Origin of the sequence: Aromatoleum sp. (assembly GCF_036675785.1) — a bacterium.
In the GTDB taxonomy this organism is placed as follows: Bacteria; Pseudomonadota; Gammaproteobacteria; order Burkholderiales; family Rhodocyclaceae; genus Aromatoleum.
Genome location: NZ_JAKFEF010000003.1, coordinates 1 through 56,133 on the forward strand (window position 1 = coordinate 1; position 56,133 = coordinate 56,133).

At 66.1% G+C, this 56,133-nt stretch carries 55 protein-coding genes, 1 tRNA gene and 1 pseudogene (1 of these 57 only partly in view); 36 read left to right on the plus strand and 21 right to left on the minus strand.

The window, feature by feature from the left end; all coding sequences use genetic code 11:
* Positions 1-18 precede the first annotated feature (18 nt).
* The 8 genes from V6M37_RS00595 to V6M37_RS00630 are packed head-to-tail and all read left to right on the plus strand — an operon-like array spanning position 19 to position 7,960.
* Complete coding sequence (locus V6M37_RS00595; RefSeq protein WP_332670140.1) at positions 19-177, plus strand: acyl-CoA dehydrogenase family protein; 159 nt, start codon at positions 19-21, stop codon at positions 175-177.
* Between the two features lie 21 nt (positions 178-198).
* The gene (locus tag V6M37_RS00600) at positions 199-1,332 is read left to right on the plus strand and encodes a saccharopine dehydrogenase family protein (RefSeq protein ID WP_332670016.1); all 1,134 of its coding nucleotides are present in this window, start codon (positions 199-201) and stop codon (positions 1,330-1,332) included.
* 10 nt (positions 1,333-1,342) lie between these two features.
* Positions 1,343-2,902, plus strand: a complete 1,560-nt coding sequence (locus tag V6M37_RS00605; protein ID WP_332670018.1) for a class I adenylate-forming enzyme family protein — start codon at positions 1,343-1,345, stop codon at positions 2,900-2,902.
* A gap of 4 nt (positions 2,903-2,906) precedes the next feature.
* The gene (locus V6M37_RS00610; protein ID WP_332670020.1) at positions 2,907-4,145 is read left to right on the plus strand and encodes a thiolase family protein; all 1,239 of its coding nucleotides are present in this window, start codon (positions 2,907-2,909) and stop codon (positions 4,143-4,145) included.
* 19 nt (positions 4,146-4,164) lie between these two features.
* On the plus strand, positions 4,165-4,833 hold the full coding sequence (locus V6M37_RS00615) for a histidine phosphatase family protein (RefSeq protein WP_332670022.1): 669 nt from the start codon (positions 4,165-4,167) through the stop codon (positions 4,831-4,833).
* A gap of 8 nt (positions 4,834-4,841) precedes the next feature.
* Complete coding sequence (locus tag V6M37_RS00620) at positions 4,842-5,921, plus strand: phosphotransferase (protein ID WP_332670025.1); 1,080 nt, start codon at positions 4,842-4,844, stop codon at positions 5,919-5,921.
* The gene (locus V6M37_RS00625; protein WP_332670027.1) at positions 5,918-6,682 is read left to right on the plus strand and encodes an SDR family oxidoreductase; all 765 of its coding nucleotides are present in this window, start codon (positions 5,918-5,920) and stop codon (positions 6,680-6,682) included. Before V6M37_RS00620 ends, V6M37_RS00625 begins: the two co-directional genes overlap by 4 nt.
* Positions 6,683-6,709: 27 nt before the next feature.
* Positions 6,710-7,960 (plus strand): acyl-CoA dehydrogenase family protein, encoded by a 1,251-nt coding sequence (locus V6M37_RS00630; RefSeq protein WP_332670029.1) that lies wholly within the window; start codon positions 6,710-6,712, stop codon positions 7,958-7,960.
* A gap of 125 nt (positions 7,961-8,085) precedes the next feature.
* On the opposite strand, the gene V6M37_RS00635 is transcribed toward V6M37_RS00630, so the two are convergent.
* Together V6M37_RS00635 and V6M37_RS00640 are read right to left on the minus strand one after the other, a co-directional pair.
* Positions 8,086-8,307: a hypothetical protein gene (locus tag V6M37_RS00635; protein WP_332670032.1), complete on the minus strand. Its 222-nt coding sequence runs from the start codon at positions 8,305-8,307 to the stop codon at positions 8,086-8,088.
* A 389-nt stretch (positions 8,308-8,696) separates the two neighbouring features.
* Positions 8,697-8,921: pseudogene (locus V6M37_RS00640) on the minus strand (transposase family protein); the annotation flags it as partial.
* Between the two features lie 175 nt (positions 8,922-9,096).
* Between V6M37_RS00640 and V6M37_RS00645 the strand changes: the two are divergent.
* Entirely contained in the window at positions 9,097-10,707 is a 1,611-nt protein-coding gene (locus V6M37_RS00645) for an EAL domain-containing protein (protein ID WP_332670034.1), read from the plus strand.
* Positions 10,708-11,057: 350 nt separating this feature from the next.
* Here the strand turns inward: V6M37_RS00645 and V6M37_RS00650 are convergent, their stop codons facing one another.
* The 5 genes from V6M37_RS00650 to V6M37_RS00670 form a co-directional block, all read right to left on the minus strand.
* Entirely contained in the window at positions 11,058-11,462 is a 405-nt protein-coding gene (locus tag V6M37_RS00650; RefSeq protein WP_332670036.1) for a ribonucleotide reductase subunit alpha, read from the minus strand.
* Between the two features lie 175 nt (positions 11,463-11,637).
* Positions 11,638-11,904 (minus strand): DUF1145 domain-containing protein, encoded by a 267-nt coding sequence (locus V6M37_RS00655; protein ID WP_332670038.1) that lies wholly within the window; start codon positions 11,902-11,904, stop codon positions 11,638-11,640.
* 20 nt (positions 11,905-11,924) lie between these two features.
* Positions 11,925-12,257 (minus strand): hypothetical protein, encoded by a 333-nt coding sequence (locus tag V6M37_RS00660; RefSeq protein WP_332670040.1) that lies wholly within the window; start codon positions 12,255-12,257, stop codon positions 11,925-11,927.
* Between the two features lie 68 nt (positions 12,258-12,325).
* Entirely contained in the window at positions 12,326-13,348 is a 1,023-nt protein-coding gene (locus V6M37_RS00665; protein WP_332670042.1) for a 2-oxoacid:ferredoxin oxidoreductase subunit beta, read from the minus strand.
* A 10-nt stretch (positions 13,349-13,358) separates the two neighbouring features.
* The gene (locus tag V6M37_RS00670; protein ID WP_332670044.1) at positions 13,359-15,236 is read right to left on the minus strand and encodes a 2-oxoacid:acceptor oxidoreductase subunit alpha; all 1,878 of its coding nucleotides are present in this window, start codon (positions 15,234-15,236) and stop codon (positions 13,359-13,361) included.
* A 563-nt stretch (positions 15,237-15,799) separates the two neighbouring features.
* Between V6M37_RS00670 and V6M37_RS00675 the strand changes: the two genes are divergently transcribed.
* From V6M37_RS00675 to V6M37_RS00690, 4 genes are all read left to right on the plus strand, one after another.
* The gene (locus V6M37_RS00675; RefSeq protein WP_332670046.1) at positions 15,800-16,144 is read left to right on the plus strand and encodes an SDR family oxidoreductase; all 345 of its coding nucleotides are present in this window, start codon (positions 15,800-15,802) and stop codon (positions 16,142-16,144) included.
* Between the two features lie 10 nt (positions 16,145-16,154).
* Positions 16,155-16,988 carry a formate dehydrogenase accessory sulfurtransferase FdhD gene (locus tag V6M37_RS00680; RefSeq protein ID WP_332670049.1) on the plus strand — a complete coding sequence of 278 codons (834 nt, stop codon included), beginning with the start codon at positions 16,155-16,157 and terminating at the stop codon, positions 16,986-16,988.
* Between the two features lie 12 nt (positions 16,989-17,000).
* Positions 17,001-17,393: a hypothetical protein gene (locus V6M37_RS00685; RefSeq protein ID WP_332670051.1), complete on the plus strand. Its 393-nt coding sequence runs from the start codon at positions 17,001-17,003 to the stop codon at positions 17,391-17,393.
* Positions 17,394-17,631: 238 nt separating this feature from the next.
* Entirely contained in the window at positions 17,632-18,948 is a 1,317-nt protein-coding gene (locus V6M37_RS00690; RefSeq protein WP_332670052.1) for an MFS transporter, read from the plus strand.
* 93 nt (positions 18,949-19,041) lie between these two features.
* On the opposite strand, the gene V6M37_RS00695 is transcribed toward V6M37_RS00690, so the two are convergent.
* From V6M37_RS00695 to ftsY, 4 genes are all read right to left on the minus strand, one after another.
* Positions 19,042-20,172 carry a radical SAM/SPASM domain-containing protein gene (locus V6M37_RS00695; protein ID WP_332670054.1) on the minus strand — a complete coding sequence of 377 codons (1,131 nt, stop codon included), beginning with the start codon at positions 20,170-20,172 and terminating at the stop codon, positions 19,042-19,044.
* A 230-nt stretch (positions 20,173-20,402) separates the two neighbouring features.
* Positions 20,403-21,305, minus strand: coding sequence for a permease-like cell division protein FtsX (ftsX, locus tag V6M37_RS00700; protein WP_332670057.1), 903 nt, complete (start codon positions 21,303-21,305; stop codon positions 20,403-20,405).
* Positions 21,302-21,964 carry a cell division ATP-binding protein FtsE gene (locus tag V6M37_RS00705; protein ID WP_332670059.1) on the minus strand — a complete coding sequence of 221 codons (663 nt, stop codon included), beginning with the start codon at positions 21,962-21,964 and terminating at the stop codon, positions 21,302-21,304. The genes ftsX and V6M37_RS00705 overlap by 4 nt, the downstream gene beginning before the upstream one ends.
* Positions 21,961-23,214 (minus strand): signal recognition particle-docking protein FtsY, encoded by a 1,254-nt coding sequence (ftsY, locus tag V6M37_RS00710; RefSeq protein ID WP_332670060.1) that lies wholly within the window; start codon positions 23,212-23,214, stop codon positions 21,961-21,963. The genes V6M37_RS00705 and ftsY overlap by 4 nt, the downstream gene beginning before the upstream one ends.
* 134 nt (positions 23,215-23,348) lie before the next feature.
* On the opposite strand from ftsY, the gene V6M37_RS00715 reads away from it, so the two are divergent.
* The 5 genes from V6M37_RS00715 to V6M37_RS00735 are packed head-to-tail and all read left to right on the plus strand — an operon-like array spanning position 23,349 to position 27,401.
* Positions 23,349-24,722: a M16 family metallopeptidase gene (locus V6M37_RS00715; protein ID WP_332670062.1), complete on the plus strand. Its 1,374-nt coding sequence runs from the start codon at positions 23,349-23,351 to the stop codon at positions 24,720-24,722.
* Between the two features lies 1 nt (position 24,723).
* Entirely contained in the window at positions 24,724-26,109 is a 1,386-nt protein-coding gene (locus V6M37_RS00720) for a M16 family metallopeptidase (RefSeq protein ID WP_442880962.1), read from the plus strand.
* A complete protein-coding gene (gene rsmD / locus V6M37_RS00725) occupies positions 26,106-26,645 on the plus strand; it encodes a 16S rRNA (guanine(966)-N(2))-methyltransferase RsmD (RefSeq protein ID WP_332670065.1) in 540 nt (179 codons plus the stop codon). The genes V6M37_RS00720 and rsmD overlap by 4 nt, the downstream gene beginning before the upstream one ends.
* Entirely contained in the window at positions 26,642-27,133 is a 492-nt protein-coding gene (coaD, locus tag V6M37_RS00730) for a pantetheine-phosphate adenylyltransferase (protein ID WP_332670067.1), read from the plus strand. The genes rsmD and coaD overlap by 4 nt, the downstream gene beginning before the upstream one ends.
* Before the next feature lie 13 nt (positions 27,134-27,146).
* On the plus strand, positions 27,147-27,401 hold the full coding sequence (locus V6M37_RS00735; RefSeq protein WP_332670069.1) for a YfhL family 4Fe-4S dicluster ferredoxin: 255 nt from the start codon (positions 27,147-27,149) through the stop codon (positions 27,399-27,401).
* A 177-nt stretch (positions 27,402-27,578) separates the two neighbouring features.
* On the opposite strand, the gene V6M37_RS00740 is transcribed toward V6M37_RS00735, so the two are convergent.
* Together V6M37_RS00740 and mutM are read right to left on the minus strand one after the other, a co-directional pair.
* Positions 27,579-29,555, minus strand: coding sequence for a dynamin family protein (locus tag V6M37_RS00740; RefSeq protein ID WP_332670071.1), 1,977 nt, complete (start codon positions 29,553-29,555; stop codon positions 27,579-27,581).
* 180 nt (positions 29,556-29,735) lie between these two features.
* Positions 29,736-30,551, minus strand: a complete 816-nt coding sequence (mutM, locus tag V6M37_RS00745) for a bifunctional DNA-formamidopyrimidine glycosylase/DNA-(apurinic or apyrimidinic site) lyase (RefSeq protein WP_332670073.1) — start codon at positions 30,549-30,551, stop codon at positions 29,736-29,738.
* A 191-nt stretch (positions 30,552-30,742) separates the two neighbouring features.
* On the opposite strand from mutM, the gene V6M37_RS00750 reads away from it, so the two are divergent.
* The 8 genes from V6M37_RS00750 (at position 30,743) to ychF (ending at position 37,846) form a co-directional block, all read left to right on the plus strand.
* Positions 30,743-32,473 carry a tetratricopeptide repeat protein gene (locus V6M37_RS00750; RefSeq protein ID WP_332670075.1) on the plus strand — a complete coding sequence of 577 codons (1,731 nt, stop codon included), beginning with the start codon at positions 30,743-30,745 and terminating at the stop codon, positions 32,471-32,473.
* Positions 32,470-33,051, plus strand: a complete 582-nt coding sequence (locus tag V6M37_RS00755) for an outer membrane lipoprotein LolB (protein WP_332670078.1) — start codon at positions 32,470-32,472, stop codon at positions 33,049-33,051. The genes V6M37_RS00750 and V6M37_RS00755 overlap by 4 nt, the downstream gene beginning before the upstream one ends.
* Complete coding sequence (ispE, locus tag V6M37_RS00760) at positions 33,033-33,887, plus strand: 4-(cytidine 5'-diphospho)-2-C-methyl-D-erythritol kinase (protein ID WP_332670080.1); 855 nt, start codon at positions 33,033-33,035, stop codon at positions 33,885-33,887. Before V6M37_RS00755 ends, ispE begins: the two co-directional genes overlap by 19 nt.
* A 45-nt stretch (positions 33,888-33,932) precedes the next feature.
* A tRNA-Gln gene (locus V6M37_RS00765) sits at positions 33,933-34,009 on the plus strand.
* Positions 34,010-34,085: 76 nt separating this feature from the next.
* On the plus strand, positions 34,086-35,036 hold the full coding sequence (locus tag V6M37_RS00770) for a ribose-phosphate pyrophosphokinase (protein WP_332670082.1): 951 nt from the start codon (positions 34,086-34,088) through the stop codon (positions 35,034-35,036).
* Between the two features lie 81 nt (positions 35,037-35,117).
* Positions 35,118-35,729 (plus strand): 50S ribosomal protein L25/general stress protein Ctc, encoded by a 612-nt coding sequence (locus V6M37_RS00775; RefSeq protein WP_332670085.1) that lies wholly within the window; start codon positions 35,118-35,120, stop codon positions 35,727-35,729.
* A 50-nt stretch (positions 35,730-35,779) separates the two neighbouring features.
* Complete coding sequence (pth, locus tag V6M37_RS00780; protein ID WP_332670086.1) at positions 35,780-36,400, plus strand: aminoacyl-tRNA hydrolase; 621 nt, start codon at positions 35,780-35,782, stop codon at positions 36,398-36,400.
* A 354-nt stretch (positions 36,401-36,754) separates the two neighbouring features.
* Positions 36,755-37,846 carry a redox-regulated ATPase YchF gene (gene ychF / locus V6M37_RS00785; RefSeq protein ID WP_332670089.1) on the plus strand — a complete coding sequence of 364 codons (1,092 nt, stop codon included), beginning with the start codon at positions 36,755-36,757 and terminating at the stop codon, positions 37,844-37,846.
* Positions 37,847-38,002: 156 nt separating this feature from the next.
* On the opposite strand, the gene V6M37_RS00790 is transcribed toward ychF, so the two are convergent.
* Genes V6M37_RS00790 through V6M37_RS00800 form a run of 3 tightly spaced genes read right to left on the minus strand, consistent with a single transcriptional unit; the run spans position 38,003 to position 41,120 of the window.
* Positions 38,003-38,419 (minus strand): GtrA family protein, encoded by a 417-nt coding sequence (locus V6M37_RS00790; RefSeq protein ID WP_332670090.1) that lies wholly within the window; start codon positions 38,417-38,419, stop codon positions 38,003-38,005.
* On the minus strand, positions 38,416-40,041 hold the full coding sequence (locus V6M37_RS00795; RefSeq protein ID WP_442880964.1) for a glycosyltransferase family 39 protein: 1,626 nt from the start codon (positions 40,039-40,041) through the stop codon (positions 38,416-38,418). The genes V6M37_RS00790 and V6M37_RS00795 overlap by 4 nt, the downstream gene beginning before the upstream one ends.
* A 56-nt stretch (positions 40,042-40,097) precedes the next feature.
* Complete coding sequence (locus tag V6M37_RS00800) at positions 40,098-41,120, minus strand: glycosyltransferase family 2 protein (RefSeq protein ID WP_332670092.1); 1,023 nt, start codon at positions 41,118-41,120, stop codon at positions 40,098-40,100.
* 98 nt (positions 41,121-41,218) lie between these two features.
* Between V6M37_RS00800 and V6M37_RS00805 the strand changes: the two genes are divergently transcribed.
* Positions 41,219-42,124, plus strand: coding sequence for a ChbG/HpnK family deacetylase (locus tag V6M37_RS00805; RefSeq protein WP_332670094.1), 906 nt, complete (start codon positions 41,219-41,221; stop codon positions 42,122-42,124).
* The gene (gene gluQRS, locus V6M37_RS00810) at positions 42,124-43,029 is read left to right on the plus strand and encodes a tRNA glutamyl-Q(34) synthetase GluQRS (protein ID WP_332670096.1); all 906 of its coding nucleotides are present in this window, start codon (positions 42,124-42,126) and stop codon (positions 43,027-43,029) included. Before V6M37_RS00805 ends, gluQRS begins: the two co-directional genes overlap by 1 nt.
* 46 nt (positions 43,030-43,075) lie before the next feature.
* On the opposite strand, the gene V6M37_RS00815 is transcribed toward gluQRS, so the two are convergent.
* From V6M37_RS00815 to V6M37_RS00835, 5 genes are all read right to left on the minus strand, one after another.
* Positions 43,076-43,786 (minus strand): SDR family oxidoreductase, encoded by a 711-nt coding sequence (locus V6M37_RS00815; RefSeq protein ID WP_332670098.1) that lies wholly within the window; start codon positions 43,784-43,786, stop codon positions 43,076-43,078.
* A 198-nt stretch (positions 43,787-43,984) separates the two neighbouring features.
* Positions 43,985-45,142: a cardiolipin synthase ClsB gene (gene clsB, locus V6M37_RS00820; RefSeq protein WP_332670100.1), complete on the minus strand. Its 1,158-nt coding sequence runs from the start codon at positions 45,140-45,142 to the stop codon at positions 43,985-43,987.
* Positions 45,139-45,912: an endonuclease/exonuclease/phosphatase family protein gene (locus V6M37_RS00825; protein ID WP_332670102.1), complete on the minus strand. Its 774-nt coding sequence runs from the start codon at positions 45,910-45,912 to the stop codon at positions 45,139-45,141. The genes clsB and V6M37_RS00825 overlap by 4 nt, the downstream gene beginning before the upstream one ends.
* Positions 45,912-47,015 carry a quinolinate synthase NadA gene (gene nadA, locus V6M37_RS00830; protein WP_332670104.1) on the minus strand — a complete coding sequence of 368 codons (1,104 nt, stop codon included), beginning with the start codon at positions 47,013-47,015 and terminating at the stop codon, positions 45,912-45,914. The genes V6M37_RS00825 and nadA overlap by 1 nt, the downstream gene beginning before the upstream one ends.
* 100 nt (positions 47,016-47,115) lie before the next feature.
* A complete protein-coding gene (locus V6M37_RS00835) occupies positions 47,116-47,568 on the minus strand; it encodes a rhodanese-like domain-containing protein (protein WP_332670106.1) in 453 nt (150 codons plus the stop codon).
* A 395-nt stretch (positions 47,569-47,963) separates the two neighbouring features.
* Between V6M37_RS00835 and glnA the strand changes: the two genes are divergently transcribed.
* From glnA to V6M37_RS00875, 8 genes are all read left to right on the plus strand, one after another.
* Positions 47,964-49,373, plus strand: coding sequence for a type I glutamate--ammonia ligase (gene glnA / locus V6M37_RS00840; RefSeq protein WP_332670108.1), 1,410 nt, complete (start codon positions 47,964-47,966; stop codon positions 49,371-49,373).
* Between the two features lie 133 nt (positions 49,374-49,506).
* Complete coding sequence (locus tag V6M37_RS00845) at positions 49,507-50,025, plus strand: DUF4124 domain-containing protein (protein ID WP_332670110.1); 519 nt, start codon at positions 49,507-49,509, stop codon at positions 50,023-50,025.
* A 54-nt stretch (positions 50,026-50,079) separates the two neighbouring features.
* Positions 50,080-51,150, plus strand: coding sequence for a nitrogen regulation protein NR(II) (gene glnL, locus V6M37_RS00850; protein WP_332670112.1), 1,071 nt, complete (start codon positions 50,080-50,082; stop codon positions 51,148-51,150).
* 34 nt (positions 51,151-51,184) lie between these two features.
* The gene (ntrC, locus tag V6M37_RS00855; RefSeq protein WP_332670146.1) at positions 51,185-52,612 is read left to right on the plus strand and encodes a nitrogen regulation protein NR(I); all 1,428 of its coding nucleotides are present in this window, start codon (positions 51,185-51,187) and stop codon (positions 52,610-52,612) included.
* Between the two features lie 152 nt (positions 52,613-52,764).
* The gene (locus tag V6M37_RS00860; protein ID WP_332670114.1) at positions 52,765-53,574 is read left to right on the plus strand and encodes a biotin--[acetyl-CoA-carboxylase] ligase; all 810 of its coding nucleotides are present in this window, start codon (positions 52,765-52,767) and stop codon (positions 53,572-53,574) included.
* Entirely contained in the window at positions 53,571-54,356 is a 786-nt protein-coding gene (locus V6M37_RS00865; protein ID WP_332670116.1) for a type III pantothenate kinase, read from the plus strand. Before V6M37_RS00860 ends, V6M37_RS00865 begins: the two co-directional genes overlap by 4 nt.
* Before the next feature lie 5 nt (positions 54,357-54,361).
* On the plus strand, positions 54,362-55,729 hold the full coding sequence (locus V6M37_RS00870) for a TrpB-like pyridoxal phosphate-dependent enzyme (protein WP_332670118.1): 1,368 nt from the start codon (positions 54,362-54,364) through the stop codon (positions 55,727-55,729).
* Positions 55,730-55,783: 54 nt separating this feature from the next.
* Positions 55,784-56,133: the 5' end (the start) of an SPOR domain-containing protein gene (locus V6M37_RS00875; RefSeq protein WP_332670120.1), read on the plus strand. 415 nt of this gene lie beyond the right edge of the window; 350 of the gene's 765 nt are visible here — the first part of the coding sequence; its start codon is at positions 55,784-55,786; the stop codon falls past the right edge of the window.

The following is a 56,133-nucleotide window of genomic DNA, read 5'->3' on the forward strand; positions in this document are numbered from 1 at the left end:
TTCCAGCATGCGCTGGAGCTGCATGGCGGCAACGGCGTAATGCGCGACTTCGGCATCGAAAAGCTGTTCCGCGATGCGCGTGCCGCCCAGATCGAAGACGGCGAAAACTATGTCCTGACTATGCGCCTGGGCCTGCTCGCGCAGCAGCTCTATGCCGATGGCTGGTCCAACAACTGAAAATCTTCCTAGGGAATCAAAATGGCTAAATATCCCGTCGTCGTCTATGGCGCCAGTGGCTACACCGGCATGCTGATCATGGACTGGCTGATCGACCAGAACATCCCCTTCACGGCCGTCGCACGCAACGTCAAACGGACGCAGGAGATGATGGCCCAGCGCGTCGTGCGCCTGGAGTCGGCCGTCTATGAGATCGTCGAGGCGAACCATGACGTCGAATCGCTGGCGCGTGCCTTCCAAGGCGCAAAGGTCGTCTGCAATACGGTAGGCCCCTTCGTCAACTTTGGTCTGACGACCGTCGAGGCAGCGCTTCGCGCGGGCTGCCATTACCTCGACACCACGGGTGAGCAGAGCTTCATCCGGGCGGCCCGTGAGGGCTCCGGTGAACTGTTCCGCCAGGCAGGCCTGCTGCTCTCGCCGTCGACGGCCTATATGTACACGTTCGCCGAGATCGCCGCTGAACTGGCCTTGGAGACACCCGGGATCGATGCGCTCGAGACCGCCACGCTTTGTCGCGGGCCGCGTGGTGCCGGCTCGGGTGTCACGGTGGGTTCGACGGCCTCGATCTTCGAGATCTTCCGCCATGAGCCCTGCTACCTCTGGGAGAAGAAGCTGGTTCCGCATGCGGCCAACGCCTCGTACAACGTCGCCGTTCCGGACCTCATCCAACCCGTGTTCACGATCCCGTGGGGTGGCACATCGCTGCCCATCTTCTTGGAGAGTGATCCGCGCGTGCGCAGTTGCATCTCCAGCGTCGGCTTTTACGACAACGAAGTGATGAAGTTCGTGCATGCCGTGGGCCAGAAGTGGGAGAGCGAATACAAGGGACTGTCCAAGGAGGAGCAAGACCAAGTCGTCAAGGGTCTCGTCGACTCGACGACGCCCTCCATGCCGCCGCGCGAGCGCACCACCCTGACACGCACGGTCGATACCGCCATCGGGCGCGGCCAGCTCGCCGCAGTGCGCGCGACGGTACGCGGCGTGACCCCCTACATCGCGACCGGCGCGCTGCAGACGGCCGCAGTGGTGAAGCTGCTCGACGGGGAGACCGCGAAAGTCGGATTCGCCTCGGCGTGCAAGGCCTTCGGCCACCGCTATCTCCTGGGTTTCCTGGAGCAGCGCGGGCTGGCGAGCGCGAGCGTCACTGCACTTTGAGGGCCCGACCATGGCGATCATCGATTTCTTCGACCGCGGCTGGCGCCTTAACCCCGAGGGCGCGGCCTACATCCAGGGAAGCCGCAGGTACAGCTTCAACGAGGTCGGGCGGCTGAGCTGCCGCATCGCGCGCGCGCTGCAGGCAGTCGATCTCGGGCGCGGCAACAAGGGCGCGGTCTGGGCCGGCAATGACGCCACCGCCTGGACCTGCGCGCTCGGGCTGTGGCGGGCCAATATGGCGTGGATTCCGGTGGGCGCCCGCAACGCCGCCGACGAGAATCGCCACGTCCTCGACACCTTCGACTGCGACGTGCTGTTCTTCCAGAAGGAGTTTGAGGCAACGATCGCCGCCCTGCGGCCGGCTTTGCCCAAAATCAAACTCTTTGTCTGCATCGACGGCGAAGCGGAAGGCGCTGCATCCCTGGTCGACTGGGTCGAAGGCCACGCCGACACCGACCCGGGCATCGCCGTCGATCTTGACGATGTGATCGCGATCTCGCCCACCGGCGGCACCACCGGTCTGCCCAAGGGGGTGATGAACACCCACCGCAGTATTCAGACTTTCGTCGCCCACTTCATGATCGGCTGCAGCTATGGCGCCCGGGATCGCCCGGTCAACCTGGCGGCAGCACCGATGACCCACACCTCGGGGTTGCTGTCGCTGCCGTGCACGGCACGCGGCGGCTCGGTCGTCATCCTCCCCAAGCCCGATCCGGCGCTGCTGCTGGAGGCCATCCCCGAATACCGGGTGACGGAATTCTTCCTGCCGCCGACGGTGATCTACCGCCTGCTCGACATCCCCGACCTGAACAAGAAAGTCGACTTCTCGTCGCTGAAGTATTTCCTCTACGGTGCGGCGCCGATGTCGTTGGACAAGCTAAAGCGCGCGATCGAGGTCTTTGGACCGGTGATGATGGAAAGCTACGGCCAGACCGAAGCCCCGGGGGCCATTGCCTGCCTGCGCCCCGACGAGCATTTCGACGGCGCGGCGCTGGCCAGTGACGAGCGACTGTCGTCGGTGGGCCGGCCCAATCCGCTGATCCGGGTCGAGATCCTCGACGACGACAACCGGGTCCTGCCCCAGGGCGAAACCGGCGAGATCTGCGTCCGTGGCGATCTGGTGATGAAGGGCTACTACAAGGACCCGGCCAAGACCGCAGAAACCATCGTCGACGGCTGGCTGCACACCGGTGACGTCGGCCACCTCGACGCTGGGGGCCACCTCCACATCACCGACCGCAAGAAGGACATGATCATCAGCGGCGGCTTCAACGTCTACCCCAGCGAAGTCGAGCAGGTGATCTGGGCGCACCCTGCGGTGCGCGACTGCGCCGTCATCGGCATCCCCGACGAGAAATGGGGAGAGTCGGTGAAGGCGGTGGTCGAGTTGAACGCCGGCCAGAGCGTGAGCGACGAAGAACTGATCGCCCTGTGCAAGCAGAAGCTGGGCTCGGTCAAGGCACCCAAGACGGTCGACTTCGTCGCTGCCCTGCCCCGCAGCCCGGTCGGCAAGGTGTTAAAGAAGGACCTGCGTGCAGAGTACTGGCGCGCTACCGAGCGGAGAATCTAGGACTATGACAAAGCTCTACATCGCCGGCATCGCCATGACGGTGTTCGGTCGCCACCTCGAGCGCAGCCTGCACGACCTCGCCGGCGAAGCGCTCGCCGGCGCGCTCAAGGACGCCGGCTGCAAGGCCGGGGATATCGGCGCCGCCTACTACTCGGGCATGACCAACGGCGCGCTGCAGGGGCAGATATCGGTGCCTGGCCAGGTGATCTTCAGCAAGATCGGGCTTGAGCGCATCCCGGTGTTCAACGTCGAGAACGCTTGCGCCTCGGGCAGCAGCGGCTTTCACCTCGCGCTGCAGAGCCTGAAGGCGGGCGCTACCGACGTGGCGCTGGCGATCGGCGCCGAGAAGATGAATATCCCCGACAAGGCCCGCGCAATGGCGCTGTTCGAGGGCGGCTGGGACGTCTCGCGCGTCGAGGAAAACTACGCCACCCTGATCAGGATGGGCGAAGGCATCACGCCGCCACCGGGGTCGGAATCGGACCGTCCCTACAGCCGATTCATGTCCATCTACGCGGCGATGTGCCGCTGGCACATGCGGACCTACGGCACCACGCAACGGCAGATCGCCGCCGTCTGCGCCAAGAACCATGGGCACTCGGTCCACAACCCCTACTCGCAGTTCCGCAAGGCCTTCAGCATCGACGAAGTGCTGGCGGCGCCGCCGATCACTTATCCGATCACCCTGCCGATGTGCGCGCCGCTGTCCGACGGCGCCGCCGCCGCCATCGTCTGCACCGATGAGGGGCTGAAACGGATCGGCGCCGACCGCAGCCGCGCGGTCGAGGTCGCGGCCAGCGTGATCCGAAGTTTCAGCCACCGCGGCATCGACGAGCCCGAAAAAGCCGTCGGCCGCTTGGCGGCGCTGCAGGCCTACGAGATCGCCGGCATCGGCCCCGGCGACATCGACGTCGCCGAAGTCCACGACGCCTCGGCGATGGGCGAGATCATCCAGGCCGAAAACCTCGGGTTCGTCGACCTGGGTGAAGGCGGCCCGGCGGTCGAGCGCGGTGATTTCACCATCGGCGGCCGGATCCCGATCAACCCATCGGGGGGTCTTGAATCGAAAGGCCATCCACTGGGCGCCACCGGTATCGGCCAACTCTACGAACTGGTGACCCAATTGCGCGGCGAGGCCGGCGCGCGCCAAGTCGAGGGCGCCCGCCATGCCATGCAGGAGAACGGCGGCGGCTTGCAGGGCGTCGAGGAAGCCGCGGTGGCGATCCATATCCTGAGGCGCTGAGCGCGAGCTGGCGAAAGTCATGGCAGAGCTATATCTCGTCAGGCATGGTCAGGCAAGTTTCGGAGCCGACAACTATGACCAGCTTTCATCATTGGGACAGCAGCAGGGGCAACTGCTCGGGGAATACTTTGCCGAGCGAGATATAGCCTTCGATCACATCCTGATCGGGACGATGAATCGGCACCGGCAAACGGCGGACGCGATCTTCCAAGGCTCAACCGAAGGTGCGAGCTTCAAGGAACACCCAGGACTCAACGAATACAACTTTGGCGCGCTATTTGACGGTCTCGGTGATGAACACCGTGAATTGCAGCTGCAGGCAAGAAAAGGCAAGCAGGATTTCTATAAGGCCTTGAGGCAAGTACTCCTGTTGTGGATGGAAGACCGTATCGAAGGCCCTATTCCAGAAACATGGTCTCACTTTCAGCAGCGCGTTGCTGATGCCAGGAACTATATCCAGGGACTGAAAGGACGGATCTTGGCAGTGAGTTCGGGGGGCGTCATGGCTGCAATCGCGCAGCAGACACTTGGCGCCCCAATAGAAAAGGTCATATCGCTCAACCTGCAAATCAACAACTGTAGTTTTTGCCGATATTTCTTCAACGCAGATTCATTTCATCTGGCAACGTTCAACAGCATTCCGTATTTCGACAGAGCGGATCGTCTAAATCTAATTACCTATGGGTAGCCATTATCGTGACCAGCGAAATCCACCAACTTGATGTCGACCGGCTGCGCCAATACTTGGAAACCCATATTGAGGGGTTTGCCGGACCTTTGAGCGCTGAGAAGTTTTCGGGCGGCCAATCAAATCCAACATTCTTTTTGCGGGCAAAGAGCGGCAACTACGTCCTCCGCCGGCAGCCGCCGGGCCAGCTCCTGAAGTCGGCGCATGCGGTGGATCGTGAGTATCGCGTCATCACCGCCTTGTCAGCGACGCAGGTACCCGTTGCGCGCGCTCATCATCTCTGCACCGATACGAGCGTGATCGGCAGCATGTTCTACGTCATGGATTACCTGGATGGCCGCATCTTCTGGGATCCGGCGCTGCCCGAACTCGATATCGATCAGCGCAAACCCGCTTACGACGCGTTGATCACGGCGCTGGCATCGCTGCATGACGTCGATGTCGATCAGGTCGGCTTGAGTGATTATGGCCGCGCCGGGAATTATTTCGAGCGGCAGATCGGCACCTGGACGAAGCAGTATCGTGCCTCTGAAACCGAGCGGCTGGAATGCATGGAAGCCTTGATCGATTGGCTGCCGAAGCATTGCCCGGCGGAAGACGGTAGGCCAGCGCTGGTTCATGGCGACTTCCGCTTCGACAACCTCATTTTCCATCCCAAGGACCTGCGCGTCCTGGCTGTCCTGGACTGGGAGCTTTCCACGCTGGGCAATCCCCTGGCGGATCTCGCGTATTTCTGCATGTGCCTGCGTTTGCCGGCGGATGCTTACGTCACCGGGTTGGGTAGCAAGAATCGGGGCGCCCTGGGTGTGCCCGAGGAAGCTGAGGTCGTCCGGCGCTACTGCGAGTTGCGTGGCATCCCAAAAATAGAGAATTGGAATTTCTATATTGCATTCAGTTTCTTCCGCCTTGCTGCGATCGCTCAAGGCGTAAAGAAGCGTGCCATCGACGGCAATGCGTCCAGCCTGCACGCGCAAAAAGTCGGAGAGATGGTTGTACCGCTCACCGAAATGGGCTTTGCCGCAGCGAACGAAAAAGAAGCACCGGTTACTCCATCAATTGAGCGGAATCTGGAAAGGAGTACGTCGTGACGACCAAACTATTCGACCTTGAAGGCAAGATCGCCTTGGTGTCCGGGGCAAGCCGCGGCATCGGTGAGGAAATCGCCAAGCTGCTGGCGGAACAGGGCGCGCATGTGATCGTCTCCAGCCGCAAAGCGGAAGACTGCCAAAGGGTCGCCGACGCCATCCGTGAGGCAGGTGGACGCGCGAGCGTGCTGGCCTGCAATGTCGGCAGGATGGAAGATATCGCTGCCGCATTTGAACAGATTGAAAAGCTCCACGGCCGCCTCGACATCCTGATCAACAACGCCGCGGCGAACCCCTATTACGGGCATGTGCTGGATACGGATCTTGCCGCTTTCACCAAGACCGTCGAAGTCAACATTCGCGGCTACTTCTTCATGTCGGTCGAGGCCGGCAAGATGATGAAGAAGCAGGGCAAGGGGGCGATCGTCAATGTCGCCTCGGTGAATGCTTTGCGCCCCGGTGCGAATCAAGGCATCTATTCGATCACCAAGGCGGCGATCGTCAATATGACCAAGGCCTTCGCCCGGGAATGCGGCCCGCTCGGAATCCGCGTCAATGCCTTGCTCCCCGGGCTGACCAAGACCAAGTTCTCCACCGCGCTATTCAATGACGAAAAGCTCTACGGCGAATGGATCTCCAACATTCCCTTACGCCGTCACGCTGAGCCGCGCGAGATGGCCGGCGCCGTGCTCTACCTCGCGTCTGACGCCGCCAGCTTTACCAACGGCGACTGCATCGTCGTCGACGGCGGCATGACTCTTTAAAAGATGGATCGATAGAAAGGAAATATCATGGATTTTGCCTACTCGTCCAAAGTAGAAGAGCTTCGGAACAGCGTGCGCAGCTTTATGGACTCACATATTGTGCCGCGCCAGAGCCAATGGCTTGAGGAAGTGCATCGCGGCCAGTTTCCCGTGTCCTTCATGGCGGATCTGAAGGCGCTCGCCAAGTCGGAAGGCCTGTGGAACCTGTTCCTGCCCAGCCTGCACGCCGACGAACCGGGTACCGGCCTGACCAACCTGGAGTACGCGCCGCTGGCCGAGATCATGGGACGTGTGAGCTGGGCGTCCGAAGTCTTCAACTGCAATGCTCCGGACACCGGCAACATGGAACTTCTGCACATGTTCGGCACCCCGGAGCAGCAAAAGACCTGGCTGCGCCCCCTGCTCGATGGCGAAATTCGTTCGGCTTTCGCAATGACAGAGCCTGACGTAGCCTCTTCGGACGCCACGAACATCACCACCTCGATCCGGCGGGAGGGCGACGAATACGTCATCAACGGTCGCAAATGGTTCATCACCAACGCCGCTCATCCGCACTGCCGTATATTCATCGTCATGGGCAAGACTGACCCGGAAGCCGAGCGGCACAAGCAACAGAGCATGATCCTGGTGCCTCGGGACACGGCAGGTCTGGAAGTTGTACGCAATATCAATATCGTGAACCACCATTCGCCGGAAGGCCACTGCGAGGTCATCTTCCGTAATGTGCGCGTGCCGGTATCCAATCTGCTCGGAGAGGAAGGCAGTGGCTTCGCCCTGGCCCAGGCACGTCTCGGTCCCGGGCGTATTCACCACTGCATGCGATCGATCGGTGCTGCCGAGCTGGCTCTGGAAATGATGATTGACCGAAGCCTGGAGCGACGCACGTTCGGAAAGTATCTGCATCAACATGGTTCGATCGGCGAGTGGATCGCGAAATCGAGGATCGAGATCGATCAGGCGCGCTTGCTGGTGTTGAAGACTGCCTGGATGATCGATCAGTTTGGCGCCAAGCATGCGCATAAAGAGATTTCCATGATCAAGGCCCTGGTCCCCGGGGTCTATACGGCGGTATGCGATCGTGCGATGCAGGTATTCGGGGCCATGGGTATCAGTCCCGATACGCCGTTGGCGGACATGTGGACCTGGGGCCGCGCTTTGCGCTTCGCCGACGGCCCGGATGAGGTGCATCTGCAAAATATCGCCCGTATGGAAATCAAGAAGGGGCAGGAAAATCTGGGCGCTACTGCGCCCTATTTGAGAACCCCGGAGCGCCGCTGACACTGCTTGACGACGTACCCGGCCTGACTGCGCGCCAACAGCGATCCGTCGACGGGTACGCCATCAGCGGCATCGCCAGCGATATCGCTGCCAGTGCACGAAAACGAACTCATCCGCGACCGCGATCAGCGCTGCGAAAAGCTCCAGGCGATCGCCCACTGCTGCAATGCCGGCCTGCAGGTCGTGCTGGCCGTGTCGTGCCGGTCGTCAATGACAAGACGCTGCGGCGGCTCATCCAGTTCGCCGCGCAACAGCGACTCACCGGCATCAATTTGCAGTCGGTCGTCCTGTCCGGCCGATATCCGGAGGAACTCGCGCAGAGCCGCAGGCGCTTCACCGTGACGCACTTCCTGCGGGCCGTCGAATCCCGGAGAAGGCCGACCGCGCGCGGGCGACCTGCAGCCGATGTCCTGCCCCGATCTGCGCTGCGGGCTGCTCGCCTACGTCGTCATCGACAAGGACGGACGCCTGCTCCCCCTCAGCCGCCTTGTCGGCGACGAGCGCCTGCGCGAGCACGTCGCGGACTTCAGCGACTGGGAGACCCCGCTGCGGCAACTCGGCTGCGACAGCAGCGCTTGCGGCTTCGGCGACCATGGTGGCGACAATAGCGGCCAGAATAGCGGAGACGCACGCGAGCGCCTCGCCGACGCGCGCGACGGGGTGGAGTTCTTTGCGATCGGCTTCGGGTTCCGAACATCCGTTCGAATTTCTTGCGGCGGTGAATGTGATGGCGAGGAAGGGCGGTTAAGAGCTCGAAGGCGTCCGGCGAGGCGACCCCGTAGTCCAGTTTCAGAAAGCTACGCAGCCACGCGAACTTGGCCCGGCCCCACTGCGAGACCTCCTCGAAGTCGTCGGCCCGGCTCAGCACCGCGCACACGGCCACCGTGAGCAGCTCGCTCAGCTGGTACCGCGTCTACTGCGCGTTGCGCCAGTCCTCGAGCCCTTCGAACACCTTGACCATCGCCGCCTTGTCCGTTTCCATCGACTGCCCAAAACAGGCAGTCAGCCGCACTGTCGTCTATGCTCACAACTTCAGTGCGCAGAAATGAGGTTTGAGGATGCCTCCAGGACCACGACCGACATTGTGGTTTCCGGCGCAGTTCAATTCTCCGTTTTCTAGGTGGCGCCTTCCGAAAATGACCGCGGGACTGAACAACAAGACTGCCGTCGCAATCGCCACGCTCGTGGGCCTGCTCGCCCTCGCGACGCCCATCGCAATTTCGATCTACTGGGCATGGAAGCAGAGCTTCGACGAGCAGATGGCGGGCGTGGTCTCGCTCGCCGAAGACGTCTTGCGCCGCAGCGACGACTCCGCCGACCACATCGCTATCGCCTTCCGGACGCTGGAAAAAGCGGCGGACACGAATCCCTGCTCCGAGCAGAACCGCAGGCTGATGCGTCGGCTCGAGATCGAGAGCGTCCATATCGAGCGCCTGGGCTATGCGGTCGGAAACAAGCTGGTTTGCAGCTCGGCCGGTCCGGCCGGGGAACGGGGCGAAGGGGCCGACCTGGGCCCCGCGACCTATGACAGCGGCGTCGGAACGGTGAGTCGCCCTTCCGTGGAGTTCCCGCACCTTGCGCCGGGCTCGGAGTTTCTCGTTGTGACGCACAAGAAGACCGCCTACACGGCGGTAATTCATCACGATCTGCCCCTGCAAGTGTTCCTCGACAGGCCCGAGGTTTCCCTAGGTGTGTTCTCCCGGATGTCCAGGGGGCCCATCGTCTCCCGCGGCGACTTCGACCCGGCATGGCTGAAAACCCCGCCAAGGACTCGCGCGGAGGAGTTTTCCGACGGCCGTTATCTGGTCGCGATACGTCCATCCACGAAGTACACGTTCTCGGCCTATGCCGCGATTCCGATGACCAGCGTCAACGAGGGTCTTCGCCGCACCGCGATGGTCCTCGGGCCGATCGGCTTGCTCGCCGGGGTCATCCTTGCATTCGCGGTCTTTTACCTCGCCATGCAGCAATTGGCGCTGCCGGCGGTGCTGAAGGTCGCGCTGAAACGGAACGAGTTCTTCCTCGTCTACCAGCCGATCATTGAACTCCGCGGTGGCCGATGCGTGGGTGCCGAGGCGCTCATCCGCTGGCGTCGCCCCAACGGCGAGATGGTGCGCCCGGACGTATTCATCCCGGTCGCCGAGTCCACCGGCCTCATCCACGAGATCACCAAGCGCGTAATGGAACTCGTCGCCCGCGATGCGGCGAGGCTGCTCCAGACGCGCAAGGACCTCCACGTCGCCATCAACCTGTCCGCGATAGATCTGGAAACGCCCGAGACATCCCAACTCATTCGCGATCTGATTCAAAAAATGAACGTGCAGCCGAAAAACCTCATAGTCGAAGCCACCGAGGGCGGCTTCATGCAGGCAGACGTCGCCCGACGAATCATGGACGACATCCACGCCCTCAACATCAAGATCGCCATCGATGATTTCGGGACGGGTTACTCAAGCCTCTCCTACCTCGAGAAATTCCGGCTCGATTACCTGAAGATCGACAAATCCTTTGTCGACACCATGGGCGGCGAGACCCCCACCAGCCAGGTCGCCCCGCACATCATCGAGATGGCAAGAGCGCTGAAGCTCGAAATGATCGCGGAAGGTGTTGAAACAGAAGCGCAGCTGAAATACCTGCAGCAGCGCGGCGTCCAATACGCCCAGGGCTGGTACTTCGCCAAGCCGATGTCGTTCGCCGAATTCGCCACATACGTCGCCAAGACGGAAAAGCGTGCCGCGGCGGCCTGATGCTCAAACGTGGTCCGCATTTGGCAGTCATGAACAGCCAGGCATAACGGCCACTGGACTCAACCGCTGACGCGGTTGGGGGTGATGCACACGCTGCGGGGCCGAGGTCGGCACATTCACGTGAAGCCCGGGTTGGAGAAGGACGGTGTGGCCGTTCGCAGCCCTCCAGTCCTTTCCGATCAGGAGCTTTGCCGTGATTCCCCTTCGCCAGCGCATGCTCGAAGAGATAAGCATTCACACTCTCGCCGGCTGGAATCGTCATCAGGGCGGCTCGGGTCGGGAAGTGTCAGCGTCGATGATTCCCGGGCGGGCTTGAAACCGAAAGTGAAGAGGGAATTCTCAACACCCTGTTAGGGCAAGCTTACTTGCTGCCCGTTCGGGCGATAGATCAGCAGATGATTGACCACACCTCCCTGAATCGACTTGACCATGGTTTCCAGTGCCTGCTGTGTCGCCTCGTCGCTTGGCTCCCTGTCTCCTTGCCCGCTCAGGCAGCCAACAAACACCATATCCCAGGCTTGTCCGGTGTGGCTTGATTCTTCCACCAGTTCAGCAAAGCTCTGGATCTCGTTTGTTTTCTTGTCTACGTACATTACGGGAGTCAGCGCGCCCCCCTGACCATTTTCAAAGACGCGCTTTTCTTCCGCAGAGGCGCCTTCAGGCAATTCCGCACGCACGAAAACGAACAGCAAGCGCTGCGGCTCGGGTTGCCGACGAGCAGCCTCCAAGAGATTTTCAAACCCTGAGATGATCATCTTTCCGCACTTCCCTTCCTGTCATCAGGCCGAGAACTCTGTCACAAAACGACAGCGCTCAACGATGGCTTACCCGAATTCTCGTACGACCCCGGAAGCTGGCGTTGCCGCCTTCGGGAGCAGCAGGAGCAGCGGCTTGGGATGGGGCCCGCGCCGCCGTCGTTCGGGCGCCCAATCACCTGAACCAGCGAGCCTCTTCCCTGGCGAGCGGCAACCAGTGCAGGAAACCGAACAGCACCGTCAGAAAGACGCTGATCAGCAGCGCGCCTTTGTAGAGCTTGACACTCTTGAAGGCGACGAGGACTTCCAGCGCATGGGCGCCCAGCAGGATGAGCGCCGCGTACTGGATCGCCGTACCCGTCTCGCCGGGAAACGGGACGACGCAGGCCGCGACCGCCAGTGCGTAAATGACGAGGCAGACGCCTCTCAATAGCGTATTCATACCCGCCCGACCCTCCGCGATCACCATGAAATGGGATAGTTTTCAGGCCCGGAATAGAATGCCGCGCCGGTCATGAACATGTACTCGGTGTGGGAGAAATGGTCGCCGCTTTCGGCACGCGGCGGGTTCGCGAGTTCATTCGTCGCTGCATCGTTTCTCCCGGCCGTTTCCTGTCCGGCATACGGCTCCCATCCCGATGAGAATCCGCTGCCGGACAGGAAGGCACCGTCGATGTAGCCGTAATGGTCCCGCGCGGCGGCCCGCGGGCCAGCACTGCCTTCTTCCGCGCATCCGGAACCGATCCCCGTAAACATCAGGAGCAATACCACGATGGGATGCAATGAACGTTTCATGATCTGCCCTCTCCTCGATTATTGTCGTCACTGAAATGAGTGCCCGTCCGCCGGGCAAGGCCGCAGAATCAACCGATGGTCCACGTGTCCCCGGTGTTGAAGAGCTTTTCCAGCGTCCCGGCGCCTCGTTTCGCGCGCGCGTCGGCCGCGAGTTCGGTGCCCAGCGTCTCGTACACCGGTGCGTCGACCGCGCGGAAGACCCCCAGCGGCACCGGCAGCGGCGCCGCGAACTGCGACAGGAAGAAGGCCAACCCGCCATTGGCGGCCGACTCGTCATGGATCGCGAGCTCGGCCTCGGTCACACCGTTTTCGCCGACCGTGACGACCTCGGGCTCGAAGCCGCGCATGCGGATGCCCTTGTTGCCATCCTTGCCGAAGCGCATCGGTTTGCCGTGTTCGAGCAGGAGGCGGGCGTCGTCCCGCGTCTGCTTGTCGGCCAGCGCGTTGTGGGCGCCGTCGTTAAAGACGATGCAGTTCTGGAGCACCTCGACGAAAGCCGTGCCGGGGTGCTCCGCGGCGCGCCGCAAGGTTTCCAGCAGATGCGGGTGATCGCTGTCGATCGTGCGCGCAACGAAGGTCGCGCCGGCACCGAGGGCTACCGATACGGGACTGAAGGGGCGGTCGATGCTCCCGAGGGGCGTGCTCTTGGTCTTCTTGCCGAACTCGGAGGTCGGCGAGTACTGCCCCTTCGTCAGGCCGTAGATCCGGTTGTTGAGCAGGATCATCTTCAGGCCGATATTGCGGCGCATCGCATGGATGAAGTGGTTGCCGCCGATCGCGAGCGAATCGCCGTCACCGGACACGACCCACACGGACAGCTCGGGCCGGGCGAGCTTGAGCCCGCTCGCGATGGCCGGCGCTCGCCCGTGAATGCTGTGCATGCCGTAGGTTTCCATGTAATACGGAAAGCGGCTCGAGCAGCCGATGCCGGAGATGAACGCGAAGTTCTCCTTCGGGATGCCGAGCGTCGGCAACAGCTTCTGGACCTGGGCGAGCAAGGCATAGTCGCCGCAACCCGGGCACCAGCGCACATCCTGGTCCGACTCGAAGTCCTTTCTCGTCAGCGGCTTGATTTCAGTCATCTGATTCATCGTCGGTTCCTCAGCGTTCCAGGATTCGGTCGTAGATTTCGGACACCTTGAACATCTTTCCCTGCACCTTGGACATGACGATCACATCGCGCAGGTAGCGTTCGCGCAGCAGCTTCGAGAGCTGCCCGAGGTTCAGTTCCGGCACGAGCACGGTCTTGTAGCGGGCGAGGATGTCGCCCAGGTCGGCGGGCAGCGGGTTGAGGTGGCGCAGATGCACGTGCGCGACGGACTTGCCGGCGGCTTCGGCCTGCTCGCGCGCCTGCACGATCGAGCCGTAGGTGCTGCCCCAGCCGACGATCAGCAAGTCGCCGCTATGCGGACCTTCAACCTGCAGCGGCGGAATGTCCTGCGCGATGCCCGCGACCTTCGCGGCTCGCACATCGACCATGCGTTGGTGGTTGATCGGGTCGTGCGAGATGTTGCCGCTGAGGAAGTGCTTCTCCAGGCCGCCCACGCGGTGCTCCATTCCGGGCGTGCCGGGCCGCACCCAGGCGCGCGCGAGGTTCTCGTCGCGCGCATAGGGCTGGAAGCCTTCCGGATCGGTGCGGAACTTCACCTCGAGCGGCGGCAGGTCCGCCGGATCGGGGATCCGCCACGGCTCGGCCGCGTTGCCGATGCCGCCGTCGGACAGGAAGATCACCGGCGTCATGTACTTCACCGCGATGCGGAAGGCTTCGATCGCGCAGTCGAAACAGTCGGCCGGCGAACGGGCGGCGATCACGGGAATCGGACACTCGCCGTTGCGCCCATAGACGGCCTGCAGCAGATCGGACTGCTCGACCTTGGTCGGCAAGCCGGTCGAGGGGCCGGCGCGCTGCACGTTGGTGACGACAAGCGGCAGTTCGAGCATCACCGCAAGTCCCAGCGCCTCGGTCTTCAGCGCCATGCCGGGCCCGGACGTCGTCGTCAGCCCGAGCACGCCGCCGTAGGCGGCCCCGATCGCCGAGCAGATGCCGGCGATCTCGTCCTCGGCCTGGAAGGTCGTGATGTTGAAGTGTTTCAGTGCGGACAGTTCCTGCAGGATGTCGGTGGCCGGCGTGATCGGATACGAGCCGAGGAAGAGCGGCACCTCGGCGAGTTCCGACGCCGCCGCGAAACCGAGGGCGGCGGCGTGGTTGCCGGTGAGGCTGCGATAACGCCCGGGCTTGATGTCCGCGGCGCGCACCTGGTACGTGCTGACGAACATCTCGGTCGATTCCGCGTAGGCGTAGCCCGCGCGCAGCGTGATCACGTTCGCCTCGGCGATCTCCGGCTTCTTCGCGAACTTCGCGCGGATGTTCTGTTCTTCGTCCTCGATCGGCCGGCCGTACAGGTAGAGCATCAGGCCGAGCGCGTAATAGTTCTTGCAGCGGCCGACCTCCTTTTTCGAGACCCCGGAATCCTTGAGCGCCAGCGCCGTCAATTCGGAGATGTCGATCCGATAGAGGCGGAAATCGGTCAGCGTTTCGTCGTCGAGCGGATTGCTCTGGTATCCGGCCTTTTGCAGGTTCGTCTTGTTGAAGGCACCGCTGTTCGCGATGATCATCCCGCCGTGCTTGACGTCCGGCAGGTTGGTTTTGAGCGCCGCGGGGTTCATCGCGACGAGCACGTCCGGCGCATCACCCGACGTAAATACCTGCCCCGAAGAAAACTGGATCTGGTAGCCGGACACGCCGAACAGCGTGCCGGTCGGGGCGCGGATTTCGGACGGGTAATCGGGGTGCGTCGCGAAATCGTGGCCCGCCCTGGCCACCGACTTCGAGAACTCGTTGCCCGTGAGTTGCATGCCGTCGCCCGAATCGCCGACGAAGCGGATGACGACGCTCTTGATCTCCTCGATCGGGCGGGTCTTCTGAATTTCACCGCCGACGACCCTGGTCTCGTCCCGCGTCATGGTTTGAGTAGTCATACGAAAGCACCTGATGTCCGTTATTGGAGTGCGGCGACCGAGGCACGCAAGGTCAGCCACACGTCGTTTGACGGAATCGATTAGGCGCTTTGCAATGAGGCCGCCGATTGACCCGACGCGCCAATTTCTTGACCTGACGTCTCACCTGGGGGCAAGGCCGTGAGGCTTGCGGATCGAGTCCGGGGCCAAATCCTGATTCCCCGGAATGCCGCATCGGACATGGGGCCGGAGCGGATTTCGGTTACCGCCGAAGCGCGTTTGCGAGTGCCCCATCCGGCTGTCCAGCCCCCACCGGATGGGTGGGGGGCGGTGATCCCCTTGCGGGTCGTGGGGATGGCCTACGCGCGCACCCGACGTGGCCCTTCGGCTAGCACCAAATGTCAAGGCGATGTCCCAGCAGGTCAATCACGGCCTCGCCAGATTGCTTAACGTGGTCGCACAAAAGAACGAATCAGTACGGAGGAGACACCGCCATGACCAGGAATGGCCTGCATTCCGGGTGCCTGCGAGCGCCCGCGAATTCTTCCGGACGGTTCATTGTTTAACGACCGGCGGAATTCACGATGAGCACACTCGAACAGCGTTTCCCGCGGGTTCTGATCGCCGGCACCACCAGCGGCTTGGGCCGCGCCCAGCGCGGCTGGAAGGTCGCCGTGAGTGGCCTTGATCCGGCGGGGGTCAAGCAAACCGCCGATCTGGTACGCGCCGCCGGCGGCGAAGCCATGGAACTGCTGCTCGACGTCACCAAACCCGAGGACTTCGCGGCCGCCGCCCAACGCATCACCGCCGACTGGCGTGGCCTCGACGTGCTAGCGAACAACGCCGGCGTCTCCGACGGCGGCCGCCTGGAGGATGGCCTCGTCGGTGTATCTGTCCAAAGATGGCGCGGCGCAAGCGCCCAACCGTGAGGAGACTCCCATGCTGATGGAACGCCGCCCCTTCCTCTCACACGCCCGCTGCGAACCGGCCGTCCCCGGCGTCGTGCTGGACCAGAACGGCCAGCCGATGGCGACGCAGCTTCCCGGCGAGCGCGCCCTGACGATCTATCTCGACAAGCGCGAGATCGTCACACTGATGACGCTCGGGCAGAACCCCGAGGCGCTGGTACTCGGCTACCTGCGCAATCAGCGCCTGATCGATGACATCCGAGACATCGCCGAGCTTCACGTGAGCTGGGAGGTCAGCGTCGCCGCCGTGAGCACGTACCGAGGTGACGCCGGCGAGCGCTGCGAGGATCTGCTGCTCCGGCGCACGGTCACCTCGGGGTGCGGCCAGGGCACGCAGTTCGGCAACGCGCTGGAGCGCCTCCAGCCGCTGCACGACGACGGCTTCCGGGTTGCGCGCTCGACCGTCTTCGCGCTGCTTGAGCAGGTACGCCAGCTCGATACCGTCTACAAGCGCTGCGGCGCGGTGCACGGCTGCGTGCTTGCCGACAGCGAACGCATCCTGCACCACGTCGAGGACATCGGCCGCAACAACGCGGTCGATTCGATCTCGGGGCTGATGTGGCTGGAAGGCCGAAGCGGTAACGGCGCGGGCAGCCGCAAGCTCTTCTACACCACCGGCCGGCTCACCTCGGAGATGGTCATCAAGACCGTCGAGATGGGCATCCCGGTGCTGATCTCCCGCTCGGGCACCACCGAAAGGGGGCTCGATATCGCGCGCCACGGTGGCCTGACGCTGATCGGACGGGCCTGGAACGAACGCTTCCTCGTGTTCAACGGCAGCGAGCGGATCGACTTCACGAAATAAGGAACCGGAATCATGACGACGAAAAAGGTCATTCCTCTCAGCCTGCTCCGAACCGATCGCCCGGACGAAATCGACGCCCTTCACGAGCGCCTCGAACGTGCCGGCTACATGCGCATGATGCAGATCGGCGAACCACGGCTTTCCGAGCTGGTCGCGAAGTACAAGGCGAAGGGCTACGAAGTCGAGGTCGTGCCCTATGTCGATGACGGAGACGACGGCTCGGTCGCCCCCTCGGGCGGCTGCGGGCCCGGCTCCTGCAGTTCGACCGCCAGCGCTGCCGCCTGCAGTTCCGGGGGCTGCGGCTCGGGCTCGGCCCCGGTCCGCCGCTCCGGCCCGCGCGTCGTCATCCCGGACGTCGGCACCATCTACGTGCGCATGAGCGACGCCCCATCGACGGCCGCCTGAGCCGAACCGTCCCCATCGCTCCGCTTTGGCGGGAACGGATCGTCCCCCACCTGATGTGGCACGCATCGTCGCTCCGATCCAAGCTCCGCCGCTTTGGCCGACGGTTTGGTCCGAACAGGGATCACCGGACGGAGCGCATCGCTCGGCCGTTCCTGCAACATGAACATAATTAAGCCGGACACCGGCGGCCCGCTGCCACGGCGCCGCCCCGAGCCGAGCGCAATTCGAGGAGACAACCTTGGCAACCCACGTCGCCGACGCGAGCACGATCCCGTATATCCATGGCGTTTCCCGCCGCTTTGCGTGGATCGTCTTTGCGCTGACCTTCGGACTGCTGATCTCCGACTACATGTCGCGGCAGGTGTTGAACGCCGTCTTTCCGGTCCTGAAAGCCGAATGGGGGCTGTCCGACACGCAGCTCGGCTCCTTGAACAGCATCGTCGCGCTGCTCGTCGGGATCCTCAGCTTTCCGCTGTCGGTGCTCGCCGACCGCTGGGGGCGCGTGCGCAGCATCGTGCTGATGGCCGCGCTATGGAGCCTGGCGACGATGGGCTGCGCCGTGGCCGACGGCTACGGGCAGATGTTCGCCGCCCGCTTCTTCGTCGGCCTCGGTGAGGCGGCCTACGGCAGCGTCGGCATTGCGCTGATCCTCAGCCTCTTTCCGCCGCATCTGCGCTCGTCGCTGACCGGCGCCTTCATGGCGGGCGGCGCGGTCGGCTCGGTGCTGGGAATGGGTCTGGGCGGTGTCGTTTCCTCCCACCTCGGATGGCGCTGGGCCTTCGGCGCGATCGCGTTGTTCGGCCTCGCGCTCGTCATGCTCTATGCGCTGATCGTCACGGAAGCGCGCCTGCCCGCAGGAGGGGTCGGCGCCGGGGGCGGCGGGACGGCGCGGCGCTTCGGCTTCGCGTCGCTGCGCCGACTGCTGGCGTCGCTGTTCTGCTCGGTCTCGGTCGTCTGCGCCTATATCGGCAGCGGCCTTCAACTCTTCACGATGGCGGCGATGATCGCGTGGTTGCCGAGCTACGCCAACCGCTATTACGCGCTTTCCGCGGACAAGGCCGGGCTGGTCGCTGCCGCTTTCGTGCTGGTCGGCGCCATAGGCATGACCGGATGCGGCATCATCACGGACCGCCTGTGCCGCACTCACCCCGCCCGCAAATGGATGATGGCGATTGCCTACTCGATCGCTTCCTGTGTCTTGCTGGTCGCCGGCTTCTCACTGCCGCCCGGGCCCGCGCAATTCGCCGCGATCGGCCTGGGCATGTTCTTCGTGGCCGGTACGACAGGTCCCGCGGGCGCGATGGTCGCAAACCTTACGCACCCCTCGATCCATGCGACGGCCTTCGCGACGCTGACCCTCGCCAACAACCTCCTCGGCCTGGCGCCGGGGCCCTTCGTCGCCGGAATCCTAGGCGATCGCATGGGCTTGCTCGCCGCGATGCAGTTGACGCCACTGGTAGCGCTTCCCGCGTCGGTCGCGTTTGCGATCGGTTATCGCCGTTATGAAGCCGACCTTTGTCGGCTTCGCCCCGGATCGGCCGTCAGTCGCGGGTGATCGCCTCGGACACCGAATGCGACCGCCTGCCCACGCCGGCGGCGCGTGTCTCGCTCACGCGTGCCGCCGACTGCCGGTCCTCGTCGGCCCGAGTTACGGCATCACTTCGACGTACTCGTAGATCTCGCAGTCCGAAATCTCGCGCCGCACCGCGAGCGAAGCGTTCGCGTACCACGCGTGCGGGTCGCGGCGGTCGATCTCCGCGCCCATGAACTTCACCAGTTCGCAGATCGGTTCGACGACCCGTTGCCGATACGGCGCGTCGTCGAGCACATAGCCGACGTAGAGGTTCTTCATGCAGTTGCGGCGGCAGAACGCGAACGCTTCGCAGCCGTCGCATGGCATTTCGGGTGCGGGCTGCAGCGGGCTCGGCTTCAGCCAGTTTTTAGTGAGGTCGCCGCTCTGAAGCTCTGGGCGGTGCGTCAGGTCCGGGCACGGGAAGATGCGCCCGTCGGGCAGGATGTTCAGGATGTGCGTCGACGCGCGGCACTGCGTCTGGCCGCTGCAAGTCTCCTGCGCGCGCGACGGCAGCACCTTGTTACGGACCGTGCCCATCAAGGGAATGAATGGATACAGGCCGTCGGTCGCGAAGAACTTGTCGATCAGCTGCCTGAGCGAAGCCTTCTTGCGGCGCAAATGCTCGGGGCGATAAAAGCCGTGCGCCTGCGCGAACTGCCAGTAGACGTAGTCGAAAGTCGGCAGCAGGCTGTCGAGCTCGTCGAAGCTGATGTCCTCGTGCCCCCAGGTCACTCGCGCGGTGAGCTTGCCGCCGACCTTCGGCCGGATCTTCTCGAGGTTCGACGTGACTTTCCGATAGACTCCGCGGCCGCGGTAGTGGTCGGTCGTATGCTCGGCGCCGTCGACGGACACGAGGATGTTCGACAGCTTCGCGAGCACGGCGTCGGGCAGCCGGTGCAGCAGCGTGCCGTTCGTCTGCAACTGATAGCGCCAGGTCGGATGCCGCTCCATCAGCGCGACGATGAACGGGATGTTCAACGTCGGCTCGCCACCGTAGAAGGTGACGTAGATCTCCTTGTCGGCGAGATGCGTCGCGACGAAGGTATCGAGCGTGTCGAGCGAGTACTCGGCCTTCCCTTGCGAGCCGACCACGTCCCCGACGGCGATCGAGCAGTACGAGCATTTCAGGTTGCAGGACAGCGTCGTGAAGATGTTGAGTTCGACGCGGTTGCCGACGATCGGCGAGCGGAGTTCGGGCGCATTCATGGCGGGGGCGTTGTTCTGGCGTTGTTATGACGGGTTCGGGCGCGCGATTATAACGAGTCGTCGATGCCGCGACCCGGTCGGCCGTCCCATCGACCGCTCGTCGAGCGTCGGACACACCGTGTCGCGGAACTGTCACGCGTCGGCGACCGGCAACGCGGCGCTGCCGAAAGCAGTCGCGGCCCGGGACGGCCGAAAACCGCGTATGCCGTCGCAGCGCGGAATAACGACGACTAGGTCAGCCGTTCCGCGAGATGCCGCCGCACCGAGATCGCGCTCCCGAGCCAGCCGAGGAAGGCCGCGAAGCCGAGGATCGCCGCGCTTTCGTGCAGGCCGGGGCCGGTCAGCGAAAACACCGCGCCATAGGTCTCGGCGAGGCTTGAAACCGGTCCGGAGAGCGCCCGCACGGTGGCCCACACGGTCGCGAGCGCCACGACGCCACCGAGCAGGCCCTGCAGCGTGCCGAACCAGTAGAACGGGCGGCGGATGAAGCGGTCGGTCGCGCCGAGCAGCCGGCTCACGTCGATCTCGTGGCGCTGCGTGAGGATCTGCAGCCGGATCGTGTTGAACGTGACGATGACGAGCGCGAAGCCGAGGAGTCCGGCGAGCAGCAGCACCGCCGACTGCCCGAGCCCGAGCAGCGCGTGCAGGCGCTTGACCCACGCGGAGTCGAGCTGCACGTGTGCGACGCCGGGCCACGCGGCGAAGCGCGCATGCAGCGCGTCGTACATCGCGGGGTCGTCCCCGAGCGGCATCGCGATGAACGCGTCCGGCAGCGGGTTCGCCGCGAGCCCGCCGAGCACGTCGCCGAGCCCGCTCTGCTCGAGCTGCCGCAAGGCTTCGTCCTTCGGCACGTGGCGAAAGCCGGAGAGTTCGGCATCGGCGCGCAGGCGCCGCTCGACCGCGGCGATCTCGGCGGCGGACGCGTCCTGCGTCATGAACAGGCTGATTTCCGGCGTGCCCGAGACGCCGCGCGCGAGCGACGCGACGTTGTCGAGCAGCAGGTAGCCCGCCGCGGGCAACGACAGCGCAATGCCGACGACGAGCGCCGACAGCAGCGTGCCGAGCGGCTGCGATGCGAGGCGCTTCAACGCGAGCGCGAACGCGCGCGCATGCAGATAGAACCAGTTCGTCATGCCGGCGCTCCGACAAGCAGGCCCTTGCCGAGGACGAAGCGGCGCGGCTTGTGCTCCGCGAACAGCCGATCGTCATGCGTCGAGACGAGCACGGTGACGCCCGCGGCGTTGAAAGATTTGAACAGGCTCGCGATCTCGCTCGCGTACGCGGCATCGAGGTGCGCGGTCGGCTCGTCGGCGATCAGCACCGACGGCCGATTGACGATCGCCCGCGCGATCGCGACGCGCTGCTGCTCGCCGCCGGAGAGCCCCGCCGGCATCTCGCGGTCGCGTCCCGCGAGCCCGACGCGTTCGAGCGCCGCCGCAGCCCGCTTCGCCGCGTCGCGCGGCGGATGGCCGGTGATCACGAGCGGCAGCATCACGTTGTCGAACACGCTGCGGTCGTACAGCAGGCGGCTCTCCTGCAGCACGAGGCCGAGGTTGCGTCGCAGGTACGGGACCGCACGCGGGCGCAGGCGCGCGACGTCCTGGCCGTTGATGCGCACCGAGCCGCTCGTCGGGCGCTCGATCGCCGCGATGAGTTTCAACAGCGTGCTCTTGCCGGCGCCCGAATGGCCGGACAGCACCGCGAGTTCGCCGTGGCGGATCTCGAAACTTACACCGGCGAGCGCCGTATAGCCGCCGGGGTAGCGCTTCACGACCTCTTCGAAAACGATCATGCCGCGCCGCGGGCTCCGTTCGCGCCGTTGCCCGCGCCGTTGCCCGGTGCGGCCTCGAAAAGCGCCTCGACGAATTCGCGCGCGTTGAACGGCTGCAGGTCGTCGATCCCCTCACCGACGCCGATGAAGCGCAGCGGCCGCGGATACTGGCGCGCGATCGCTGCGACGACGCCGCCTTTCGCGGTGCCGTCGAGCTTCGTGACGACGAGGCCGGTCACGCCGACCGCCGCGTCGAACGCCTTCACCTGCGCGAGCGCGTTCTGGCCGATGTTCGCATCGAGCACGAGCAGCACTTCGTGCGGCCCGGTCGACACGGCTTTCCCGATCACGCGCTTGACCTTCGCGATCTCGTCCATCAGGTGGAGCTGGGTCGGCAGGCGGCCGGCGGTGTCGGCGAGCACGACGTCGATCCGCCGCGCCTTCGCCGCGTTGATCGCGTCGAAGATCACCGCGGCCGAGTCGCCGCCCTCCTGGGCGACGACGGTCACGTTGTTGCGCTCGCCCCAGGTCATCAGCTGCTCGCGCGCGGCGGCGCGAAAAGTGTCGCCTGCGGCGAGCAGCACGCTCCTGCCGTGCGACTGGAAATACTTCGCGAGCTTGCCGATCGACGTCGTCTTGCCCGATCCGTTTACGCCGGCGATCATGATGATGTAGGGGCTGTGGCCGGACACGTCGAGCGGCTCCTCGAGCGGCGCGAGCACCGCGAGAAGCTCGTCGGCGAGCGCCTTCTGCAGCTGGTCCGCGGTTTCGAGCCGGTCGCGTTTCCAGCGCTTGCGCAGTTCGGTCAGCAGGTGCTGCGTCGCCTCGACGCCGCAGTCGGCCATCAGCAGCGTCGACTCGAGCTCCTCGAGGAGGTCCTCGTCGATCTTGCGGCGACCGAAGAGGTTCGCAAGTCCGCCGCCGATCTGCTGCCGGGTGCGGCTCAGGCCGGCCTTCAGCCGGTCGCTCCAGGACTGTTTCGGCGCCGGCGGTTCGACGGCGGTCGGTTCGACGGCGGTCGGTTCGACGGCGGTCGGTTCGACGGCGGGCTGCTCGATTGCCGGCTCGGGTGCGGCCGGTCCGGCGGCCGGCGGCTCGGGCGCGACGCCCGGGACCTCGGCGGCTTCGACGGGAGCGGGACGCTCGACCTCCGGCACCGCCTCGGCCTCGCGCGCCTGCGCGGCCGCGGCAGCCGCAGCGTCGTCGGCGGGCTCGACCTTCGCTTCGGCCACGTCGGGCTTCGGCGGCTTCTTTCTCAGAAAACCAAACATGAGTAATCGGGTCTTTGATGACGTTCGAACTTCGGCCGGCGCCGAAATCCCAATAACGCTAAGATGCTGCTGCTCGATCGGCCGGACTTCTCCGCGCCGCAAGCCGCGAATTCTACCAGATGCAGGACATCCCCATGTTTCGTCTGCCCTTTCCCCGCATCACCGTGCTGGCCGCGACGCTGCTCGCCGCGGCCGGCCCGCTTCACGCGAACCCGTTCGAGACGACGCTCGAAAACGGCATGAAGATCATCGTGAAGGAAGACCGCCGCGCACCGTCGGTCGTTCATATGGTGTGGTACGGCGTCGGCGCGATGGACGAGCCGGCCGGCGTCTCGGGAATCGCGCATCTGCTCGAACACATGATGTTCAAGGGCACCGAGAACGTCGGCCCCGGCGAGTTCAACAAGCGCGTGGCCGCGGTCGGCGGGCGCGACAACGCCTTCACGTCGCACGACTACACCGCGTATTTCCAGCAGATTCCGCCGGCTCGGCTCGGCGAGATGATGATGCTCGAAGCCGACCGGATGGCAAACCTGAAAATCACGGATTCGCTGTTCGCGCCGGAACTCGAAGTCGTCAAGGAAGAGCGGCGCCTGCGCACCGAGGACGAGCCGCGCTCGCTCGTGCATGAACAGCTGATGGCGACGTCGTTCCAGGCCAATCCGTACGGCCGCCCGATCATCGGCTGGATGACCGACCTCGGTTCGATGACCGCGGACGACGCGCGGGCGTGGCACAAGCACTGGTACGCGCCGAACAATGCCCGCCTCGTCGTCGTCGGCGACGTCGCCCATGAAGCGGTTTTCGACCTCGCGCGCAAGCATTACGGTCCGCTCGCCGCCCGGGACCTGCCCGCACGGCGGATCTCGGCCGAGCCGGAGCAGCGCGGTCCGCGCGAGACCGTCGTCAAGGCCCCGGCCGATCTGCCGTACGTCGCGCTCGCATGGCGGGCGCCCACGCTGCGCAATCCGGACAACGACCGCGAGGTCTTCGCGCTCCAGGTGCTCGCGGCGGTGCTCGACGGCTACGACGGCGCCAGGCTGCCGCGCCGCCTCGTGCGCGAGACCCGCGTCGCGGTCGCGGTCGGCGCGGGATACGACGGGACCGGCCGCGGCCCGTCGCTCTTCACCCTCGACGCGTCGCCGGCTCCCGGCAAGAGCGTCGCCGACATCGAAGCCGCATTGCGTGCCGAAATCGCCCGCATCCAGTCGGACGGCATCGACGAAGACGAATTGCAGCGCGTGAAGACGCAGACGATCGCCGGACAGGTCTACAAGCGCGACTCGCTGATGGGCCAGGCGATGGAGATCGGCTTCCTCGAATCGACCGGGCTTTCCTGGCGCGACGAGCCGAAGCTGCTCGAAGGCGTGCGGCGCGTGACCGCGGCCGAAGTCCAGGCGGTCGCGCGCAAGTATTTCGTCGACACGACGCTCACCCGCGCACAGCTCGATCCGCTGCCGCTCGCCGATCAACCGCCGCGTTCCGCGAAACCGGGGATGAGGCACTGAGATGAACGAAAACATGACCGCGAAAATGCGTCGCTTTGCTCACGCCCTCGTTGCCTTGGCCGCCGTCGCGTGCGCCCATGCGGCCGTCGCCGGGCCCGACATCCAGCACTGGACCGCGGCCAGCGGCGCGCGCGTATATTTCGTCGAAACCCGCGCGCTGCCCCTCATCGACATCCAGGTCGCGTTCCCGGCCGGCGGCGCGTATGCGCCCGAAGGCAGCGCCGGCGTCGCCGGCCTGACCCGTAGCCTGCTCGACGCCGGAATCGAGGGCATGAACGAACAGCAGATCGCCGAAGCGATCGCCGACACCGGCGCACGGGTCGGCGGCGGAGCCGATCTCGACATGGCGACGCTGTCGCTGCGCACGCTGTCGAGCGACGCCGAACGCGAAGCGGCGCTGGGTCTCACGGCGCGGCTGCTGTCCACGCCGACCTTCCCGCCCGAAGCGCTCGAACGCGAGCGCGCCCGCTCGATCGCCGCATTGCGCGACGCGCTGACGCGGCCCGACACGATCGCCGCGCGCGGTTACACGAGCGCGATATACGGCAACCATCCGTACGGACAGCTCGTGACGATCGAGTCGCTGCAGCGCATCACGCGCGACCAGCTCGTCGCGTTCCATGCCGCACGCTACACTGCCGGCGCCGCGTCCGTTGCGATCGTCGGCGACGTCAGCCGCAGCCAGGCCGAACGCATCGCGACCCGCCTGACCGACGGACTGCCGCGCGGAACCGCTCCGGCCGCGCTGCCCCCGCCACAGATGCCCGCGCGCGCGGTCCGGCACATCGAACACCCGTCGGCGCAGGCCCATATCGCGATGGGGATGCCGGGCATCTCGCGCGACGACCCCGATTATTTCCCGCTGCTCGTCGGCAACTACGTCCTCGGCGGCGGCGGCTTCGTGTCGCGCCTGACGAAGGAAGTCCGCGAAAAGCGCGGCTACGCGTACAGCGTGTACAGCTCCTTCCAGCCGCAGCGGGTCGCCGGCCCCTTCGAAATCGGCCTGCAGACGCGCGGCAGCCAGGCCGACGAGGCCCTGAAGCTCACGCAGGCGGTGCTCGACGAGTTCGTCGCGCAGGGCCCGACCGCCGAGGAGTTGCAGGCCGCGAAGGACAACATGATCAACGGCTTCGGGCTGCGGCTCGACTCGAACCGGAAAATCCTCGATTACGTGTCGATGATCGGCTTCTACGGGCTGCCGCTCGACTGGCTCGACACCTATCCGCAGCGCGTCGCGGCGGTGACGGTCGACGCCGTGCGGGATGCGTTCTCGCGGCGCATCCGCGACGAGAACCTCGTCACGGTCGTCGCCGGCGGCGACGGCGACAGCGCCGCGAACGACGCCGGCCGCACTCCTGCGGCGTCGAAGGCCGGACACGGCAATTGAGCCGGGTGCGCATCGTCGGCGGCGAGTGGCGCTCGCGCCTCATCGACGTCGCGAATGTCCCCGGCCTGCGGCCGACGCCGGACCGGGTTCGCGAAACGCTGTTCAACTGGCTCGGGCAGGACCTCACCGGCCGAGCGTGCCTCGACCTCTTCGGCGGCTCAGGCATCCTCGGTTTCGAGGCCGCCTCCCGTGGCGCCTCGGCAGTGACGATCGTCGAGCACGACCCGCGCGCGTTCGCCGCGCTCCGCCAGGCCGCAATAACCCTCGACGCGGCGCGGGTAGAGGTGATCCGGGGCGATGCGGTAAGATTCGCGCAAAACGCGTCGAAGCAGTTCGACGTAGTGTTTCTCGACCCTCCCTACAAGCAAGGCTGGCTTGCCCGGCTCGAGCCGTGGCTGGAGCGGGTTCTCAAACCGGACGGGTGGCTCTACGCGGAGTCGGAAGCCCCGGTGACCGGGCTGGGCGCCTGGCGAACGACGAAGCAGGGCCGGGCCGGCCAGGTCCATTTCCATCTGTTGGAGCGGAGGCAGGAATGAAGGAAGGGGTCGCGATTTATCCCGGAACGTTCGACCCGTTTACGCGTGGCCACGAGGATCTGGTGCGGCGGGCGTCGTTGCTGTTCGACAAAGTCGTCGTCGCAGTCGCCGAGAGCAGCGGGAAGGCGCCGATCTTCACGCTCGAGGAACGCGTCGAGATCGCCCGGGAAGTGCTCTCTCCGTTCCCGAACGTCGAGATCACCGGCTTCAACGGGCTGCTGATGAATTTTCTGAAGGCGCGCAACGCACGCCTGATCCTGCGCGGCCTGCGGGCGGTGTCCGACTTCGAGTACGAGTTCCAGATGGCCGGAATGAACCGAAAGCTGTTTCCGGACGTCGAAACCGTGTTCCTGACGCCGGCCGACGAATACATGTTCATCTCGGCCACGATGGTTCGGGAAATCGCCCGCATGGGCGGCGACGTCAGCAAGTTTGTACAGCCGATGGTCAACGAAAGGCTGCTGCAAAAAGTATCTTTGAAGCGATAGCGAGGAAGTAAAGATGGCCCTGATGATCACGGACGAATGCATCAACTGCGATGTGTGCGAGCCGGAATGTCCCAATGGCGCGATTGCCCAGGGGGACGAGATTTACGAGATCGACCCGAACAAGTGCACCGAGTGCGTCGGCCACTTCGACGAGCCGCAGTGCCAGCAGGTCTGTCCGGTCGACTGCATCCCGCTGAATCCGGATGTGGTCGAATCGAAGGAACAGCTGATGGAGAAGTTCCTGCGCCTGACGAGCGAAAAGGCCTGATCGGACGCGCGGCTCGCGCCGAGAGGCGGCGAGCCCCTGGTGGAACGAAACGGACCGCGAGGTCCGTTTCGTGTTTACACGCGGCCGTTCAGCTCGGTGGGCGAGCGGCCGACGGCGGCGATGCGTCGTTGCGGCGCCGGCGCGCCTTCTTTCTCCTGCCCGCCACGCTGGTCTCCGTCACGCGGCGCGAGCGCTTCCGTCACCGGCGTCGCCGCCGGCTGCCGCCGCCATCGTCGCGCCCAGCACCGCGCGGATCGCGGCCTCGAGTCCCGCCAGTTCGTCTAGCTGCGCGAGCATCGCCGCTTCGGCCTGCTCGAGTTCGGCGACGCGGTCTTCGAGCGTGTCGGTCGCCTGGTGGATCCGCTTGACGCTTTCGAGGCGTCGCTTGAGCTGCAACTGGTACTCGCGCACCTGCGTCTCGAGCGGCGACATCACCGCGCGCAGCCAGTGCTCGACATCCCGGTTCGCAACTTCGAACGTGCGACGGGCCTCGACCGCGACCGTCTCGAAGAACTTCTGCGTCAGCGCGTGCTTTTCGGTCGTCACGAGCGCCAGTGCCGTATTGATCTGGCGGTTGAACGCAGCTTCGAGCCGGTCGAGTTCCCGCTCGTAGCGCAGCGTCGAAAACGCCTCCGGCGCCGTCAGCTTGAGCCCGTGTTCGACGCTGAAGCGCTTGTACATGCTGTCGAGCATTCGCGTGATCTCGGTGATCTCGTCCGACGAGCGCGCGAGGTTGCTGCGCAGATGCGCGAAGAAGCCTTCCATCGCGGCGCGGAGTCCCTTCGAGAACGTGGACTCGAGCATCGCCTCGCGCGTGCGGCGCGTCTCGTCGCGCAGCGCGTCCATGCCGAGGTGCGCGAGCAGATTGTTCGTGAGGTTCGAGAACACGCTGCGCACCGCGTAATACTTCTGCAGACCCTGCTCGAACTCGGTCTTTTCCGAGCGGATCTTGCGCATCATGTATTCGATGACGCTCTGGTTCTTGCCGCGCAGATCGGTCAGTTCCTGCAACTGCTCGCGCAATCCGGCAAGCCGGGCATCGAGCAGCTCGCGCGTCTGCGCGATCAGGTCGTCGGTCTCGGCGAGCGTGCCGTCGCGCACGATCTCCTGCTTCGTCGGCAGCAGGTCTTCGGTCAGCGCGCGCTCGAGTTCCGACAGGCGGCTGCGTTCGAGGAGCGCCTGCTCGCGCTGGATGCGGGCGACGAGCCCCTTTTGCGCGGAAACCGGAAACACATGCCGCGCGTCGATGTCGAGTGTTTCGGCAACCGAGGCGACTTGCCGATCGATCTCCTCGCAGATCCGGGCGTCGTCGCGCAGACCGTCCCACAGCCCGTCGATCTTGTTCAGCACGACGAGCCGCCCCTTCCTGCGCGCCGGGCCGGTGTGCACGTATTCGCGCCAGATCGCCAGATCGCTCTGCGTGACGCCGGTGTCGGCGGCGAGGATGAACAGCACCGCGTGCGCGTTCGGCAGCAACGACAACGTGAGTTCCGGCTCCGCGCCGATCGCATTCAGGCCCGGCGTGTCGAGTACGACGAGCCCCTGCTCGAGCAGCGGATGCGGGAACTGGATCACCGCGTGTCGCCAGCTCGGGATTTCGACAAGTTCGTCCGCCCCCGGCCTGAGCCCCGTTTCGCCTTTCGGATCGACTTCGAAACCGAGCTGTCGCGCCTCATCCTGCGACACCCGCTCCGTTTCGCCGACGCGCGAAAAAGCCTGTTGGAGCGCCGCGACCGAGCCGGACTCAAGCGGGAGCGCGAGCCATTCCTCGGGCATGCGCTTCAGATCCGAGACGCTCGCGTGGGTCGCCCGCGAGCGGATCGGCAGCATCCGGATCTCCGCTCGCGCGCCCGCATTCCATTGCAGCTCGGTCGGACACATCGTCGTGCGGCCGGCGGCCGAAGGCAGCACGCGGTCGCCATAGTCGGAGAAGAAGATCGCGTTGATCAGCTCGGACTTGCCGCGGGAGAATTCGGCGACAAAGGCCACCGTCAATTTATCGTCGCGCAGCCGGTCGAGCACGTACTGCAGGCGCAGGTCGCCCTGCGCGTCGCCGATCTCGTTGCGCGCCAGCCACTGCCGCAACCGGGCGACCGCCGACGATGCGCCGGCGCGCCACTGACTGTAGGCCGAGAATTGATCCACCAGGCTCATGACCGCCTCACACCTTTGCGCCGAACGCCGGCACAACCTGTTACAAACGGCGCCAGCATAACCGCCTTTTGGACGCACACCAATCGGGAAGGTCCGCAGCGCGATGGACGGCGAATCGGGCGCGACGAGCGTCGACCTCACCTGCCGACGCGATGGCCCCGCGATGTGAGGCACGGCGCTTTAGAGTCGCTGGCAGCGCGGACAGAAGAACGTCGAGCGCTGGCCGAGAACGATTCGCCGTATCGGCGACCCGCAGACGCGGCAAGGCTGACCTTCCCGCCCATAGACGAAATAGTCCTGCTGAAAATAGCCGGGCCGCCCGTCGCTCCCGACGAAATCCCGCAAGGTACTGCCGCCTGCGGCGATCGCGGCGACGAGGGTGGCGCGGATCTCGCCCGCCAACCGTGCCGCACGCCGCGGACCGATTTTCCCGGCAGGTTCGAGCGGGTGGATCCGCGCGCGAAAGAGGCTCTCGGATGCGTAGATATTTCCGACGCCGACGATGCGTCGCGCGTCCATCAACGCCTGCTTGACCGGCGCACGCACTCCCTGCATCAACTCGCGGAGCGTCTCCCCCGCAAAACCGTCCTCGAGCGGCTCGCGGCCCAAGCCGGCGAGCAGCGGATGCGACAGCACGTCGCCCGCTTGCCACAGCACGAGGCCGAAGCGGCGCGGGTCACGCAGGCGCAAGGCCTCGTCGCCGAAGACGAAGTCGACATGATCGTGCCGTCCGGCCGGCTCGTCCGCACGGATGACACGCAGGCTGCCGGACATCCCGAGGTGCACGATGACGCTCCCTTGCGCGAAGTCGAGCAGCAGATACTTCGCGCGCCGCCTGACCGCGTCGAGCCGCTCGCCGACGGTGCGGGCGGCGAGATCCGGCGGCACCGGCTGCCGCAACCTGGGATCGCGCACCCGCACTTCCGTCACCCGCCTACCGCAAACATGCGGGCGGATACCGCGGCACGTAGTTTCGACCTCCGGGAGCTCGGGCATCGGAATTCCGTACTGAATGCAGCGGCAGGCGGCGCGCTTGCCGATGCGACGTGAAACTGCATAACATCGGGCGAACGCAATCCCGTCCAGCCCTTCTAACCGACTTTCAGGCCACTCAGGCCACAGCACCCAGTCCGCCACAGCCTCGGCAGCCGGGCTGAAGTTTCACGGAATCCCCCAGGGCCATCAACATGAATCGACACCTTTCGCTGCTGACCGCCTGTCTCGGGCTCAGCGTCGCCCTTGCCGTTCCGGCATTCGCGCAGACGGACGGCGCGTTGGGCGAGGACCTCCCGGCAACGGCCGCGGCGGACGCTTCCCTTCCGGCGCAGGAGCTGTCGCCGCGCGTGCTGTACACCTTCCTGCTCGCCGAGATCGCCGGAGCGCGCGGCCAGGTCGATGTCTCGCTCCAAGCCTATCTCGATCTCGCGCAGCGCACGCGCGACCCGCGCATCGCCAAACGCGCGGTCGAAGTCGCGCTGTTCGCGCGCGACACGCAGGCGGCGGCCGAAGCCGCCCGCATCTGGGCCGAGGCCGAGCCCGAATCCGGCGAGGCGCGCCGCGTGCTCGCGAACGTCCTTTCCGGCGGCGCCGAAGAACTCGACCAGGTGCAAATCCAGCTTGCCCGGCTGCTCGCGCAGTCGCCCGAGCAGATCGAGAATCACCTGATGAGCCTCAATCGTGCGTTCGCGCGCGTGACCGACAAGGCGGCGGTGAAGGAGATCATCCATCGCTTGACCGAGCCTTACGCGGACCGTCCCGAAGCGCATTTCGCGCGCGCCCAGGCGGCGATCGCGACCGACGACGAAATGGAGTCGCTCGCGGCCATCGAGACCGCATTGAAGCTTCGCCCCGACTGGGAACCGGCGATCCTGTTCAAGGCGCAGCTGCTCGCGCAGGGCGACGCGCCCGACGACGCCCTCGCCCTTCTCAAGGCACACCTCGACCGCAACCCCGAAAGCCGGAGCACGCGGCTGACGTATGCCCGCGCCCTCGTGTCCGCACGCGAGTTCGACGCCGCACGCGATCAATTCCGCACGCTGCTCGACGCCGCGCCCGAAGACCGCGACCTTATGTACGCGGTCGGTCTGCTGTCGGCGCAACTCGAGGATTACGACGCCGCCGTGCCGCTGCTCGAACGCGCGCTGGAGGCGGGTCATCCCGAGGCGAACGGCATCCGGCTGAACCTCGGCCAGATCGCCGAACGCCGCAATGACCCGGCGCGCGCGCTGCAGTGGTACCGCAGCGTCGAGCAGGGGCGAAACCATCTCGACGCGCAGGTGCGCATCGCGTCGGTGCTCGCGGGCGAGGGCAAACTGAAGGAGGCGCGCGAACATCTGCAACGCATCGACGCGGACGAAGACACGCGCAAACGCCTGCGCATCGCCGAAGCCCAACTGCTGAGGACCGCCGGCAACGAATCGGAGGCGTTCGCGCTGCTCGACGCGGAGCTGCGGCAGACGCCCGACGACCCGGACCTGCTCTACGAATCGGCAATGCTCGCGGAACAGATGGGCAGTACGGGCGTCATGGAGGGCCGGCTGCGCAAGCTGATCGCCCTCAAGCCCGACCACGCCCACGCGCACAACGCACTCGGCTACTCGCTCGCCGACCGGGGCGAACGGCTCGAAGAGGCGGAGTCGCTGATCACGCGCGCGCTCGAACTGACGCCGGGCGACCCGTTCATTCTCGACAGCATGGGCTGGGTCCGCTTCCGGCGTGGAAATCCCGAAGAGGCGCTGCGCCATCTCGAACGGGCGTACGGCCTGCGGCCCGACCCGGAAATCGCCGCCCACCTCGGCGAAGTCCTGTGGGCGATGAAGCGGGAAGCGGACGCGACGCGCGTCTGGAACGAAGCGCTGCGCGCGCATCCTGACAATTCCGTCCTCAAGAACGTCATGCAGCGATTCGACAACCGATGAGTCGAAGTCTCCGGCTCGCGCTCATCGCCACCCTCGGCGCCGGCATCCTTCACGGCTGCGCAATCCAGCCACCCGCCGCGGAGGTCACCCACGTCAGCCGTCCCCTGATGCCCGCGTTCGAACTCGAGGGCCGGATCGCCGCGAGCGACGGCAACCGCGCCGCCAACGGCAGCCTGCTATGGGCGCATTCGCCGGCGATGGACGAATGGACGGTGATGAGCCCGCTCGGCCAGATCGTCGCCCAGCTCGTCAGCACGCCGCTCGGCGCACGCCTGCTGACCGCGGACGGCACGGTCCAGGAAGACGAAGACGCGCGCACGATGCTCCCCCGCCTGCTCGGCGTTTCGGCGCCGCTCGACGGGCTCGCCTCTTGGGTGCAGGCGTCGCCGCGCCCCGGGGCGCGCGTGCTCAGCGTCGACGCGATCGGCCGGCCGGCGCGGGTTTCCGACGCAGGCTGGATCATCGAGTACACCGAATACCTCGACGTCACCCCCGGCGCAGCGCCCCGGCGAATCGATGCGACCTGGGGCGACACGCGCATCCGCCTGATCATCGACCAATGGACACCGCTCACCTGACCCGCCTCATCGACTGCCCCGCGCCGGCGAAGCTGAATCTCTTCCTCCACGTCATCGGACGCCGGGCCGACGGCTATCACCTGCTGCAGACCGCATTCCGCCTGCTCGACTGGGGCGACAGGCTGTCGTTCGAACTGCGCGACGACGGGCGCATCGAGCGCGTCTCCGACATCCCGGGCGTCCCCGCCGCGCAGGATCTCGTCGTTCGCGCCGCCCGCGCCCTGCAGACGGCGAGCGGCTGCCGTGCCGGCGCGAACATCTCCGTTGACAAACGGCTTCCGATGGGCGGCGGGCTCGGCGGCGGCAGTTCGGACGCGGCGACCACGCTGATCGCGCTCAACCGGCTGTGGCGCACCGGACTGGACCGCGGGCAGCTCGCGGCGCTGGGCCTGCGTCTCGGTGCCGACGTGCCGTTCTTCATTTTCGGCCGCGACGCGTTCGCCGAAGGCGTCGGCGAGGACCTGAAGGCGATCGAGTTGCCGCCCGCGTGGTACGTCGTCGTCGCGCCTCCGGTCACCGTGCCGACCGCCGAAATTTTCTCCGCCGAAGAGTTGACGCGAGATACGGAACCCCTCAAAATTACGGACTTCGCAGCAAGCACCACCCGAAACGACTTGCAGGCAGTCGCCTGCAATCGGTATCCCGAGGTGAGTGCAGCAATCGACTGGCTGTCGCAATTCGCGCCGGCCCGAATGACCGGATCAGGCGCCTGCGTGTTCGCGCAGGTGGCGAGCGAAAGCGATGCACAGCGCATCGTCGAAAGCTGTCCCGGACGAATCCGGGCCTGGAAGGCAAGAAGCCTCGCGCAGCATCCGCTGCACGATTGGGTCGATTGAGCGGGCGAAACGGTTTCGACTGGTTGTACTGAAAACAGGTTTTACTGGGGAGTCGCCAAGTTGGTCAAGGCACCGGATTTTGATTCCGGCATTCGAAGGTTCGAATCCTTCTTCCCCAGCCAGCATTGATACGGGCAGGCCACGGGCCTGCCCGTATTGTTTTTATCAAGCCATTCTATCGGCATCGGAGCTTCGGACATGGCCTATGGCAGCCTGATGGTCTTCACCGGCAACGCCAACCCCAAACTCGCGGCGGATGTCGTGCGCAGACTGGGTATTTCCATCGGGTCGGCCACGGTCGGTCGTTTCTCCGACGGCGAAGTGAATATCGAACTGCTGGAAAACGTCCGCGGCAAGGACATTTTCGTCCTGCAGCCGACCTGTTCGCCGACCAACGAAAACCTCATGGAACTGCTGGTCCTGGTCGATGCGTTGAAGCGCGCGTCGGCCGGCCGCATCACCGCCGCGATTCCCTACTTCGGCTACGCCCGCCAGGACCGCCGCCCCCGTTCGGCGCGCGTGCCGATCACCGCGAAGGTCGTCGCGAACATGCTCCAGGCCGTCGGCGTGCAGCGCCTACTGACGATGGACCTTCACGCCGACCAGATCCAGGGCTTCTTCGACATCGCGGTCGATAACGTCTATGCCGCGCCCGTGCTGCTCGCGGATCTCGACAAGCAAAAATACGACGACCTGCTCGTCGTCTCCCCCGACGTCGGCGGCGTCGTGCGGGCGCGCGCGTTCGCAAAGCGCATGGAATGCGACCTCGCGATCATCGACAAGCGGCGTCCGAAGGCGAACGTCTCCGAAGTCATGAATATCATCGGCGAAGTCAAGGACCGCACCTGCGTGATCATGGACGATATCGTCGATACCGCCGGCACGCTGTGCAAGGCCGCGAGCGCGCTCAAGGAACATGGCGCGAAGCGTGTGCTGTCGTATTGCACGCACGCGGTGCTGTCCGGCTCGGCGGTCGCGCGGATCAGCGAATCGGACCTCGACGAGCTCGTCGTCACCGACACGATCCCGCTGCGCGACGACGCAAAAGCCTGCCCGCGCATCCGTCAGGTATCGGTCGCCTCACTGCTCGCGGACACGATGCTACGGATTAGCAACGAGGAATCCGTCAGCTCGCTCTTCATGGAATGAATTTCGTCCCCGGCGCAAGCCGGGGACTCCACCCTCCGCCTGGTCGCGGGCGGATCGTTGTTTCAATCAGGAGCCATTGCAATGCAAATCGAATTCAAGGCCACCAAGCGCGTGGAACAGGGCACGGGTGCGAGCCGCCGCCTGCGTCGCGCCGGCCAGATCCCGGGCATCATCTACGGTGCGGACACCGACGCGCAGGCGATCGCAGTCGACCACAACGAGCTGTATCACCTGCTGAAGAAAGAAGCGTTCCACGCTTCGGTGCTGTCGATCGACCTCGAAGGCACGAAACATACCGCCGTGCTGCGTGATACGCAGTGGCATCCGTTCCGGCAGCAGGTCCTGCACCTCGACTTCCAGCGCGTCGACGCGAGCCACAAGCTGCACCTCAAGGTGCCGCTCCACTTCGTCAATGCCGACGTCTGCCCCGCAGTGAAGCTCGGCGGCTGCATGGTTTCGCACACGATCACCGAGCTCGACGTCGAGTGCCTGCCGGCCAACCTGCCGGCGTTTGTCGAAGTCGACCTGAAGGACCTCGGGGCCGGCGATTCGGTCCACGTGTCGCAGCTCAAGCTGCCCGAAGGCGTCACGATCGTCCAGCATGGCGAAGGCGACCCGGTCGTCGCGACCGCGCTGATGGTCAAGGGCGCGGCGGCGGAAGAAGCCGCCGAAGGCGAAGGCGAAGCGGCCTGAGGCTGCGAGTTGCGTCCGCAGCATGACGCGGCCGGGCAGAGGCCGATTCGATGAGCAGCGCGACACCGCGCCTCGTCGTCGGCCTCGGCAATCCCGGCGCCGAATACACCGGAACCCGGCACAACGCCGGGTTTTGGTTTTGTGAGCAGCTCGCCGACAAGCTCGGCGCGCACTTCAGTCACGAATCCCGCTTTCACGGCTTCGTCGCGAACGCGCGCGACGCCGGCATCTGGCTGCTGATGCCGCAGACGTACATGAACCGGTCAGGTCAGGCGGTCGGCGCGCTGGCGCGGTTCTACCGCATCGCTCCGGCCGAAATCCTCGTCGTCCATGACGAACTCGACATCCCTCCCGGCCAGCTGCGGCTGAAATTCGGCGGCGGCCTGGGCGGCCACAACGGGCTCAAGGACACGTCCGCCCACCTCGGTACGAACGATTACTGGCGCCTGCGCGTCGGCATCGGCCACCCGGGCGATCGCAACGACGTCGCGAACTACGTTCTCAAGCCCGCGCGCCGGGAAGAACAGGCGCAGATTGAAGAAGCGCTCGAGCGGGCGCTCGCCGCCTGGTCGACGATCGCGCACGGCGACTGGAATGCTGCGAGCACGCGGCTCAACGTGCGGCCGGCTCCGCTGAAGCCGCCGAAAGCGAAGGATCCCCCGGTTCAGTGAACCCGGGAACGGAACCGCTACGCGCAACGGCCGGTTTCCTTCGCCCGATCCATCGCCGTGTCGGCGCTTTTCACCAGGGTTTCGCCATCGCTTCCGTCGTCCGGGTTGCACTGAACCGTATGACGTTTTCAAACGTCATTCCTCGTGGACCGGAATTCGGGGCTGTGATCGAATTCGCAGCCTCGTATCGTCGGGAGTTACAATCGCGGCTTTTCGGGCGAAGGCCTGCCGGTTTCGGCGGCTTCGACGAAGACGCCCCTTCGCACCCGACTTCACTCACCCTGCCGGAAAGCGCAATCGTCCCGCCGACGGTTCGGACTTCGACTCCACGGCGCGCAGAACACAAGGAATTGCATGAGCCTCAAATGCGGAATCGTCGGCCTGCCGAACGTCGGCAAGTCGACCCTCTTCAATGCGCTGACCAAGTCCGGCATCGCGGCCGAGAATTACCCCTTCTGCACGATCGAGCCGAACGTCGGCATCGTCGAAGTGCCCGATCCGCGCCTCGACGCGCTGTCGGCCATCGTGAAGCCGCAGAAGGTGCAACCGGCCATTGTCGAGTTCGTCGACATCGCGGGCCTCGTCGCGGGCGCCTCGAAAGGCGAAGGCCTCGGCAACCAGTTCCTCGCGAACATCCGCGAGACCGACGCGGTCGTGCACGTCGTGCGCTGCTTCGCCGACGAGAACGTCGTCCACGTATCGGGCAGCGTCGATCCGATCCGCGACATCGAAGTGATCGACACCGAACTCGCGCTCGCCGACATGGCGACCGTCGACAAGGCCCTCGCGCGCTACAAGCGCCCCGCGGCGGCCGGCGACAAGGACGCGAAGACGCTCGTCGCGGTACTCGAGAAATGCGTCGCGCAACTCGATCAGGCGAAACCGGTGCGCGGGCTCGATTTGTCGAAGGAGGAATGGGCGAGCCTGAAGCCGTTCTGCCTCATCACCGCGAAGCCGGTGCTGTATGTCGCGAACGTCAAGGAAGGCGGCTTCGAGAACAATCCCCATCTCGACGCAGTGCGCGAGCATGCAGTTGTCGAGAAGGCGGAAGTCGTCGCGGTCTGCGCGGCGGTCGAAGCCGAGATCGCCGAACTCGACGACGCCGACAAGAAGGAATTCCTCGCCGACCTCGGCCTCGACGAGCCGGGTCTGAATCGGCTGATTCGCGCCGGCTACAAGCTCCTCGGCCTGCAGACCTACTTCACCGCCGGCGTCAAGGAAGTGCGCGCGTGGACGATCCACGTCGGCGACACGGCGCCGCAGGCGGCCGGCGTCATCCACACCGACTTCGAGCGCGGCTTCATCCGCGCACAGACGATCGCCTACGACGACTTCATCACGTACAAGGGCGAACAGGGCGCGAAGGAAGCCGGGAAGATGCGCGCCGAAGGCAAGGAATACGTCGTGCGCGACGGCGACGTGCTGAACTTCCTGTTCAACGTCTAGTCCGGGTTCCGCGTCACGGGCGGCGTGCTCTGCCGCGTCCGCGACGCGCCCGCCCGTCGTTGCTCGCCACCTGCGGGCGTCACGGCAACTTTTCCAGCAAAAACGGTGTTCGCGGCGTCGCCGCGACGACAACACGGCGAGCCGGACGAGAGCCGTTCAGCGCTTCACCGAGTCGCTCGCGGAAGCGGACCTGCGGAAGGTCCATCGCGCGTTGCCGACGTAGTGCCAGATCAGCAGCAGGCCGGTCGTGACGACCTGCGCGAGCAGGTAATGCAGCCCGAGCAGCGCGGTGAAACCGTACATGAGCAGCGCGTTCCAGAGGAGTCCGACGCCGGCCACGGCGAAGAAGCGCGGCAGCGCTTCGACGTGCGCGCGATCGGAGCGGAACACGAGCCGCCGGTTCAACGCGTAATTGACCAGCGCGCCGAGCACGAAACCCGCCACCGACCCGACCACCGGGCGGACCCCGCCCCCTTCGACCAGCCCGAGCAGCAACGTGTAGTGCGCGAGCGTGCCGACCGCGCCAGCAGCCGCGAATCGCGCAAGGCGGCCGACGAGCGGTCCGAGGTTCATCGCGGTTCGCGGTCGAGCCCGACGAGCGCGCGCCGGTCGCGCACGACCGCGAGCACGACGCCGTCGCGCGCGACCTCTCCGACGATCTGCCCCTTCACCGCCGCATCGCAGTTCATGTGTGTCGTCGACAGGAAGAAATCGGCCACCCGCCAGTCGCGGGTGACCTCCAGTCCGGGCGCGAGCCAGACCGCCGCTTGCAGCGACTCGGCGCACACCGCCACGGCGTGGGGTCGCTCCTGCGCGCCCTCCGCAGCGACGTACGCATTCAACAGTCCCGCGGCTTCGCGCAGGCTGCTCGCCCAGTAGTCCTGCTCCCAGCGGTCGAAGCTGCCGCGCACACCGCCGGCGAATGCGTTGTAGAAGACGTACTCGTACGGGTGCAGGCGTACGAGGCTCGCCACGTGGATGAGCGCGAGGAGGAGGCAGCCGGCTGCGGCCGCGAGACGTGCGCGAGGCCAGCGGGCGGCGCGCGTCCATGCATTGTCGACACCCGCGGCCGCAATCACGGCGAGCGGCGGCAGCACGAACGTGAAGTGACGGATCCCGTTGTAGAGCGGCGGCGCCGCGACGAGCGTATAGACGAGCGGAAACGCCGCGGCGAGAGCGGCGGGCAGCAGGACCAGCGCCGCCCGTCGGCCGTCGCGCGACGACACGGCCGGGAGCGCACGCAGGCCCGCCAGCAGCGCGAACGCGATGCCGAGCAAAAACAGTTCCGGCAGGCGGACGAGCAGGTAGCTCAGCAGGTAGTGCCCGGGCACTTCCCCGTTCTTCATGACGACACCGGCGAGAATCGTGTCGAGCTGGAACGAGAAATGCGAAAAGGTCGTCATCGCGCGGAACAGGTTGCCCGGCGACAGGACCGCCCACGGCCAGAACACGGCCATCAGCGCGATCGCGACAGCGCCGGCCGGCAGCAGTGCGACGAGCGCGCGACGCAGGACCTTCAACCGCTCGGCCCCGCCGTCGCCGCCGAGCCACGCCGCTGAGAGCACCGCGACGCCGAGATAGAACACCGCGAACACCGCGCCCACGCGCAGCCCGAACGCGCCGCCGAGCGCGACGCCGAGGCCGATCACGTCGCCCGGGCGCACCGCCGGCAGGCGCATTGCGAAGCGCGTCGTGAAGTACAACGCCCACGTCATCATCGTCGCGAACGGCACGTCCTTCGTGTGCGTGAACATCGCCCCCGACCACGCCCCGGTCAGCAGCAGCAAGACCAGCGCGACGAGCCCGCCGCGTTCGCCGACGACGAGCCGCGCGAGCAGCCAGGTGCCGGCGAGCCCCGCGAGGCCGAACGCGGCCGACAGCAGATGACGCAGATCCCAGACATTCATCGACACGACGCGCTCGAGCGTTGCCGCGATCAGATCGAACAGGCCGCCATAGAGGTACAGATTCTTGTACGCGAATGCGGCGCGGTCGGCGAAGCCGGACGCGTAGAAATCGACGAGCAGGCGGCCATAGATGTGCTGCACTTCCTCGTCGTTGCTGATGCCGTGCTGGTCGAACGTGAAGAGGATGAAGAGGCCGGTCGCGGCCAGCAGCGCCAGCGCGAGGTGCCGTGCGCGGATCGACGACAGCAGCGACGCGCGCCTTCCCGGCTGCGCGGCCTCACCAGTTATCGTCAGATTCCGCACCGCCTCCGGCCGCTCGCGCGGGCTCACCTGCTCCGCACCGTTCACCGCTCGTCCTCGGGGAAACCGGCCTGCTCGGCGACGAGGTAAAGCGGCCGCCCCTTGACTTCCGTGAAGATGCGCCCGACGTACTCGCCGAGCACGCCGAGGCTGATCAGCTGTATGCCGGACAGGAACAGCGTCGCGACCATCACCGACGCATAGCCGGGCACGTCGATGCCCCAGATCATCGTGCGGATCACGAGCCACGCGCCGTAGAGGCTGGAAAGCGCCGCCATGACGATGCCGATGAGCGACCACACGCGCAGCGGCAGCGTGCTGAATGCAGACAAACCGTCGATCGCGTAGCGCAGCAGGCGCAGCAGCGACCACGCGGACGCGCCCGCCGCACGCTCGGCAGGGTCAAACGCTATCTCTTCCTGGCGGAAGCCGACCCAGCTCGTGATGCCCTTCATGAAGCGCGTGCGCTCGGGCAGGCTGTTGATCGCCCGTACGACCGCGCGGTCGAACAGCCGGAAGTCTCCGCCGCCCTCCGAGAGCGCGACCTCCGACACGCGCTTGAACAGCCCGTAAAAGCCGCGCGACAACTGGCGCCGCAGCCACGGATCGGTGTCCCGCGAGCGCCGCACCGCGGTCACCATCTTCGCGCCCTGACGCCAGCGCTCGAGCATCTCGGGAATCAGCTCGGGCGGATGCTGCAGGTCGCCGTCCATCAACACGACGACGTCTCCCGTCGCGGCCCGCAGTCCCGCGGCCATCGCCGCCTCCTTGCCGAAATTGCGCGCGAAACGGATCGCGCGCACGGTCGGGTCGCGCCGGCATAGCGCAGCCGCTTCGGAAAAAGTGCTGTCGCGGCTACCGTCGTCGACGAAGACGATTTCATGGCCGTCGATCGCGAGCCCCTCGAACACGGCGGCCAACCTCGCGTGCAGATCACCGAGCGAGCCGCTCTCGTTAAAGAGGGGGATGACGACGGACAGCTTGGGCAGGCGGAGTGCAGCTTCGACGAATGACTCGGGAGAAGGGGCTGTTTCGATCTTCGGTTCGCGGAATGGGGCGGGGGACACGGCTTTACGTTCGGAAAGGCCTCCGGGCCCGGAGACTTGTGCGGTAAACGCGAAACCCCGCTCGCGCGTTGACGGCAGAACCTTCTGAACAAGTCCTCATGGAAAACTCTCTCGAAAGCCGACCGGTGATTCTGTGTGCGGACGACTTCGGACTCGCGCCGGGCGTCAGCGACGCGATCTGCGGCCTGATCGCCGCGGGGCGGCTGTCGGCGACGAGTTGCATGACGACCCTGCCCGGCTGGCGCGCGCACGCGCCTGACCTGCGAGGCGTCGTCGCTCGCCAGCCGGCCGACATCGGCCTGCACCTGACGCTGACCGACCAGGCGCCGCTGACGCGCGCGTCGGGGCTGCGCGAAGGCGACCGGCTGCCGTCTTTGTCGCGACTGTTGCCGCGCGCCCTCACCCACCGGCTCGACCGTGAAGCGGTGCTCGGCGAGCTTCGCGCGCAACTCGACGCGTTCGAGGACGTCTGGGGCGCGCCGCCGGACCATCTCGACGGCCATCAGCACGTGCACGTCCTGCCCGGCGTGCGCGAAGCAGTCGTCGACGAGTTGTTGCGGCGCTACCCGGTCGGGCGCGTATGGGTCCGCGACTGCCGCGACGCGGTCGGCCGCTGCGTCGCGCGGCGCGTCGCACTGCCGAAGGCGCTGCTGATCGGGACCCTAGGCGCCGGTATACATCGCTTGCTGCGCACGTCCGGCCTTCCTGCAAACGACGGCTTCGCCGGACTGCACGATTTTTCCGGCCGGGTGCCGTTCCGCCGCCTGATGCGGGCCTTCCTCGCGGAGTCCGGCCCGCGCCCGCTCATTCACGTCCATCCCGGCCGCGTCGACGCGGCGCTGCTCGCGTGCGACAGCCTCACCGCGCCACGGGAAATCGAACTCGACTATCTCGCATCGGCCGATTTCGCCGCCGACTTCGCGTCCGCAGGCTTGCATCCGGCCCGCTATGCCGACTTCGGCGGGACCGTGATGCACCCGGCACTACCGCGCACCGTCGCCTGATGACCGCGCACCGCCCCTACGTCGGCCGCTTCGCGCCGTCGCCGACCGGCCCGCTGCATTTCGGCTCGCTGGTCGCGGCCGTCGGCAGCTTTCTCGACGCCCGCTCGCGCGCCGGCCGGTGGCTGCTTCGGATCGAGGATGTCGACGCGCCGCGCGCGGTCCCGGGGGCCGCGGACGGCATCCTGAAAACGCTCGAACGCTTCGGTCTGGACTGGGATGGCGACGTCGTCTGGCAAAGCGCACGGCTAGACCAGTACCGCGACGGCTTCGAACGCCTGAAGGCCGCCGGCCACGTCTTTCCGTGCGCCTGCACGCGCCGCGAAATCGCCGATTCGGCGCTGGCGCGCGACGGCTCGCGGATCTACCCCGGCACCTGCCGTGGCGGGCTGCCGCCCGGTCGGCGCGCACATGCGTGGCGCGTGCGGGTCGGGGGGCGGATCGAATTCGACGACCGGATCCAGGGCCACCAGGAAGAGGACCTCGCGACCGAGGTCGGCGATTTCGTCGTGCTGCGCGGCGACGGGCAGTTCGCCTACCAGCTCGCCGTCGTCGTCGACGATGCCGCGGCCGGCGTCACCGACGTCGTGCGCGGCGCGGATCTCCTTGGCTCGACCGGCCGGCAGATCCACCTCCAGCATCTGCTCGGCCACCCGACGCCGACTTACGCGCATCTGCCCGTCGTCGTGAATGCGGCCGGCGAGAAGCTGTCGAAGCAGACGCTCGCGCTGCCGGTCGACGATCTCGTCGCTCCGGATGCATGGCTGGGGGCGCTCGCGTTTCTGGGCCAGAATCCGCCGGCGGCGCTGCGGGGCGCCGCCTTGACCGAAATCCGGCGATGGGCGCTCGACCACTGGTCGCCCACGGGTATTCCGCGGCAGGCGGCGGGCCCGCCCGGGCCGGCTTGAATACTGACGACGTGTCGGCGGGCGCTGATGCGCTGACCGGCGCCATTCACCACGCAATCGGCGCGCGGTCGCGGAAGAAGCCGCCGGTCGGGCCATCGTCGGGCAAGGTCGCGAGCCAGACGACGGTGTCGATGCCCTCCTCCGGCGAACGCGGGGCCTCGGTGCCGCCGATGTTCGTCCGGCACCAGCCCGGGCAGACCGAATTCACCTTGATGGCGGTGTTCGCCGTTTCGACGGCGAGAATCCGTGTCACCGCGTTCACCGCCGTCTTCGAGATGCGATAGGCCGGCGAGCCCCCGTCCATCTCGGCGAGCTGCCCCATCGACGAAGCGAGATTCACGACGCGCCCCGCGCGGCTGCTGCGCATCAGCGGCACCAGCGCCTGGGTCACGCGCAGCACGCCGAACAGGTTCGTCTCGAGCGTCTCGCGCAGCGTGTCGAGCGGCAGGTCGAGGATGCTGGTCGAATGGCGGTCGAGAAGGATGCCGGCGTTGTTGATCAGCATGTCGACCCGGCCGAAGCGCTGCGCGATCCAGTCCCGCAGCGCGGCGACCGAAGCGTCGTCGGTGACATCGAGCCGATGCGTCTCGATACTGTGACCGCTCATCTGCAGCTTCGCGCGAAGCGACGCCAGATCCTCGTCGCGCCGCCCGGTCGCGATCACAAGCTGGTTTTCCATCGTCGCGAGGCGATGCGCGGCGGCACGGCCCAGACCGCGACTCGCTCCGGTAATCACGGAAATCGTGGGACGGTCCATCACGCGGGCTCCGTTGCTATCGCCGCAGCGGGACGAATCGCGACGGCGGCGCGGTCCGATCGCGGTCCGGCAACCGGTTCCGGGGCGCCGGCGCGAGCCGGCTGGCCCGAAAAGATCCTGTCGGGGCCGGCGGCGGGGTTGGCCAACGAAACGTAGAGTACGAAAGAGGCGCGGGAGTTCAGGCGCGCCGCGACGGCGTCAATGCTTGCCGCGGTAGCCGGCGACGCCGATCGCAAGGCGGACGATCTGGTACGCGAGCCAGCTCGCGATCCGGCGCACCGCCGGCAGACGTCGCCAGTCCTCGCGGCACAGCGGCCTCCCGCCGCTCGCCATGCCGCGGCCGAGGCTCTCGCGCAGCCGCGTCGCGAAGCCGGCGTCCTCGACGACGACGTTGGCCTCGCGCGCGAGCAGCAGGCTGAACGGATCGATGTTGCTCGAACCGACGGTCGCCCAGCGGTCGTCGACGACAGCGACCTTCGCGTGCAGTTCGCTGTCGTGATATTCGTAGAGCCGGATGCCGTGGTCGAGAAAGAAGGGATACAGCGCGCGCGTCGCGTAGCACAGCATCGGATGGTCCGAAACACCCTGGAGCAGCAGCGCCACTTCCACCCCCCGGTCGGCGGCGTCGACGAGCGCCTGCCGGAACCGGCGCCCGGGAAAGAAATACGCGCACGCGATCACGACTTCGCGCTTCGCCCCGGCGATCGCACCGAGGTACGCGTCCTCGATTTCACGGCGCCGACGGAAGTTGTCGCGGGTGACGAAGGCGGCGCGCATCGTTCCCGCAGGCGTGAGCCGCGCAGGGGCGATGAGCGGCTCGCGCAGCCGGCGTCGCAGCCGGGCCCACGATACGAGTCGCCACAGGTGATGCACGGACTCGACGATCGGCCCGAGCAGCGGACCTTCGACACGAACGGCGTAATCGTAGCGGGGCCGCGCGAGATTGCCGCCCTGCAAGTCGTCGACGATGTTGATGCCGCCGACGAAGGCGACCTCGCCATCGATGACCGCGAGCTTGCGGTGCATGCGCCGCAGGCGGTGACGCCGCAACGGAAAGGCGCGCAACTCCCGACGGTAGATCAGCACGCCAACACCGTCCGGGATCATTTCGGCCATCAGGCCGCGGACGAACTGGCGTCCGCCGAAGCCGTCGACGAGCAGGCGCACCGCAACCCCTCGCAGCGCGGCCCGGCGCAGCGCGGCGGCGATGCGGCTGCCGGTTTCGTCGTTTTCGAAGATGTAGGTTTCGAGGAAGACTTCCTTCGACGCGGCGTCGATCGCCTGTTGCAGCGCCGGGAAGAAGTCTCCGCCATTCTCGAGCAGCGTGATCGCATTGCCGTCGAGAAACTCGCTCACACGCGAGGCTCCAGATCGGCAGTCAGTGCCGCATGATCGGAAATTTGTGACCACGGCAGACCGCAGTGAACCTGCGCGTGCCGTACGCCGAAGCCCCGGACGTAAATCCGGTCGAGCCGCAGCACCGGAACCGTGCTCGGGAAAGTGCGCGCGGGCTGGCCCCGGCCATTGTCGAATGCCTCGCGCATGCCGAGCCGCCGCGCGAGCAGGTTGTCGGCGCGATTGCGCCAGTCGTTGAAGTCGCCGCAGATGATCAGCGGCGTGCCGTCTGGCGCCAATTGCTCCATCCGCTCGGCGATGACTTCCATCTGCCGGCGCCGGCTGCCCGCGGTGAGGCCGAGGTGCGCGCACACGCAATGGATCGGCGCCGCGAGGTCGGGTACCTGGACTTCACAGTGCAGCAATCCGCGACGCTCGAAGCGGTGGTCCGAGACATCGGTATTGGTCGAGAACGTGATCGGAAAGCGGCTGAGGATCGCGTTGCCATGGTGGCCGTGATCGTAGACCGCGTTGCCGCCGTACGCCGTCTGCTGCCACACGTCCTCGGCGAGGAACTCGTGCTGCGGCGCCCCCGGCCAGTCCGCATGCCGGGTTGCATGGCGGAGGTGCAGGCCCTGCACTTCCTGCAGGAACACGAGATCGACGTCGAGACTACGCAGGCGCTCGCGCAGCTCGTGCACGACCATGCGCCGGTTGAACTGCGAAAAGCCCTTGTGGATGTTGTAGGTGCAGACGCGCAGGCCCTGCCCTGCGCCTCGCGCCGCGCCCATCACGACACCGCCAGCATCCGGTCCAGCGCGATCTTCGCGCGTTCGGCCTCGTGCGCCGGCACCTGGATGTGATTGACGACGTTGCCGTCGGCCAGATTCTCGAGCGTCCACGCGAGATGCTGCGGGTCGATGCGCTGCATCGTCGAGCACATGCACACGGTCGGCGCCATGAACTGCACGATCTTGCCTTCCGGCTTGACCTCCTCGGCGAGCCGGTTGACGAGGTTCAACTCGGTGCCGACGAGCCAGCGGGTGTCCGGCGCGCCCGCCTTGATAGTATTGATGATGTACTCGGTCGAGCCGACGTAGTCGGAGTTGATGCACACCTCGAGGCTGCTCTCCGGATGCGAGATCACGAAGCCGTCCGGGTGCTGCATCCGCCAGCGGCGGATATGGCTTTCCTGGAACATCTGGTGCACCGAACAGTGCCCCTTCCACAGCAGGATCTTCGCGTTGCGGATCTCCTCCCGCGTGAGGCCGCCGTGCTCGAGATCCGGGTCCCAGACGACCATCTGCTCGACCGGAATGCCTTTCTTGTAGCCGGTCCACCGGCCGAGGTGCTGGTCCGGAAAGAACAGCACCTTCTCGCGCTGCGCGAATGCCCAGTCGAGGATCTTCGGCGCGTTCGTCGAGGTGCAGACGATGCCGCCGTGCTCGCCGCAGAACGCCTTCAGGTCCGCTGCCGAGTTGATGTACGTGACCGGTGTGATCAGCGCGTCGGGCGTGCCGAGCACCTCGGCGAGTTCGCGCCAGCAGCGCTCGACCTTCGCGAGGCTCGCCATGTCGGCCATCGAACAGCCCGCCGCGAGGTCCGGCAGGATCGCCTTCTGGTGCGGCTTGGACATGATGTCCGCGACTTCGGCCATGAAATGCACGCCGCAGAACACGATGAACTCCGCGTCGGTCTGGGACGCGAGCTTCGAGAGCTTCAAGGAGTCGCCGGTGAGATCGGCATGCTGATACACATCGGCGCGCTGATAGTGGTGGCACAGCAGCACTGCGCGGTCACCGAGCCGCGCGCGCGCGGCCCTGATGCGCTCCTGCGCCTCGTCGTCCCGCAGCGCGTTGAATCGGTCGAAATTGATGGGTGCAACTTGCGTCATTCGGTATCTCTTCAGGATTCCCTCGCCGGGAGGCTCAGTTTGAGACAACGGCGACTCGCGGCGGTTGCGTGCCGCCCGCCGCCGCGATTTTCGGCGCCGCTCAGCTCTGGCGCCACGGCAGCCCGGCATGGCGCCAGCCGCCGATGCGGTTGCGATGTTCGTTCGCATCGCGGTCGCCTTCGAAACCTTCGAGGACGTTGTAGCATTCCGGATACCCGGCCTCGGCCGCCGCACGCGCCGCCTTGTCGGAGCGCCCGCCGGAGCGGCACATGAACATCACGAGCGACTGGGTATCGACCTCGCGCTTCAACTGCGCGAGGAAATGCGGATTCGGCTGGTTGCCGGGGTAGCTCAGCCATTCGATCTCGACGGCGCCGGGCACGCGCCCGACCCAGTCCCACTCCGCGCGCGTGCGTACATCGACGAGTTTCGCGCCGGGGGCCGATCGCCAGATTTCGTGCGCTTCGGCCGGCGTCAATGCGCCCGCGTAGGGCAAGCCCATGTCTTGCGCCCGCTGCCGCGCGAGCCCGAGCAGATCATTCAATTTCCCCATCCCGTCACCCGGATAGAATCGAAGGCTGACAAGTATATCGCCCCCGGCCAGGGTCCGCCCACGCCAGCGGCTCCCGAGCGCTTGTCCGGACCGATGTCCCCGGTCGCAAAATCGGCTTTTTCGTCGAGATCGCACCAAAATGCGGCACGAAAGCGCACGGCGCACCAGCAGGGTGCAACCACATCATTCCGGCTGCACGATGTCCACGCCCGGACACGCCGAAAACGGCGCGGTTGCGCGCGTTACGGGATTTCCGGCAAGGGCGCCCGCGGCGCAAATCGGCTGTGGCACAATGCCGGGCACGCCCGAAAACGCCGTGGCACGGATACTGCTTACTTTCCCGCAGCGACAGTTTCATCGTTATTTGCTATCGAGTCAGCTCACCAGGAGTGAATATGAACGTTCAAGAAGTCATGAAGATGATCCAGGAGAACGAGGTGCGCTTCGTTGACCTGCGTTTTACCGATACGCGCGGAAAGGAGCACCACGTCGGCCTGCCCGTTTCGGCGTTCGAGGAAGATCACTTCGAACACGGTCACCCGTTCGATGGCTCGTCGCTCGCCGGCTGGAAAGGCATCCAGGCCTCCGACATGATCCTGCTGCCGGACGCGGGTTCGGCCTACGTCGATCCGTTCTTCGACGAAACGACGCTGGTGCTGACCTGCGACGTCATCGAACCGTCGGACGGCAAGGGCTACGACCGCGACCCGCGCTCGATCGCGAAGCGCGCCGAGGCCTACCTGAAAAGCACCGGCATCGGCGACACCGCGTTCTTCGGCCCGGAACCCGAGTTCTTCATTTTCGACTCGGTCGAGTGGTCGGTCGACATGTCGGGCGTCTATAGCAAGATCATCTCCGAAGAAGCCGCGTGGTCGACGGCGGACAAGTTCGAAGGCGGCAACACCGGTCACCGGCCCCGCATCAAGGGCGGCTACTTCCCGGTCCCGCCGGTCGATAGCCTCAACGACGTGCGCGCCGCGATGGTGCTCGCCCTCGAAGCGGCGGGCGTTCCGGTCGAAGTGCATCACCACGAAGTCGCGAACGCCGGCCAGTGCGAGATCGGCACGAAGTTCAGCACGCTGACGAAGCGCGCCGACTGGACCCAAGTGCTGAAGTACATCGTGCACAACGTCGCGCACCAGTACGGCAAGACCGCGACCTTCATGCCGAAGCCGATCGTCGGCGACAACGGCTCGGGCATGCACGTGCACCAGTCGATCTGGAAGGACGGCCAGAACCTCTTCGCCGGCAACGGCTACGCCGGCCTGTCGGAGCTCGCGCTGTACTACATCGGCGGCATCATCAAGCACGCGCGCGCGCTCAATGCGATCACGAACCCCGGCACGAACTCGTACAAGCGACTCGTGCCGCACTACGAAGCCCCGACGAAGCTCGCATACTCGGCCCGCAACCGCTCGGCATCGATCCGCATTCCGTATGTCGCGAACCCGAAGGGCCGCCGCATCGAGTCGCGCTTCCCGGATCCCTTGGCGAACCCGTATCTGTGCTTCTCGGCGCTGATGATGGCCGGCCTCGACGGTATCCAGAACAAGATCCACCCGGGCGACCCGGCCGACAAAAACCTGTACGACCTGCCGCCTGAAGAGGATGCGAAGATCCCGACCGTGTGCACGAGCCTCGACCAGGCGCTCGAGTATCTCGACAACGACCGCGAGTTCCTGACCCGCGGGGGCGTGTTCTCGAACGACTTCCTCGACGCATACATCCAGTTGAAGATGGAGGAAGTCGACCGCATGCGCATCACGACCCACCCGGTCGAGTTCGACATGTACTACAGCCTGTAATCGTTCGCGATTTCGGGCAGGGAAGAAGGACGGGCATTGCCCGTCCTTTTTTTATGCGTTCTAATCGTCCGCGATTCCGCGGCGCCCCGCGCTACGGGCCTCGAAACCTGCACGGGACGTGACGCCCTCCCCCATGATCGACAAGCGACTGCTGCCCGCTCTCCTGGCGCTCGTCCTCGCGCCGCTCGCCCACGCGAGCGTCTATAAATGTATCGATGCCAACGGCAGCGTGACCTACACCAACGACCGGACGCTTGGACGCGGCTGCAAGGAACTGAGCGACCAGCCCGTTTCGACGGTTCCCGTGCCGCCACCGCGCGCCCCGGCGAAGTCGACCACGACGCCCTCGGATTTCCCCCGCGTCGCGCCGGAAGCCCAGCGCGCACGCGACGACACGCGCCGGCAGGTGCTCGAAAAGGAACTCGCAGCCGAGCAAAGCGCGCTCGACGCCGCGCTCGCGAAGCTCGATGAGGAGGAAAAGCGCGACGCCCCCGAGGACCGCAACGCCCGGCGCCAGCGCGCGGACGGGACGAGCTACTCGTCGCTCAATCCGGCGAAGAAGGCCGAACGCCTGCAGCCCTACCGGGACCGGGTCGAACTGCACCAGCGCAATGTCGAGGCGCTGAAGAAGGAAATCGGCGCGCTCAGGTAGTGCAGCGACTGGCGCGTTTATTGCGAGAGGCTTCGACTTCCAAGACGCGCATCCATGACCCTCACTCCTCGCCCCAGCCTCTCCTCCGGACCGTTTTCGGGACTGGATCTGCTCTCGTCGGCCGTTGTCCTCGTCGATGATCGGCTCGTGATCCGCTACCTCAATGCGGGCGCCGAAAACCTCTTCGCGGTCAGCCATCGGCGGCTGCTCGGCATGCCGCTGTCGACACTCCTCGGCGAGCCGACCGGCCTCGCCGCGGCGCTCGACAATGCGTTGCGACAAAACTGGAGCTACACCGGGCAGGATCTGAAGATCGCGCGCCAAAACGCCGATCCGCTGCATCTCGACTGCACGGTGAGCCCGGCCCATGCGGCCGGCGTGCGCCTGCTGCTCGAATTCCGCCCGATCGACGCGCAGCTGCGCGTCGCGCGCGAAGAGCAACTGCTGCAACAGCAGCAGGCGAACCGCGAACTGATCCGCAATCTCGCGCACGAGATCAAGAACCCGCTTGGCGGGATCCGGGGCTCCGCGCAGCTGCTCGAGCGCGAACTCGCCGATCCTCAGCTGCGCGAGTACACCGAGGTGATCATCGCCGAAGCCGACCGGCTGCAGGAGCTGATGAACCGCCTGCTCACGTCCCACTGCATGATGCGGCCGGGCCAGCTCAACATCCACGACGTGCTCGAACGCGTCCGGCGCCTGATCCTCGCGGAGTTCCCGGACCTCGAGATACGCCGCGACTACGACACGAGCCTGCCCGAATTCACCGCCGACCGCGAGCAATTGATCCAGGCGATCCTCAACATCGTGCGCAACGCCGCGCAAGCCATGCAGGGCCACGGCGAGATCCGCTTGCGGACCCGCGTCGCGCGCCAAGTCACGCTCGCGAAGCGGCGATTCAAGCTGGCACTGGAATTGCAAGTGATCGACAACGGCCCCGGCATTCCGGAAGAGATCCGTGACAAGATCTTCTATCCGCTGGTTTCGGGGCGGGAGGGCGGAAGCGGTCTGGGCCTGTCCCTGGCGCAGAGCTTCGTTGAGCAGCATCAGGGGATGATCGAAGTGGACAGCCGCCCCGGCCAAACCTGCTTCAGCATCCTGCTGCCGATCACCGACCGTGCATAGGCGAAGCGCGGTCGCACCAAAAAAGTGCATGCCGATGAACACTGTCTGGATTGTCGATGACGACCGCTCGATACGCTGGGTGCTCGAAAAGGCCCTCGCCCGCGAGGACATCGCGCACCGCAGCTTTGCGTCGGCGAACGAGGCGCTGATCGCGCTCGAAACCGCGCCGCAACCGCCGAAAGTGCTCGTTTCCGACATCCGCATGCCGGGCGACTCCGGCCTTTCGCTGCTGCAACGCGTCAAGGCGCTCTACCCGCAGCTGCCCGTCATCATCATGACGGCGTACTCGGACCTCGAAAGCGCCGTCTCCGCGTTTCAGGGCGGCGCGTTCGAGTATCTGCCGAAGCCGTTCGACGTCGACCAGGCCGTCGCGCTCGTGCAGCGGGCGCTGCACCAGAACTCGCACCAGGAAGGTGCGCACGCGGAAGCCCCGCTCGCCCCCGAAATCCTCGGCCAGGCACCGGCGATGCAGGAGGTGTTCAGGGCGATCGGCCGACTCGCGCAGTCGCACGCGACCGTTCTGATCAACGGCGAATCGGGCTCCGGCAAGGAACTCGTCGCGCGCGCGCTGCATCGGCACAGCCCGCGACGCGACGCGCCCTTCATCGCGATCAACACCGCCGCGATTCCGCGCGACCTGCTCGAATCCGAACTCTTCGGTCACGAGCGCGGCGCCTTCACCGGGGCGGCAGCGCAGCGTCGCGGCCGGTTCGAACAAGCCGACGGCGGCACGCTGTTCCTCGACGAAATCGGCGACATGCCGGCCGAACTGCAGACGCGGCTGCTGCGCGTGCTGTCCGACAATCACTTCTATCGCGTCGGCGGCCAGCAGCCGATCCGCGCGAACGTCCGCGTGATCGCGGCGACGCACCAGCACCTCGAGGACCGCGTCCGCCAGGGCCTGTTCCGCGAGGATCTCTTCCATCGCCTGAACGTGATCCGCCTGCGGCTGCCGGCGCTGCGCGAGCGGCGCGAGGACATCCCGATCCTCGTCCGTCATTTTCTGCAGAAGAGAGCGCAGGAATTGGGCGTCGACGCGAAGCGGGTTTCCGAGGCGGCGATCAAGTATCTTCAGGCGCAGCCCTTCCCGGGCAACGTCCGCCAGCTCGAAAACCTGTGTCACTGGCTCACGGTGATGGCGCCCGGGCAGACCGTCGAGGTCGCCGACCTCCCGCCCGAGATGCGCGACCGGCCGGACCGAGAAGCGCCGGTGAGCTGGTCCGAGGGACTCGCGACCGAGGCCGACCGCCTGATCGCGAGCGCGCCGGGAGAAGTCTTCGACCGCCTCACGCGCGACTTCGAGCGCACGCTGATCCGCCGGGCGCTGACGGCGACCGGCGGGCGCCGGATCGACGCCGCGCAGTTGCTCGGCATCGGCCGGAACACGATCACGCGCAAGATCCACGATCTCGGCATGGACGAGGCGCGGCACCCGGGGCACGACGCGGACGAGGGCGAGTAGCGGCGCCTGCCGGCGCGGCGCGGCACCTGTTCTTGCGGTCCGCGGAGGTGCCCCGCACACCCATGCGGCGCCCCGGCAGGACTTCGGGCTCGTGCGCAGCCTGCCAATAACGGATAATGCCGGCTTTCACCTCCTGACACGGGAACGCAGGCTTGAGCCTTTCCAATTCCGACCTGCCGCTTTCGTCCGATGCCGTCGTCCGTCATCTCGGCGCGCTGGCGTCCGCATTCGCGCTGCGCATTGTTCCGGAATGCGCGTCGACGAACAGCGAACTGATGGATGCCGCCCAGCCCGACGACGGTCCTGTCGAGGTCGTCGTCGCGGAATGCCAGACCGCGGGCCGCGGCCGCCGCGGGCGGCAATGGCAGTCGTGGCCGGGCGGGAGTCTCACCTTTTCGACCCGCTGGCGTTTTCGGCCGGGCGCCCCCGTGCCTGCCGGCCTTTCGCTCGTTGCCGGCCTGGCCGTGGTGCGGGCGCTCGAAAAGCTCGGCGTGGAGGGACTCCAGCTGAAGTGGCCGAACGACGTCCTCGTCCATGGGCACAAGCTCGCCGGCATCCTCGTCGAACTGCTGCCCGGGCGCGGCCGTCCGCCGACCGCGGTCGTCGGCCTCGGCCTGAACCTGCGACTGCCCGCCGATTTCTCGCTTCCCGAGCAGACCGGCGTGACCGACCTTGGACACCATCTCGACCCGCTGCCAGACCGCAACCTTCTGCTGGCGGCGCTGCTGATCGAGCTTCATAGGCTTTTCGACACCTACGCGGCCGCCGGTTTCGCGGCGCTGCGCGGCGCGTGGCAGCAACGCAACGCGTTCGCCGACCTGCCGGTGCGGATCAGCGGCGACCAGCACGAGATCACCGGCATCTGCGCAGGCGTCGATGAGGACGGCGCGCTACTCGTGCGCACCGACGACGGACTCGTACGCATCCTGTCCGGCGAAGTGTCGCTGAGGATCGCGACATGATTCTGCTGATCGACGGCGGCAACACGCGGGTCAAGTGGGGCGTCGTCGACGCGGGGCGGTGGGTTGTCGAAGGCACGCTCGGCCATCAAGACACCGCGAGGTTCACCCGGATTGCGGCGGAACACCGGGGCTTGCGGCGGGTATTCGGGGCGAATGTCGCAGGCGCCACCGTCGCCTCGGGCATCGCGCGCGCCCTCGACGGCGTCGCGCCGGTCCCCGAGTGGCTCGCGCCTTCGGCGGAATGCCTCGGGGTCCGCAATCGCTACGACGACCCGTCGCAACTTGGCGCCGACCGCTGGGCCGCGCTGATCGGCGCGCGCGCGCTTTATCGGACCGCGTGCCTCGTCGTGAATGCCGGGACCGCGACGACGGTCGACATTCTCGACGCCGACGGCGACTTCCTGGGCGGTCTGATTCTGCCCGGCGAGGACTTGATGCGGCGCGCATTGGCCGGCAATACCGCGCAGCTCCCATTCGCCGACGGCGAATACGTCCGCACGCCGCGCAACACCGCCGATGCGATCCGCTCGGGCTGCCGACACGCGCAGCTCGGCGCGATCGAGCGGATGTTCCGCGAGATCGCGAACATGCCCGGGGCGCGCTGCGTGCTGAGCGGCGGCGCCGCGGCGCGGCTCGCCGGACAGCTCGCGATCCCGTGCAGCCCGGTCGACAACCTCGTCCTGAAGGGACTGGCAGTCGTCGCCGGCGAAGCCTCGTCCAACGACGCTGCGCATCCGTCATGTGCCGCCGAACGAACCATCCACACTCGCACCGAGGAATAGATAACGTGAGCGAACCGACCCGCATCCTGCTCGAAGAGAGCGAGATCCCGACGCACTGGTACAACGTCGTCGCCGACATGCCGAACCCGCCGACGCCGTCGCTCGCGGCCGACGGCAAGCCGGTCAGTCCCGAACAGATGCTGGCGATCTTCCCGCCGCAGATCCTCGAGCAGGAGATGAGCGCCGCGCGCTGGGTGCCGATTCCGGACGAGGTGCGCGAAGTGTACAAGGTGTGGCGGCCGAGTCCGCTGATGCGCGCGATGCGCCTCGAACGCGCGCTCGGCACGCCGGCGAAGATCTTCTTCAAGTACGAGGGCGTGTCGCCGGCCGGCTCGCACAAGCCGAACTCGGCGGTGCCGCAGGCGTTCTACAACAAGCAGGCCGGCATCGCGCGGCTGACCACCGAGACCGGCGCGGGGCAATGGGGCTCGTCGATCTCGTTCGCGGGCCAGATGTTCGGCCTCGAAGTGCGCGTCTACATGGTCAAGGTCAGCTATCACCAGAAACCCTATCGACGCCTGATGATGCAGACCTGGGGCGCCGAAGTGTTCGCGAGCCCGTCGGAGCTGACGCAGACCGGCCGGGCCGCGCTCGCGAAGGACCCCGACAACCAGGGTTCACTCGGCCTCGCGATCTCGGAAGCTGTCGAGGAAGCCGCCGGCCGCGCCGACACGAACTACACGCTCGGTTCGGTGCTGAACCACGTGCTGCTGCACCAGAGCATCATCGGCCTCGAAGCGAAGAAGCAGTTCGACAAGATCGGGCTCTACCCCGACGTCGTGTTCGGGCCATGCGGCGGCGGGTCGAGCTTCGGCGGCATCGCGTTCCCGTTCCTCGCCGACAAGGCGGCCGGCGACCGGCGGGCGCAAAATCTGCGCTGCGTCGCGGTCGAGCCGACGTCCTGCCCGACGCTGACGAAAGGCGAGTACGCCTACGACTTCGGCGACGCCTCGGGCTTCACGCCGATGATGAAGATGTACACGCTCGGCCACGACTTCATGCCCCCCGGGATCCACGCCGGCGGACTGCGCTACCACGGCGACTCGCCGCTCGTGTCGCAGCTCTTTCACGAAGGCCTGCTCGAAGCGGTCGCCGTGCCACAGCTTGCGACTTTCGAAGCCGGCGTGCTGTTCGCGCGCAACGAGGGCATCATCCCGGCGCCGGAGGCGTGCCACGCGATCCGTGCTGCGATCGACGAGGCGATCAAATGCAAGAAAACCGGGGAGCCGAAGGTGATCCTCTTCAACCTCACCGGTCACGGACATTTCGATATGAGCTCGTACGAACGGTACTTTGCCGGCCAGCTGGAAAACTACGACTATCCGGCCGAAGCCGTCGCCGAGTCGCTCGCACATCTGCCGAAGTTCGACTGAACGACCGGAAGGGACGGACGGCTGCCCGGCGGCGAAAGCGGAACGGTTCGCGCGATGCGTCTGCTGTTCGTGGTTCTCGTACTGCTGAACCTGCTCGCGCTCGCGTCCGCGCAGGGCTGGCTCGGCACGCCATCGTCGCGGGGCGAACCCGAACGGCTCAGCAATCAGCTGAACCCGCAGCGCATCGCGCTCGGCGCGCCGGAGGAGCCGGGGGCGCCCGCGCAAACGCAGGCGGCCCTGCCCGCTCCCCCACCTTCCCCCTCACCCGCAGCCGCCCAAGAACCTGGCCAGCCGGATCGCGCCGCGCCGGACGCGGCGGCCCTTCCGGCCGACACGTCCCCCTCCCGCGCACCCGAACCACCGCCGCAGGCCTGCGTCGCCTATTCCGGCCTCGCCGAGTCCCA

Excerpts from the sequence above, each read along its gene's own strand:
- V6M37_RS00720 (WP_442880962.1), top strand. The coding sequence starts at position 24,724 with ATGAACGAAAACATGACCGCGAAAATGCGTCGCTTTGCTCACGCCCTC.
- V6M37_RS00660 (WP_332670040.1), bottom strand. The coding sequence starts at position 12,257 with ATGAAACGTTCATTGCATCCCATCGTGGTATTGCTCCTGATGTTTACG.
- V6M37_RS00790 (WP_332670090.1), bottom strand. The coding sequence starts at position 38,419 with ATGAACCTCGGACCGCTCGTCGGCCGCCTTGCGCGATTCGCGGCTGCT.
- nadA (WP_332670104.1), bottom strand. The coding sequence starts at position 47,015 with ATGACGCAAGTTGCACCCATCAATTTCGACCGATTCAACGCGCTGCGG.
- gluQRS (WP_332670096.1), top strand. The coding sequence starts at position 42,124 with ATGACCGCGCACCGCCCCTACGTCGGCCGCTTCGCGCCGTCGCCGACC.
- V6M37_RS00715 (WP_332670062.1), top strand. The coding sequence starts at position 23,349 with ATGTTTCGTCTGCCCTTTCCCCGCATCACCGTGCTGGCCGCGACGCTG.
- V6M37_RS00770 (WP_332670082.1), top strand. The coding sequence starts at position 34,086 with ATGGCCTATGGCAGCCTGATGGTCTTCACCGGCAACGCCAACCCCAAA.
- V6M37_RS00615 (WP_332670022.1), top strand. The coding sequence starts at position 4,165 with ATGGCAGAGCTATATCTCGTCAGGCATGGTCAGGCAAGTTTCGGAGCC.
- ispE (WP_332670080.1), top strand. The coding sequence starts at position 33,033 with ATGGACACCGCTCACCTGACCCGCCTCATCGACTGCCCCGCGCCGGCG.
- glnL (WP_332670112.1), top strand. The coding sequence starts at position 50,080 with ATGACCCTCACTCCTCGCCCCAGCCTCTCCTCCGGACCGTTTTCGGGA.
- V6M37_RS00815 (WP_332670098.1), bottom strand. The coding sequence starts at position 43,786 with ATGGACCGTCCCACGATTTCCGTGATTACCGGAGCGAGTCGCGGTCTG.
- ftsY (WP_332670060.1), bottom strand. The coding sequence starts at position 23,214 with ATGTTTGGTTTTCTGAGAAAGAAGCCGCCGAAGCCCGACGTGGCCGAA.
- glnA (WP_332670108.1), top strand. The coding sequence starts at position 47,964 with ATGAACGTTCAAGAAGTCATGAAGATGATCCAGGAGAACGAGGTGCGC.
- V6M37_RS00825 (WP_332670102.1), bottom strand. The coding sequence starts at position 45,912 with ATGGGCGCGGCGCGAGGCGCAGGGCAGGGCCTGCGCGTCTGCACCTAC.
- V6M37_RS00695 (WP_332670054.1), bottom strand. The coding sequence starts at position 20,172 with ATGAATGCGCCCGAACTCCGCTCGCCGATCGTCGGCAACCGCGTCGAA.
- V6M37_RS00665 (WP_332670042.1), bottom strand. The coding sequence starts at position 13,348 with ATGAATCAGATGACTGAAATCAAGCCGCTGACGAGAAAGGACTTCGAG.
- ntrC (WP_332670146.1), top strand. The coding sequence starts at position 51,185 with ATGAACACTGTCTGGATTGTCGATGACGACCGCTCGATACGCTGGGTG.
- V6M37_RS00650 (WP_332670036.1), bottom strand. The coding sequence starts at position 11,462 with ATGATCATCTCAGGGTTTGAAAATCTCTTGGAGGCTGCTCGTCGGCAA.
- V6M37_RS00675 (WP_332670046.1), top strand. The coding sequence starts at position 15,800 with ATGAGCACACTCGAACAGCGTTTCCCGCGGGTTCTGATCGCCGGCACC.
- coaD (WP_332670067.1), top strand. The coding sequence starts at position 26,642 with ATGAAGGAAGGGGTCGCGATTTATCCCGGAACGTTCGACCCGTTTACG.
- V6M37_RS00775 (WP_332670085.1), top strand. The coding sequence starts at position 35,118 with ATGCAAATCGAATTCAAGGCCACCAAGCGCGTGGAACAGGGCACGGGT.
- V6M37_RS00805 (WP_332670094.1), top strand. The coding sequence starts at position 41,219 with ATGGAAAACTCTCTCGAAAGCCGACCGGTGATTCTGTGTGCGGACGAC.
- V6M37_RS00750 (WP_332670075.1), top strand. The coding sequence starts at position 30,743 with ATGAATCGACACCTTTCGCTGCTGACCGCCTGTCTCGGGCTCAGCGTC.
- V6M37_RS00685 (WP_332670051.1), top strand. The coding sequence starts at position 17,001 with ATGACGACGAAAAAGGTCATTCCTCTCAGCCTGCTCCGAACCGATCGC.
- mutM (WP_332670073.1), bottom strand. The coding sequence starts at position 30,551 with ATGCCCGAGCTCCCGGAGGTCGAAACTACGTGCCGCGGTATCCGCCCG.
- V6M37_RS00680 (WP_332670049.1), top strand. The coding sequence starts at position 16,155 with ATGCTGATGGAACGCCGCCCCTTCCTCTCACACGCCCGCTGCGAACCG.
- V6M37_RS00670 (WP_332670044.1), bottom strand. The coding sequence starts at position 15,236 with ATGACTACTCAAACCATGACGCGGGACGAGACCAGGGTCGTCGGCGGT.
- V6M37_RS00865 (WP_332670116.1), top strand. The coding sequence starts at position 53,571 with ATGATTCTGCTGATCGACGGCGGCAACACGCGGGTCAAGTGGGGCGTC.
- pth (WP_332670086.1), top strand. The coding sequence starts at position 35,780 with ATGAGCAGCGCGACACCGCGCCTCGTCGTCGGCCTCGGCAATCCCGGC.
- V6M37_RS00600 (WP_332670016.1), top strand. The coding sequence starts at position 199 with ATGGCTAAATATCCCGTCGTCGTCTATGGCGCCAGTGGCTACACCGGC.
- V6M37_RS00845 (WP_332670110.1), top strand. The coding sequence starts at position 49,507 with ATGATCGACAAGCGACTGCTGCCCGCTCTCCTGGCGCTCGTCCTCGCG.
- V6M37_RS00630 (WP_332670029.1), top strand. The coding sequence starts at position 6,710 with ATGGATTTTGCCTACTCGTCCAAAGTAGAAGAGCTTCGGAACAGCGTG.
- V6M37_RS00655 (WP_332670038.1), bottom strand. The coding sequence starts at position 11,904 with ATGAATACGCTATTGAGAGGCGTCTGCCTCGTCATTTACGCACTGGCG.
- V6M37_RS00755 (WP_332670078.1), top strand. The coding sequence starts at position 32,470 with ATGAGTCGAAGTCTCCGGCTCGCGCTCATCGCCACCCTCGGCGCCGGC.
- V6M37_RS00645 (WP_332670034.1), top strand. The coding sequence starts at position 9,097 with ATGACCGCGGGACTGAACAACAAGACTGCCGTCGCAATCGCCACGCTC.
- V6M37_RS00740 (WP_332670071.1), bottom strand. The coding sequence starts at position 29,555 with ATGAGCCTGGTGGATCAATTCTCGGCCTACAGTCAGTGGCGCGCCGGC.
- V6M37_RS00835 (WP_332670106.1), bottom strand. The coding sequence starts at position 47,568 with ATGGGGAAATTGAATGATCTGCTCGGGCTCGCGCGGCAGCGGGCGCAA.
- V6M37_RS00735 (WP_332670069.1), top strand. The coding sequence starts at position 27,147 with ATGGCCCTGATGATCACGGACGAATGCATCAACTGCGATGTGTGCGAG.
- ychF (WP_332670089.1), top strand. The coding sequence starts at position 36,755 with ATGAGCCTCAAATGCGGAATCGTCGGCCTGCCGAACGTCGGCAAGTCG.
- V6M37_RS00605 (WP_332670018.1), top strand. The coding sequence starts at position 1,343 with ATGGCGATCATCGATTTCTTCGACCGCGGCTGGCGCCTTAACCCCGAG.
- ftsX (WP_332670057.1), bottom strand. The coding sequence starts at position 21,305 with ATGACGAACTGGTTCTATCTGCATGCGCGCGCGTTCGCGCTCGCGTTG.
- V6M37_RS00610 (WP_332670020.1), top strand. The coding sequence starts at position 2,907 with ATGACAAAGCTCTACATCGCCGGCATCGCCATGACGGTGTTCGGTCGC.
- V6M37_RS00705 (WP_332670059.1), bottom strand. The coding sequence starts at position 21,964 with ATGATCGTTTTCGAAGAGGTCGTGAAGCGCTACCCCGGCGGCTATACG.